Origin of the sequence: Aquimarina algiphila (genome assembly GCF_947494415.1) — a bacterium.
GTDB lineage: Bacteria > Bacteroidota > Bacteroidia > Flavobacteriales > Flavobacteriaceae > Aquimarina > Aquimarina algiphila.
On the sequence record NZ_CANLVC010000009.1, the window covers coordinates 115,343 to 173,013 of the forward strand.

A 57,671-nucleotide genomic window follows, 5' to 3' on the forward strand; every position below is an offset into this window, starting at 1 on the left:
CGGAAGGGCAAACTTTTACACCACTCGAAGTAATCGAATCTCAAAAAATAGATACTTCCAGAAATGGAAAACGATTTAACCTGGTTAAAGAATATGGATTAACTCAATTCGATTCTGGTCACTATACCATACCGAGACAAAAAGTAATGGTAGGAGATCAGGTTTTCTTTACAGACTCTCTTAAAGTAGAAGTTCGGGATGTTTTGGTAGATACAACCAAGCAAAAAATGTACGAAATTAAACCTCTGGTAGATGTAGATGCTAAGTTTACTTTTAATTGGAAGAAATGGCTTTTATGGATCGGTATTCCATTACTTCTATTAGGAGTGATTGCTTTTTTTGTGTTTAGAAGAAAAAAACGTGCAGCAAATAAAGAAGATGAGTTACCGGCCTATGAAAGAGCAATATTGGCACTTCAGAGAATTGATGAGTCTCATTTGTTAGAAAAAGATTCGCATAAAGAATATTATTCGCAGTTAAGTGATACTGCTCGTAAATATATAGATGAAGAAGTGTATGACCATGCAATGGAAAGTACTACCGATGAATTGATAGCTCGACTTGATGAAGAGATTAAATCGGGTAGTCTTAATTTGGACAAAAATACAGTTGAAGACCTTAAGAATGTTTTAAAAACTGCTGATATGGCAAAATTTGCCAAATCCAAACCTGATGTGATTACCGCAAAAGCAGATCGTAATGTTATCGAACAGGTAATTCATAAAACAAAGAGTGCAATACCAGAACCAACAGAAGAGGAGCTATTAGCAGATGAAGAATATAGAAAAGCAGTTGCTGAAAGAAAACGCAAGAAGAAAATTATTTTCGGGAGTTTAGGAGGAGTAGCTGTGGTAGCCATAACACTACTCATTTTTATATTGGTTAAAGGTTATGATGTAGTTAAAGATACATTAGTTGGTCACCCTACAAAAGAATTAGCAGAGAGTGAATGGATTACAAGTGGATACGGTGCTCCTCCCGTTACAATTACAACACCAAAAGTGCTTATTCGTAATGCATATCAAATGTCTGATGAGCAAAAGCAAATTCTTAAAGGAAACGAAACTTTTATATATGGAAGTTTAATAGGAAACTTTTATGTTGTAGTAACTACAATTCAATATAACCAGCCTACAGAAGTAAAATTAGATAAAGTGGTAGAAGGAGTAGTAGGTAGTTTTGAAGCCTTAGGAGCTAAGAACATTTCTGTAAAGGACGAAGAGTATGAGACTTTGGGTGGAGCAAAAGGAGTGAAAGTATTCGGAAGCCTGGAAATAGTAAACCCTGTAACCAAAAAGAAACAAAAAAATGATTATCTGATGTTGAATTTTGCAGAAAATGGAGGATTCCAGCAGATCACTTTGGTATATGATATTGAAGATCGCTATGCAAAAGATGTTGCCGAACGAATTATTAATTCTGTTGAACTTAGAAATGCCAAATAACGATGTTTGAAAATTTTACATTCGAGAATCCACAGTTTTTTTGGTTGTTTTTATTACTTCCGCTGGCAATAGCATGGTATGTTTGGAAACGAAATAAGCAACAGGCAGCGTTAAAAATTTCAAGTATTAAAGGGTTTAAAACTTCAGGAAGTTGGTTGACTAAGCTTAAACCATTGTTATTTGTAATTCGATTAATTGCGTTGTCACTAATCATTACTGCTTTGGCCAGACCCAGAACGGTAGACGTGTCTACAAAAACCAAAACAACCAAAGGTATTGATATTGTAATGTCTATTGATGTATCAGCAAGTATGCTTGCAAAAGATCTTAGACCAAACCGATTAGAAGCGCTCAAAGAGGTAGCAGCAGAATTTATAAAAGATAGGCCTAATGATCGTATAGGGTTGGTAGTCTATGCAGGAGAAAGCTTTACTAAAACACCGATTACTAGCGACAAATCCATTGTGCTAAGTAGTATGAAAGATGTAAAATATGATAATGTTTTAGAAAATGGTACAGCAATAGGAATGGGGTTAGCAACCTCTGTGAATAGATTAAAAGATAGTAAAGCTAAAAGTAAAGTAATTATTTTACTTACCGATGGTTCTAATAATGCAGGTTTTATAGATCCTAAAATTGCTTCAGAATTAGCAGTAGAATATGGAATAAAAACTTATACGATTGGTATTGGTACCAATGGGATGGCTCTTGCACCGGTTGCAATGTTACCCAATGGATCTTTTCAATATGGGAGAGTACAGGTAGAAATTGATGAAGATTTATTAAAAGAAATTGCCAAGGCTACAGGAGGTAAATATTTTAGAGCAACAAATAACAAAAAGTTAGAACAGATTTACGAAGAAATTGATAAATTAGAAAAGACAGATATAGAAGAGTTCAAATTTTATAATTATGAAGAAAAATTTAGGTCGCTTGTTTTGCTGGCTGGGTTTCTGGTTTTTATAGAGTTTTTACTTCGATATACAGTGTTTAGAAGTTTTATCTAATGTTTGGTTACATTAAGCTTTCGCACTGAGCTTGTTGAAGTGTACTTGTTTTAAAGTGCAGATTTAGTATAAAGAATATGTATTTATTAGAAGAGAAAATATATTTATGGTTATTACTGGGTGTTCCGGTACTAATTATTTTGTTTTTAGGTGTTTTAGTCTGGAAAAAAACAACACAGAAAAGGTTTGCAGATTTAGCATTGCTTAAAAAACTAAGTCCAAATCAATCTACTTTCAAGTCTGTTTTAAAAATAATAGTGATTAGTCTGGCTTTGGTATGTATGATTATTGCTTTGGTCAATCCAAAGGTAGGTACCAAATTAGAAACAGTAAAAAGAGAAGGAGTGGATGTTGTTTTTGCACTGGATGTGTCAAAAAGTATGTTAGCAGAGGATATTGCTCCTAACAGGTTAGAGAAATCAAAACAATTGGTAACTCAGATTATTAATAATTTGGCGAGTGATCGTATCGGTATTATTGCGTATGCTGCAAGTGCATTTCCTCAATTACCAATTACAACAGATTATGCTGCTGGTAAGATGTTTTTACAATCGATGAATACCGATATGCTTTCTTCTCAGGGAACTGCTATTTATGAAGCCATAGAGTTAGCAAAGACGTATTATAACGACGAAGAACAAACCAATAGAGTGTTGTTTATTGTAAGTGATGGGGAGGATCATCAGGGTAATGTAAAAGTTATAGCAGAAGAAGCAGCCAAAGAAGGTATTAAGATTTTCACCATTGGTGTGGGATCTGAAAAAGGAGGACCAATTCCTATAAAACGGAATAGTATTGTGCAAAGCTATAAGAAAAATAGTGAAGGAGCTACTGTGATAACCAAGCTAAATAAAACAACATTGCAAGAAATTGCTAATGAGGCAAATGGTGTATATATTGAGGGTAGAAATACAAAGCAAGTTGTAGAAGAGGTGACCGAAATTCTTCAAAACATGGACAAAAAAGAATTCGAAGCCAAACAATTTGCAGATTTTAAAGATCAATTTCAGTGGTTTCTGGGAGCAGGGTTGTTATTATTGTTTTTAGATATTTTCTTATTAGAAAGAAAGACATCTTGGGTTAAAAAATTAAATCTGTTCAACGAACAATAGTGAGTTATGAAGAAGGTTTTAAGTATTATATTATGTTTTCAGTTTGGGATAATTTTTTCTCAGGAAGAAAACCGTGAAAAAACTATTAATGAAGCAAATCAGTTTATTGCTACGGGTAATAAAGTGTTGGTAAATGATGGTAATTTTCCTGAAGCAGAAGGAGAGTATAGAAAAGCCATTGCTAAAAACCCAGTAGATCCTACTGCAAAGTATAATCTGGCAAATGCATATTATACTTCAGAAAAATATGATGAAGCGACTGTACGTTATACAGAAGCGGCGAAGGTGGCAACGGCCAAATCAGAGAAGCACAAAGCATTCCATAATCAGGGGAACACCTATATGGAGCAGAAAAAATATAAAGAAGCAGTAGAAGCGTATAAAAATGCACTGAGAAGCAATCCAAAAGATGATGAAACTCGATATAATCTGGCGTTAGCAAAGAAAATGTTGGAGCAGCAACAGAAAGAAGACGAGAAGAATAAGGACAAAAATAAAGATAAAGACAAAGACAAGAAGGACGATAATAAAGATAAAAAAGAAGGAGACGATAAAAAGGACGAGAAAGGTGATGAAGGAGAAAAGGACAAAGATGAAAAGGGAGATCCTAAGGATGACAAAAAGGATAAAGGTGACAAAGGTGATGAGGAAAAAGAAAATGAAGGTGATAAAGAGAAAGATGAAAAAGGTGAACCTAAGGATGATAAAAAGGATAAGGGAGAAGATCAAAAAGATGAGCAAGGAAAACCAAAGGATGAGCAAGCACAACCACGCCCTCAAGGACAGTTATCACCTGAACGTGTTAAGAGCTTGCTAGAAGCCATGAATAATCAGGAAAAGAAGGTGCAGGACAAGATCAATGCCAAGAAAGTAAAAGGAGCAAAGACCAGAACAGATAAAGATTGGTAAAAATATAGAAAAGGCCTTTTTGGCCAGAGAAGAAACAAGTAAAAAATGAAGTTAAAACTAATTTTTCTAACGCTATTTCTAAGCACAATGCATCTTGCTTTGGGCCAGGTAAAATTTGAGGCGAAAGTAAGCAAGAAAAAGTTGGGTGTAAATGAAAGGTTACGAGTGGATTTTGAAATGAATAAAGATGGAGATAATTTTACACCTCCTTCTTTTTCTGGTTTTACAGTGGTGGGTGGACCTAATCAATCAATTAGTAATTCTTGGATTAATGGTAAAAGATCATATGCCAAAACGTTTAGTTATTTTCTTGAACCTACGCGTAGAGGGAGCTTTACTATAAAGCAGGCAACTATAGAAATAGATGGGCAAACGTATAAAACCTTGCCCTTAAAAATTGAGGTAACTGGTGCGGTAGATAAACCCAAAGACGGTAATGACACAGACTTTGTTGCCAGTGAGAATTTACATCTTATTGCAGAGGTGTCTAAAGCAAATCCATATCTTAACGAGGCAATAACAGTGGTATATAAACTATATGTTAGTCCAAGAATTAGTGTGAGTAACTGGAGAGAGTTAGATAGCCCAAAGTATAGTGATTTTTGGAGTCAAGCTATCGATATGAAACAGCTTAAAATCGAAAACGGAGAATATAAAGGAGAACCATATCGATATGTAATCCTGCGTAAAACAGTGTTATATCCTCAAAAGACAGGTAAATTAAACATAGAACCTCTTACTTTAACAGTTTCTGTAGATGTACCAACAAAGAGAAGAGATATTTTTGGAGGTAGATTGTATACCACAGTGAATAAAACTGTTGCAGCAGGAAATAGAACAATTAATGTAAAATCATTACCAACACAAGGAAAACCAGATGATTTTTCTGGAGCAGTTGGATCATTTAACTTTAAGGTAACAACGAATAAAAAAGAATTAGATGCTACAGAATCATTAGATGCTAAAGTATCGGTTTCAGGAAATGGGAATCTAAAGCTTTTTGATTTGCCAAAACTTAATGTTCCTAATGGATTAGAACAATATGAACCTCAGCATAATGAAAGAGTTCGTACCAATCTAACTGGGATGGCAGGTGATATATCAGATACCTATACTTTGGTACCTCAGTATAAAGGTAAATATCCGATACCTTCAATTTCATTTTCTTATTTCGATCTTAAAACAGAAACCTATAAACGAATTTCATCAGATGAAATCGTAATTAGTGTAAAGAATGGCCCTGATGGAGGAAATACTGTGGTTACTTCTGAGTCAGAAGGTAGCACAAATAAAAAACTTGTAACCCAAACAGGAAGCCAGTTTAGATTTCTAAAATTAAATGCAAACCTTCAACCTATTAAAAAAGAATACTTTTTTAAATCCACCGCGTACTGGTTATCATTAACTGCTCCATTATTAGCTATTCCTTTATTTCTTTTCTTTGGAAAAAAGAGACAAGAAAGACTAAGTGATGTAAGCGGAAATAGGGTTCGTAAAGCAGATAAACTGGCTCGTAAATACCTTTCAGAAGCTAGAAAGAATTTGGGGAATCAAAAGGAGTTTTATATTGCTATGGAACGGGCATTACATAACTATCTAAAAGCAAAATTACATATACAGACTAGTGAAATGAGTAAAGAACGTATACAACGATTGCTCAAAGAACGTGGTGTAGAAGATACCATTACTATAGAATTTATTGCATTACTGGAAAGTTGTGAGTTTGCTAGATATACGCCATCCTCTACCTCGGCAATGCAACAAGATTATGATAAGGCTTCTAGAGTAATTGCAACCATAGATAAACAATTATAAACAGGCATGAAGATGAAAAGGATAGTCGAAATACTAATTTTTTTAATCATTACATCTGGGCTTGCTCAGGATGAAGAGGCCTTTCAGAGAGGTAACTCACTATATAATCAAGAGAAATATCAAGAGGCAATCGATGCGTATAAAACAATTTTGGATACTGGTCAGGAATCAGCCTCTCTATATTATAATCTGGGTAATGCCCATTATAAATTAAGTAATATTGGGTTTAGTATTTTTTATTATGAAAAAGCACTAAAATTAAAGCCTAATGATGATGATATTAAGAACAATCTTGCGTTTGCGCAAAAAGCAACCATAGATGCTATAGATATAATTCCTGAGGGTTTTATTTCGAAAATAATTAAGAAGTTTACCAATATGTTTAGCTTCGATCGATGGGCATGGTTTTCTGTAATTTGCGTTGTCTTGTTTGTAGTTTTATTTATCTTGTACTATACCACTCATATATCTTCGAAAAAACGATTATTCTTTGCGAGTTCGTGGTTATTGTTAGTCTTTAGTCTATTTGCAGTCTTTTTTGCCTTTAAACAGTATAATTTTAATAAAAACAATCAATTTGCCATTATTTTTGCTCAGGAAACTACGATCAAAAGTGAACCAAATTTAAGAAGTGAGGAAGTTTTTGAGCTTCATGAAGGAACCAAGGTACAGGTCACCGAGACAGTGAATGATTGGAAAAAAATTAAACTGGCCGATGGAAAAATCGGATGGATACCTGCAACAGATTTAAAAGAATTATAAAGACCCTTCAAAACCCTTATACTTGCTCTAGATAAAAAATAAATTACTATTTTGTTATAGTGTGCTTGCTAGTTGGTGTGCTTCTGTATTCAACTAAGGAAAAGATTTAAACCGACTTAAAATATGATTTATTTGACAATGATGATTTTTGTAAAAGACGGAAAAGAAGAGGTTTTTCATCAATTTGAAGAGTTAGCAATCCCGTTATTGAAGGATTATAAAGGGAAATTAATTTATCGACTCAGGCCGACTAAAGAATCTTTTATTTCTCACGAAGATGAATTACCATATGAAATTCATTTCTTGTCATTTGAATCTGAATCTGACTTTGTAAATTTTGCCAAAGACAAACGAAGAAAAGAATTTTTACATCTTAAAGAAGAATCCATTAAATCAAGCTTTCTCATTAAAGGGATGAAAGTATAATGCATGACAAATGAAAGATTTAATATTTAGGAGTACAGTGAGGGTGTTTCTTTTATGTAATACATTCATTTTGGCACAGGACCGTGAAGAAGCATTTATCACTATGTTTGAACCCAAAAATATCTCTACAAATTCGGTCGAATATTCTTCTTCGTTTTCCTCGTCTGGAATAGAAGTATACTTTACCAGAAGTAATAACAAATGGGGTACAGGAAACATGAAAACCTCAATATACTATTCCGTTAAAAAAAATGGCAAATGGTCAATTCCTGAACAGGTTTCATTCTCAAGTCAGTTTGACGATAGTTCTCCCCATTTAACTACAGATGGAAACACTTTATATTTTGTTTCTAAAAGGCCTTCTAAAGGCGTTCCAATTTCTTCAGATATTTGGGTTGTAAAAAAGGATGAAACAGGAAAATGGGGTATTCCTTTTAGATTAAATAATCCTGTTAATTCTGAATATAGAGAATATAGCCCCTGTACTGATGATGCAGGGAATTTATATTTTGCATCTGATAGACCAAACGGGTACGGTCAAGGGGATTTATATATTGCCAAAATAGAAAATAAAAAATTTATGGCACCTGTCAATTTGGGGAATTCTATTAATACAAAACATGGAGAATGGAATTTAGAAGTTAATAAAAAAGGTAATCTACTTATTTTTGAAGCTTCTGGTAGAAAAGAAAATGTTTCTTCATATGGTGATCTTTATATAAGTTTTAAATCAGATACCAAATGGTCTATTCCTCAAAATATTAAAGAATTAAATACCTCTGGGAGTGACCTTTATCCTCATATAACACATGATGGAAAAACTCTTTTTTTTACAAGCAGTAATAGTCTTAATAGTGTAGATACTAATATCTATTTTACTGAATTCAAACCCATTTATGAAAAGTATAAAAGGCAAGCCGTTTTTCTAAAATAATGCTTCAAGAATGACGGTATATCAAATCTTTTTTTTTCACATCATAATAATTAAGAAACAGAACCATACACAAAACCTTGTATTTCATTAAAAAAAGAATAAAAATGAAATTGAACGTAAGAGAATTGCAGGGTAATGATATTGAAAACGTAAAATCAAAACTGATTAGTTATTTAAAAGCAGCTTAATATTTCTAATACCTGAATAACGCTTCCAACTACTATTTCGGTTGTTGAAAATTGATAGGCTGTGTTTTGATTACCTGAAGTCAACATGATAGAAGCTGCAGGATTTAAACATGCTACATTAGTATCGAACCCTACTAAGATGTTAGATGTTATTTGCTGACTTAATGCGGGAGGAAAGTAGTTATCATGGTGCATATAAAAACCTGTTGATGAACCAAAAGTATAATTGGTAGTATTATAATGGTTAGCATTAACAAAATTCGTAAAGTTTTTGTTTTGGTAAACATTGTTTTTGAAATTTCCAAAACCATTATTGGTATTAGTGTTTTGAGCAATACTAGATAAAAAACTAAAGAAAGCAAAAACACAAATAAGCATAGTCTTCATAATACATTTCTTTTTCCTAAAACAAATGATGCTAAAAATACCCTACTAAAAAAAATAAAAAAGTACGGGTTATTAATTTAAATAAAATAGTCGTTAGTGGTTCACTATATTATTATCATGGTTTATTCTTTTATAACTATCGATCAGCGTCATTACTTTAAAGGTATTTTTAAAAGACTCAAGAGTTTCTAGATTACTTTTCTTAATATGTATCCTCTTCTCGGTATTGGGAAGCATATCAAAATAATTATCAGAGAAGTTGGCATTAGAATCCGAAGAAAGAAAAACATCTTTTGCTATTTTTTGGGTTTTGAGCAGTACTTTAAAATGGTCCTTGTCTTCAGTAATAGAATAACTTAGATTAGGATCTGGAAAATCAAGTGATTTATAGGGAGATAGATATAATGTATTTTCAGATAAAATATGCTCATTAACTAATAATTCGGTATGCAATACCACATTGTTATGAGATGCTTCTTTTAGAAAATCATTTTTTAATATTGTCAGATATTTTTTAGATTGATTTTCATCAATAGTAAGCTGTTTCTTCCATTCTTTGATTTGATTCCCGTCAAAATCCAGTAAACGTATATTCAATAGTGCAGGAACCCTTTTTAAGGAGTCAGAAACAACAAATACATTTATAGTATCTTTTTTATTTTCATAGCTAATTAATATGTTTTGGAAAGATTTTTTGGCAGTATAATGCAATGCTTTCCATTTTCCGTAGTAATCGATACTTGACCATGATGCTACTGGCCAACAGTCATTAATTTGCCAGTAAAGACTTCCCATGCATCGATCTCTGTTTCTTCTATGCGCTTCGATTCCCACTTTTATCCCATGAGCTTGTAATAGTTGACTAACATATAAGAAACTTGCAAAATCTTTGGGTTTCTTATAATGTCTAAGCATATATTCTTCTATAGTTTCATTTCCGATACTTGATCTTTGATGAGATTTCATCACGTCAGAATACACATCATGATCTTCTGGAAGTGTATACTTTTCTACTGTCGTTAGTTCAGGAAAGGATTGAAAGCCATATTCAGACATGAAACGAGGGATGGCAGTATTGTAATTATCAAAAGGTTCTTTACCCCACCAAACTTTCCAATAATGCGCATCTCCTTTTTCAAAAGATTCTTTTTCTCCAAAATCACTACCAGGAGAAGATGGCCAATATGCGCGATTGTTATCATACATATTAACTACTTCTGGAAGAACATTATGAAATATGTCATCATATGCTTTCCAAATGGTATCAGCAATTTCTTTTGATTGTTCTTCAATTACTTTATTTTTCCAACCCCAGTTTTCCCAGGCAGAAAGAATTTCATTATTTCCACACCATAACGCTATAGAAGTATGATTCCTTAGTCTTTTTACATTGTCTATGGCTTCCTGTTTAACATTGTCTAAAAAAGATGAATCTCCAGGAAACATTGCACAAGCAAACATAAAATCTTGCCAAACCAAGAGTCCCATTTCGTCACATAATTCATAGAATTCATCGTTTTCATAAATACCACCTCCCCATACGCGTAACATATTCATATTCGCTTCTTTGGCTGATGATAAAATATGGATGTAATTTTCTTTTTTGGCTCTGGTTAAAAATACATCTTGAGGGATGTAATTAGCGCCTTTCATAAATACAGGATGACCGTTTACTTTAAAATAAAAGGAAGAACCTACGGCGTCAGGCTCACGAACCAATTCAATAGTCCTTAATCCAATCTTATGTGATTTTGTATCTATATAAGAACCGGCGGTTATTTTTACTTCTACATCATATAAAACTTGTGCTCCCATCCCGTTAGGCCACCACAATTTTGGGTTTTCTATTTCAAAAGGAATTTCAAGATTATTTTTTCCATTAGCGATTTGAGTGTCAACGATTTTTATAAGTTCTTGGTTTACAAAAATTTCAACTTTAGTTTTTTTGTTTTCGAGATCTGCATCTACTTCAATTTTGGCAGTTAACATTGCTTTTTCATCGATACTATTTTGTTGTATAAACAAATCTTCGATTTTATGATGGTTCCAACTTTTTAGCTTTATTGGTTTCCATATACCAGAAGTCACTAGGCGTGGACCCCAATCCCATCCAAAGTGATAACCTGCCTTTCGGGTAAATATACTTACTTGTTTTTCATCTTCAACCTTTCCTATTTTTGACAAATCATTATCTGATACTGGGATTTTATAGGGTAAAGCATCATATTTTTTAATTCCTTTTTTTATAGGAGAATCGAAAAGAATATGTAGTTTATTATCTCCAATTTTTAATAGTGATTTTACATCTTTAGTATATGTTCTAAACATATTATCTGTTTGGAGTAATAAAGAGTCATTAAGATATATTTTGCTATATGTATCAAGACCTAAAAACTCTAATTCTATATGTTGTTTATCAAGGTCGTTTTTAGAAAGTTTAAAATTGCTTTGATATTCCCAATTTTCTTTATCTATCCATTGTAGATTGTGCTCGTTTAATCGGTAATAGGGATCTTCTATTTTACCAAGAGTGATAAGGTCAGTATGCACTGTCCCGGGAACACTGGCAGTATTCCATTGAGTATCGGTGGATGATTTGAAATTCCAATTTTTATTTAATTCAATTACGGAAACAGAAGAATCGATTCCGCATCCCCATACAGAAATTAATATCATAGTAAAGAGTATTACTCTTGAGTTTAGCGTATATTTTTTCATATAGCGAGTTTCATATAATCTGTTGTGCGCAAAAAGATACTTATAATTATGGCTTAATACTATTTTGCAATTAGTTTTCTATTCATTCCTTTTTGGTTTGATTTCTAAAACCCATAATCAATTACAAAAATACATTTGTTTTGTAACGAGAATCATATGATTTATTTATACATTCCTTTTTCTCTATTTTGTGCGATAAAGTTCTAGATTTGTTAAATAATTTTACAATTCATTTAACAACTTTTGAAAGTAATACTGTTATTTTAGTATTTTAAAATTTTGTATAGTGACAACTAAACTTCAAATAGCTAAAATTTTAATTGTTTTTGGTTTTCTTTTAAGTATGACCAATTACAGTGTTGGATTATTCAATTTCTACACTTGTGAAGATAAAACTTCTGTAGTGCTTGAAGAGAGTGATAATTCAGAACAAAAAGAGAAGGAAAGCTCTGAGAAGGATGATCACAAAGAAAAAGACAAAATTTCGCAGTTTTATGATGATAAAGAAGCTACTTTGGTAGATTTATTTATAAAACAATATCCAGAGTTTTATATTTTGAATTCTTTGGTATATCTAGAACATAAGACACCGCCACCTAAATATTCATAGCAATTTACGATCACTTATATGTTTAAAATCGAGCTTTTCGATTATAGGGATACGTCTTTTCAGTTTTAAATGACATCAAATCAATTTTACTCAAGTTTTTTTTAATCATTTTGATTAACAAGAGCAATTAATTTATATAAATATGAACATTTTTAAGAATTTAAAAAATGATCTACCAGCAAGTATTGTAGTATTTTTTGTAGCGTTACCATTATGTTTGGGTATTGCGTTAGCTAGTGGAGCTCCTCTTTTTTCTGGTTTGATAGCCGGAATCATTGGAGGGATTGTTGTGGGAGCCTTAAGTGGTTCCAAAATAGGTGTTAGTGGACCTGCTGCTGGATTGGCAGCGATTGTACTTGCATCAATAGGTGAATTAGGTGGATATGAAAACTTTTTAGTGGCTGTCGTATTGGGAGGGATAATACAATTGGTATTTGGGTTATTAAGAGCAGGGATTATTGGATATTACTTTCCTTCTTCGGTAATTAAAGGAATGCTTACTGGTATTGGTATTATTATAATCTTAAAGCAAATTCCTCATTTTTTTGGTTATGATTCTGATCCCGAAGGAGATTTCTCATTTTTCCAGATAGATGGTGAGAATACATTTTCAGAAATAATTAATTCTTTTAACTTTATTAGTCCAGGTGCTACATTAGTAGCTGCCTTAGGTTTAGGGATACTCATATTATGGGATAAAGTGTTAGTCAAAAAAGCCAGGATTTTTCAATTGGTACAAGGACCATTGGTTGCAGTAGCCGTAGGTATTATTTTTTATGTTTTAACTAAAGATAGTTCTGGTCTGGGAATCTCTTCAAATCATTTGGTTAGTGTTCCAATACCCGAAGATGTATCGTCATTTTTGGGTCAATTTAGCTTTCCTAACTTTGAAGTGATTTTTCAGCCAAACATTTGGATTACTGCATTTACCATAGCTTTAGTGGCAAGTTTAGAAACATTATTGTGCGTTGAGGCTACCGATAAGCTTGATCCGGATAAAAATGTGACACCTACCAATAGAGAATTACTGGCACAAGGAACTGGAAACATTATTTCAGGAATGATAGGAGGATTACCTATTACTCAGGTAATTGTTCGTAGTTCTGCAAATATTCAATCAGGGGGAAAATCTAAAATGTCTGCAATCATTCATGGGTTTTTATTACTCATTTCAGTAATTTTAATACCTAGGTTGCTTAATATGATTCCTCTTTCGGTTTTGGCTTCTGTATTACTTGTTGTAGGATATAAATTGGCAAAGCCGTCATTGTTTAAAAAGATGTTTGCACTGGGCTGGAAGCAATTTTTACCTTTTACTGTTACTGTAATAGGGATTGTATTTACAGATCTTTTGATGGGAATTGGACTTGGATTAATGGTTGGAATTGTAGTAATTTTAATTAAAAGTTATCAAAATTCCCATTTCTTGCACATTGAAGATAAGAGTAATGGAAAACATAAAATTGTTATGACTCTAGCAGAAGAGGTTACTTTTTTTAATAAAGGAGCAATCTTAAAAGAACTGGATCAATTACCAGAAGACACTTATCTTACTCTTGATGTAAGGAAAACAAGATATTTGGATAATGATATTATTGAAATTTTGGAGGATTTTTCTGAAAAAGCAAAGAATAAAAATATTGATATAAAGCTAATTTCTGAGCGAGGTACTGTTGAAAACCCTGATAGTTATATCCAGTTTTTTAACCTTAGGCCAAAATCAGTTTAAATCAAATCAAACGTAAATTTTTATATTCATGAAAGCATATACTAAAGAAACACAAGCAATGGTAACTCCAAAAGGAGCGATAGAATTGCTTAAAGAAGGAAACTTAAGATTTCAGAAAAAAATGAAATCTGACCGAGACTTGTTAGAACAAGTAGCAGACACCAAAAGCGGTCAGTTTCCATTTGCCACAATTTTAAGCTGTATTGATTCCAGAGTATCTTCAGAATTAATTTTTGATCAAGGGATTGGAGATATTTTTAGTGCAAGAGTTGCAGGAAATTTTGTAAATGAGGATATTTTGGGGAGTATGGAATTTGCCTGTAAATTAGCAGGAACCAAATTAGTGTTGGTTTTGGGGCATACTGCATGTGGAGCTGTAAAAGGAGCTTGTGATGATGCAAAACTAGGTAATCTAACTGCACTAATCAGTAAAATTAAACCAGCAGTTAAAGCAGTTGTAGAACCAGAAGATACTTCATTAAGAACATCTAAGAATATTGATTTTGTAAATGAAGTAGCAGTAAAAAATGTTCATATGACTATTGACAATATTAGAAAAGAAAGCGAAGTGCTTCGAGACATGGAAGATAATGGAGAAATATTAATCGTAGGTGGAATGTATGATATAAGCAACGGAAAAGTCACCTTTTTCTAAGAACAACAAATCTTAAAGTTTTATCAAAAAAAGTCAATGCTTTATGCATTGACTTTTTTTATATTTGTTTTGATAGTTTTACTATTATTATAAGGACAAAGAGTAAAAAGGAATATATGAAAGGATTTTTTAGCAATTTTAAAGGAGATGCTTTTGGGGGATTAACAGCTGGAATAGTGGCTTTACCATTAGCACTAGCATTTGGGGTATCTTCTGGATTAGGTCCTAGTGCGGGTTTATATGGGGCAATTTTTATTAGTTTTTTTGCCTCACTTTTTGGAGGAACAAATACTCAGATTTCTGGTCCGACAGCGCCAATGACAGCAGTAAGTATGTTGGTTATTGCTGGTATAATAGGTGCTAATGATGGAAATGTTGAAAAAGCATTACCAGCGATTCTTACTATATTTTTGATGGTAGGAATAATTCAGATCGGTCTAGGAGCAATAGGAATAGGAAAATATATCAGATATATACCTTATCCAGTGGTCTCGGGTTTTATGACCGCTATTGGAGTTATGATATTAATTACACAACTTTTACCTGCTTTTGGTTATTATCCAAAAGAAGATGAGGCTTTTGTAAATCAATTCAAACCACAGGCAGAAGAGGTGATTTTGAATAAAATTCTAAAAGATGAAGCAGGAGAAGGTATTCTTGTGCTTGAGGATTTTAAAGAAACGATTAAAAGAGCAGAGAATATATCACATGATGAAATTTATCTTGAAGCTGTGACTCTTGCAGGCAACGCTGCCTCAGGAGTTATGGGAGCTATAAAGAGTTTGCCGAATGCATTGTCTAATATTAATTATTTAGAGCTTATTCTTTGTCTGGTTACTATTGTTATTATCTATGGTTTTAAACGCATTACCACCGCAATACCTAGTACATTGGTTGCCTTGGTTATAGTTTCTGGAGTAGCCTATGGTTTTGGATTAAAATATAGACCAATAGAAGAGATACCTAGCGGATTTCCAATACCTAATCTATCTATATTTTCAGAATTTAGCTTATCATCCGTAACGCCATATATCTTTACAGCCTTATCTCTTGCTTTTTTAGGGGCAATTGATTCTTTGTTGACTTCTGTGATAGCAGATAACATGACTAAAACCAAGCATAAACCAAATAAAGAATTAATTGGACAAGGGATTGGGAACAGTATTGCTGCAATTTTTGGCGGAATACCGGGAGCAGGTGCTACAATTAGAACCGTGGTAAATATTAATGCAGGTGGAAAAACAAAATTATCAGGAATGATAGCAGGTGTTTTACTACTGGTAGTTTTACTGGCTCTTGGGCCAGTTGCATCTCAGATTCCGGCAGCAGTTTTGGCAGGAATTCTAATTACTGTGGGTATTGGAGTGATGGATTATAAAGGACTTAAAGCCATGCCGCACATGCCAAAGATTGAAGTGGCTATTATGATCATTGTTTTAGTTTTATCGGTTTTTTGGAATTTGGTTTATGCTGTAGGTATAGGCTTGGTTATTGCTTCCTTAATGTTTATGAAAAAAATGGGAGATGTTACTGCAAGTAAATCCAAAGTAGAATCTCTTGAGGGTCTGGAAGGTAATAATTTGAAAGAGAGCGTATGGAAAGATGAGATTAATATACCCAAGCAACTTAAAGAAAATATATTTATTAAACATCTTAATGGCCCTGTGTTTTTTGGATCTACAAGTGAACTTCAGCAATTAGCAATGCAAATCCCAGAAACAGCAAAATATGTAATTTTAAGAATGGATAGAGTTCCTTATATGGATCAATCCGGGGTGTATACTTTAGAAGAGATTATTTTTGGTCTGGAACAAAAAGGAGTTAAAACTCATATTGTTGGTATCCAGCAACAACCATTATATCTCGCCAAAAATATTGATATAGTACCAGATTTAATACCTGAAGATCGTGTATTCAAAGATTTTGACTCCTGTATTGCCTATTTAAACAATGCAATTGAAGAAGATTCTACAAGTTCTTAAGACCTAATACAGATCGTATTAACTTTCTTGAGAATTGTTATTGGTGTTTTTTAAAATACTAGGCAATACCATAGGAGCTAGTTTACGAACTGGTTTATATAAATATGAGGAGTTGATTGTTTCTTCCTTGATAATGGTGATGTTCCTGTTGATAGCATCAATAAATATAATAATGACGCTTGAAATAAAAGCCATTTTTAAAACTCCAAATGCCGCTCCTAGTATCTTATTCAAAATCCCTAATGCTGCATAGTCAGCAATTTTGGTTAAAATTTTCCCAGCAAGGGAAACGAGTATAACAACCAGAATAAAAGTGAGGGCAAAAGCCACAAGTTTCATAGCACCTTCTTGCCAATCTACATATTGACCAAGATACCCACCAATAATATGAGAAAAATGAACTGCAATATATATTCCAACAATAAGAGCAACCAAAGAGGCTAAAGAAGCAAATAAGCCTTTACTAAGACCTTTTATTAATCCCCATAATAAAAGAATCCCCAAAATGATATCAATGTAATTCATTAATCAGTGATTATAATGTCAAATATAATTCATTTATACCCATATCCGAAGATCTGATATGTATTTGCCGTTTTATAAAGAGATGCCATCAATATAGAGTAGCATAGTTCTATATTGTAAAATTAAATATTATTGTATATATTTAGCATATAATATATATGATATATACCATGAGAAAAATTATAGATATAGATGAGCAAATAATCCCTAAACTCAAGCTAATAGCGGCAATAGAGGATTCTAGTGTTAAGAAAGTTATGGAGGACGCTATACTGTGGTATATCGAACAAAAGGAAAAAGAACAAATTGAAGCAATGTCTTTAGATCAAAAAGAAGACCTTGGACTGTTACTTTTAATGCAAAAAGCTAACCCATCTATTACAATAAGTGAGGAGGAATTATTTACATCTGATAAAACATGAAGCTAAAAATTTCAGAACAATTTGCTAAAGACTTTAAATTGGTAAAAGATGTTTCTCTTCAAGAAAAAGTAAAAAATGTCTTAGAGATGCTAAAATCAGCCAAAAACAAGGATCACGTGTCTCAGCTTAGAAAAATACATGGTAATGATAATGCCTATAAAATGGGTATAGGGTTTTATTTTCTAATTGCTATCATGTCCTCAGAACAAGAAATAATACTTATGAGGTTATTACATAAAGATGTGTTAACACAAGTACTTGATAGATAACTAATACATCGTTTTTAAAAAGATACTCTAAAAACAAGATTAGGAGTTATACCCAAGGACTCTTGTCGAAGTTGATCTAATTCTATTTCTCCTGTACTCGGATTGTCATCTAATCGATAACTTATTGAAATAGGAATTTGTCTATTATATACATTTCGTATTGAAGCTCCAAATTGACCTTTCCAATTCCCGGTCTTACTAAGATTGAATCTATAAATAGCAGAGATATCTAATCTATGGTATTCTTTTAACCGTTCTGCGTTAGCTGCTCCAAATTCAATTTCTTCATTTACAAGGTCTGCATCGGTAAAAGGAGCTCCAGACCTCCATAACCAACCTGCCGAAAGTTCCCAATTATTAATTTCAAATGTATTAGAGATTCTAAAATTATGTGTGATATCATTGTTGCCCGGAAAAGAAGCTTCCTGTATTTCAGGAAAGGTAAATTCAATATCATTAAAGGTATAACCCAACCAGATTCTATAGTTTTTGATCTTCTTTTTTAGAAGTACATCCACTCCAAAAATAGCGCTTTTCCCAACAGATAAATCATTATTAATGGTATTAAAACCGTTAGTTACAGATGTAAGGCCATCTATGTTTTTGTAATATCCATCGATCTCAAAATTCCAGTCATTTTTAGAAAATAAAAACCCTCCAGAGAATTGAGTGCTTTCTAATACAGGGACTTCATCGTTGGCATGTATCCATAGATTATTCTCCAAACGAAGTTGTGTGTCTTCAAATTCTACTAATTGACTAATCGGTTGATATCTAAGTTCTCCTGTTGCTTTTATTCTTAGAAAATCTGTAATAGGATATTCTATGTTTACTCGGGGCTCTATATAGAATTTATCTAATACAGAATAATGAGATGTTCTTACTCCCAAATTAATAAAACCCTTATTCTCTGGAGAGAATTTATAATTTGCATACATAGAATTTGCCTTATTTTGTACTCTATCAGATTCATTTATTGGGTTTTCAAATTCACTTTCTCTTGTAACCACATAAAACACTTCATTATCAGAAAATTGATAACCAAGCGTTAGTGAATTTTTTGTATTAAGATCATATGTGATATTAAGATCTAGCCCAATATCTTCGACTGTGTTTTTTCTAATAGATTGTTCTTCGATGATTTGTTCTTGCTGTTCAGAAAATTGATAATCAGAATCGAATTTAGAAAAATAAGCTTTTAGGCTGTGATGAAAACGACCTTTGTTAGTGCCAACCCAAGAAAAGCTAGCTCCTTCGTTTGTGATCTCCAGATCATCAGTGATAAGATCTTCATCATCATTAATTTCAAACTTGAGATCATTATTTGTATACAGACTACTCACCATAATTTTGTCATTTTTGCCAGCATTAATAATGAGTTTTGCAGTAGCATCATAAAAGAAAAAATCATTTTCTCCGATGTCTTCTTCATCTTCTTCATCCTCTTCATCTCCCGGAGATACTTGGTTTGCTCCTTGTACTATCTTTGTATTTTGAAACACTTTTTCTGAAAGTGCAGTATAGGTTGGTGTTTCTAAGAAATCTGTATAAGACCTCCTGCCAGAGACGATCAATCCTATCCTGTTGGATACAGGGATTTTCATAAAGGCATCTGCGTGAGTGCCATTAATACCAGCGCCACCATTAAATTTTTCGGGTACGTTCTGATCACTAGAGATATCAATTACTCCAGAAACTCTATCACCATATTTTGGATCTGCTCCTCCTTTAAAGATTTTCACATTTTTAACAACATTAGGGTTAAACGCAGAAATCATTCCAAATAAATGGCCTGTATTATACATTTTAATATCATCCCAAAGAATAAGATTCTGATCAGACGAACCTCCACGTATTTGTATTCCGGATGCGGATTCGTCGGGACTATTTATCCCGGGAATCAATTGAATGCTTTGTAAAATATCAGGCTCACTTTGACCTGGGAGAATACCAAGTTCTTCATTTAAAATTCCCAAGGATCCATCAATTTTTTTATCGATTCCTTTGGTTATATATTCTACAATGAGAACTTCTTCTAATGAAGTGCTTTCTGCAAAAAGAGGTATTCTAGGACAACTGGATGCTTTAAAAGAAGAAGCATTCATTGTTTTATTTTTATATCCAACATATTGTATAGAGATCGTGTCATCAAGGTCTATATTTCCAAGTTGAAAGAACCCGTCGTCATTTGCTATGGTTCCTGTTTTACTACTTTCTATAATTATTGATGCATAAGATAGAGGCTCGTTAGTCGTTTCATCAAAGAGATATCCGCACACCTCTACTTTATTATTAGGGGCACTAACGATTACTTGTCGGTCTGATATTTTTTTAAAATTAAGATTAGTAAGTACTTTTAGTGTAGTTAAAATTTCGTCTATTGGCGTGTTATTAATAGCAAGAGTGATTATTTTATTTTTCACGGTTTCGTTACTAAAAGAAAAAATAAGTCCATACGATTCTGATATTTCTTTGAGTACATCTTGTAAAGGCGCTTCTTTATAATCTTTGGTCACTTGTGCTTGAAGAGAGTAAACACAAAAAAAGAATAGTAGCAGCGTTTTTTTCATAGTGCGGTTTTTAGTTTTAGTATGATTCTAAAACGTAAAGATTATTAAATGATTTTGTGTGTTTGGTTACTATATGATTAATAATTATAGGGGAGAAAGCGATACAGTATTTCCATTTACAACATAATTAATACCCATAGGAACTAATACAGATTCGAGTGCAATATTGAGATCATCATAATTAAATCCTCCTGTAAACAATTGGTTTTGATCAATTTTGTCCCGTCTAAAAGTGATATTGTATTGTATTTCTAACTCATCAAGAACATCTTTTAGCGGAATGCTGTTAAAAACACTTTCCCTGTTTTTCCATAAGGGTTCAGAATCATTAATCACCTTATCTATAAGTTTTTTATTTTGTAAGGAGACTCCTTGACCTTTTTCCAATATTTTTTGCTGATTATCTTGAGTTGCAACTCTTACTTTTCCTTCATAACAGCCAACTTCAAATTCATTTGATCTGCCTTTTACATTAAATTGAGTTCCTAATACTTCGACTTTTCCTATTGACGTTGAGACGACAAAATTTGTTCCAGAAGTTACTTTAAAATAAGCTTCACCTTGTAAAAAGACTTCTCTGTTTTTTGACCAGAAAAACCGTTGATGAGTTAGTGTAGAAGCAGCATTTAGATCAACAGAACTTCCATCGGGTAATGTTATAGCTAATTGTTTTCCGGGATCTGTTGAATAGGTTACTTTATTAAAGAAAATCCCAATAATTAATACTATCGAAGCCGCCGCCGAAATAGCGTACACAATTGGTTTTAGATGTATTAACTTTGCCTTTTTAGGATGATAAATCTTACCTAGCGTAGTTGCTAGCGAACGCTGAGTGTCAAATGAAGGCGTATGAAAATATTCGAGCCCTTCAATGATTTTTTCATAATCGTCGTATTCGGGAAGTTTTTTTAACTCCTCGAGTTCTTCAGCATTGAGATCATTATTCAACCACTTTGCTAGATATGTATTTTCATTTTCATTAAGCATATTTTCTATCTCCTATAACAAAAAAACAGGTGAGTTTTAAATTACCCTACTTAGCTTTATATATTTTTTACCAACTTTCTTAATTCTTTTAATGCATTATGCATTCTCTTTTCTACAGCTTTAACCGAAATATCAAGCATATCAGCTATTTCATTATATGTTTTTTTATTGATACGATTTAATAGAAAAACTTCTCGCTGACCATCAGAAAGACCACCAATAGCATTTTGAAGTTTATACATAAACTCTTTTTCTTCCATCACAAAATCAGGGGATTCTACATTTCGATTACTTCGGGGAATTTTTGAGTATTCTAACCTAACTTTTTTATGCGCAACTTGATTAAGAAATAAATTGTTTGCTACCGTACATAAGAAACCTTTTGCTTTTTCGAAGATTACTTTTTTACAGTTATGCCAGAGTTTTATAAAGGCTTCTTGCATGAGATCTTCTGCTTGATCTCTATCTCCACATTTATAGTAGGCAAAATTTCTAATATCCTCTGCATGTGTTTCAAATAGTTTGGTGAAAACAGGTTGTTCACAAACAGATTTAGAGAATTGCACCATATAAAAAGAATTTTTTTTCGATTCGAGGTAGGGTGAAATCAATTCTACCTGTTATTACCCAAAAATAACTGATTATGAATTCCAAAACAAATCTTACAATCGCATTAATTATAATTATAGCAATTGCTATAACTTCAATTGGCTTTAAAATAAACCCCATTCTTGATCATTATGATAATTTTAACCCAGAGAAAGTCTACACCATAAAATATAGATTCTTTTTTAAATCCTTAGATAGAGAGACGTCATTAAAAACATACTTGCCAAGGAGCAATTCTAGACAAAGAATTTCTGAAGAAAAAATAAAAAATGATACGGCACTTTTTTTTAGTAAGAAAGAGGAGGAGCATAAAAACATAAGGGCTATCTGGAAAACTAAAAATAAAGACACCTATAATTCGGTAGATTATGAATTTACTTTTGCAGGAAAAGCTAAAGGGTTTAAGGTTCCTCAAAAATTTGATTTGGTTTCAGAAAAACATATGAATCATATCATAGAATATTTAAACCCAACAACCAATATTCAATCTGGGGATGAAATTATTAGAACACTGGCAACTCGGTTAAGTCAAAATGTTAAAAACGATAGAGAAGTTATTAAAAATATTTTTGATTATGTATATGGGATTCCTTCTGCTCCCATTATTACGTTAACCGATGCTATAACCACTATAGAACAAAACAGAGCTTCTTGTAATGGGAAGAGTAGATTGTTCGTGGCACTAAGTAGAAGCCTGGGGTATCCCGCTAGAGTCAAAGGAGGAATTATCGTTGAAAATGCGGATAAAAGAACATCACATGCCTGGGCAGAAGTATTCATTAATGAAAATTGGGTTCCTTTTGATGCTTTAAACAATCATTTTGCATATCTGCCAGCAAATTATTTAGAATTGTATCATGGAGATAAATCATTAATTACACATACTCCGGGGATTCAGTTTGATTATACTTATGAAATTAAAGAAGTAAATCATGTATCATTTTTAAAAATGAATTCTGAAGAACTTAATAATTTACCAGGATTTTCACTTTGGACATTGGTAGATAAAAAAGTGATTCCTATGGGATCTCTAAGATTATTATTGCTATTGCCTATAGGAGGATTATTAGTAGCTTTTCTAAGAAATATAGTCGGACTGAAGACCTTTGGAGTATTCTTACCAGTATTAATAGCATTTTCGTTACTACATACCGGTTATGTTTCTGGGATTGCAATTTTTGTAGGTCTCATTATGTTTATTGGATTAATATCTTATCCTTTTGATAAATTAGGACTGTTATATACACCAAAACTGGTTATATCATTAACGATAATGGTGTCTGTAATCCTTATTGCTACTCATTTTGGAATAAAGAATGATATAGATTGGTTAACAAAACTTACGTTTTTTCCTATCATCATTCTTACAATTGCCACAGAACGTTTTTCTCGTTCTACTCTAGAAGATGGATACATAAAAGCAATAGATAAATTATTCCAAACATTAATTGCTACTTCAATTTCTTACCTGATTCTCTCATTGTCATGGTTACCCTCTATCTTGATTTTATTTCCAGAGATTGTTCTTGTAATTATTGGATCAGCAACATTTTTAGGCAGATATATAGGAATAAGATGGGTAGAATTAGTAAGATTCAGGCCTCTTTTGGAGCCGGAAAAATAAAAATCAACTTTTTGGTAGGGTAAATATAAAGTAGCCTGTTCTATAACAAACAAACGAAAAAAACAAATTAAAAATATCATTATGTTCTCAATAATCTTCAATAAAAAGTCTGCTTCTGCATCAAATGTGATTGGGTTAAATGAAAGAAATATAAGACTCATTTATCCTAATAACCCTAAGAAGTACTATCCTCTGGCTGATGATAAAGTATTAACTAAAGAAGTACTACATAAAAACGACATTCCATGTGCAAAAACATACGCAGTGATCGAATATAATAGTGATATAAAAAGTGCGTGGGAATCTTGTAAAAAATACAAAGCTTTAGCTATAAAACCCGCAAATGGTTGTGGAGGAGGAGGAATTAAAATTCTCAAAAAGGATAAAGAAGGAAATTGGATGAGTAGTGGTGAGATCATTTCTGATCGTGAAATATTTCAGCATATGGCATCCATTATTATGGGTTTTTTCTCATTAGGATCTCATGATCGAGTACTTATTGAAGAATGTATAGAACCACATCCGTTTTTTCAGGAAATATATCCTTCTGGAGTACCAGATTTTAGAATTATTACCTTAAACAGTATTCCGTTAATGGGAATGCTAAGAATGCCTACAGAAAAATCTGATGGTAAAGCAAATCTTCATCAAAATGGAGTGGGTATTGGAGTTGATATGCAAGAAGGAAGATTATTAGAAGTATATGATGGTAAAAAATATAGCAATCATCACCCAGATAGTACTTTTTTGGTCAACGGTGCCCCCATACCGTATTGGAAAGAAATTTTGGAAATAGCTGTAGCCACTGCTAAAGCATTCCCTCTCAACTATCTGGGTATTGATATTGTAATCGATAAAAACAAGGGACCACAAATCATGGAAATCAATGTTAGACCTGGACTAGGGATTCAACTCGTAAATAAAACAGGGTTAAAAGAAGTAATTAAACACGCTATCTAAAGTAAATAATCAATAAAAAAATAGTAAAAAAACAAAACTAATCCTTACTACAAAAAAGACTAAAGCGATTAATTTTTGTTTGTAGAATTTCATTTGCCTATCAGCAAGTGCAGGACAACTATTGCAAAGTCACAAAACAAAAAAATATGAAAACAAGAATTATAATATCTATAGTAATTACAGTTGTAGTACACACATTAAGTTTCTCACAAAGTAAGCATGTTTTTAACGCAGAAACCCAAGGAGGATATGAATATAATTATTTCAAAAGTCCAGAAGAGGTACGAGTAAACGATAGTGTTTTAACCAAGGAAGATTTGATTGCAAGTAGTATTTATCAAGATATTTTGGCCAATTATATATATACAAATAAGTGGGATAGGAAAAATAGAATACGCTTTTTTGTAAAACCATCGGCAAGAATATTCTACGAAAATATTGATGATAGCTATTGGAGCGCAAACCTTAGGGCAAAATATGATTATAAGTTTAATAAAAACGTTAAGCTTTTGGCAGAAACTAAACTTATACGAATGAATAGAGAAGGGTTAGGTGGAGATCAGGATGTTTTGATTAATCCATTAGGGTATACGTTATACGGAGTTAATGCAGGTGTTGATTTTAATCCTTTTGTCAATAACAAATTGATTACAAAAGTATTCTATAATTTTAAAGATTTTGATGCTTTTGGAATTAGGGATTTACAGTTTGATGAATTCGGCTTAGAGGTGTCTAATGTTCAGACTTTTAAAGTAGGTAAATTAAAACATAAATTAGGGATTAATGCATATGCAAAGAAGAGATTGTATGATACTTTTAATGCAAGTGAGGTCATAACCGATGGAGAAAGAGATTGGGACTATGTTAAGGCTACGTTGTTTTATCAGTTACCTTTTAGTGAACAGTTCCAAATAAAACCAACCTTAACCTATTATACTCGAGTGGATAATTCTACAGACCGTTCTGGGTTTAATCAATTTGGCCCGGGAATACTTCTAAAATATAAGAGTGAAAAGACTACGATAAACGGGTCGTTTTCATTTATTACCAGAAACTATTCAAGTATTGAAGCAAGGAATACCGATGGTAGAATAGGAGAAAAACTTACCTATGAATATGCAAATTTTGGTGTAAATGCTTCTCACGATATTGGCAATGGTTTTTCGATAACAGCCAAAATAAATTCCAGAATAAGAAGTACAAATTATACAGATATAGATGCTCGTTCCTTCAGAAATTATAGGAATCAATATGCAGGAATAGGCATTCTATGGAAATTGTAAGATTTCCCCTTTATTTATATCAGTTTTTTTTGGTTAAGCGTTACTTTTGTAACGCTTAACTTTTTTAGTATTCTTTTTCTTGTGGAGTAAAAAAGTATAAGAAAATGAGTTGAATTAATCCAACAAAAAAACGGGATTTTTACCAATTATCTTATGGATAATAGATAACAATAATTGACTGAGGCATATGGCAAGAGATGAAAAATTAAAGGAACGATGGGATAATCTGGTACAAAAACTTTCTGATCAGTTTTCAGAAGGAGAAGATTTAGATCTGGACGGTATCATATATCTTATAGGTGTTCAGGAATTGGGTCAGATTCATCGCAAATTTAAAAAAGATGAAAAATTAGACTTGATGCATATTGCAATATGTCGTCTTTTAGAACCATATGGATACTACGAATTTGATTTCTATGATGATCAGGGATGGCCACACTATAAAGTCAAAGAACAATTACCCAATCTAAAGGCTGGAGAACAATCGGTATTGATGAAAGAAGCTATTGTGAATTATTTTTTGATTAGCCAATACATCGTATAAAAATATTGGTTTTAGTATCTTGTGTTAGGATTTATAATAGTTTTTAGCATACAAGAGTATCGATAACCAAACCAAATATCAAGATTCTAATTTTGGGAAAATTAATATTTCTCAATCTAATACCTCTATTAAATATAAAGGAAAAACTACCGGAATAGCTTTAAAATATGTTATTGAAGGAAAGGAATCCTATGATGTTAATACAGGTCAATTAGATGTACATAAAGGACAGTTCATCATTTTGAGAGAAGATGTAAACTATACAATGTTTGCTAAAAACATATACACTGGAGGTTGCTGTCTAGATATCAACCCAGAATTACTAAATATTGAAGTATCAGATTTTTTAGATAATGATTTGCTGTTTAATCAACCATTTTCAGGAGTATTATCAACACAATTAGGTACATCCTTAAATAATTTTTCTAATGCTTTTTCTATTTTTGATTTTAAGAAAGACGCTGTAAATATTATTCATGATTTTAAAGAAGATTTACTTGGTTTTCATAGAGAAATGAATATAATTGGAAATGCAGTACAGTGTATAACAAAGAGAGTAGAGACACAAAAACTCTTGATTTCTAAGCTTTTTAAAGCAAGAGAATATATCCATAGGTATTATACACATAAAATAACATTAAAGGTATTAGCTGAGGTATCAGGAATTTCAAAATTTCATTTTGCAAGAGTTTTTAAGAATTGTTTTAAAATGACTCCCTTAGAGATGCAGGAACAATTGAGAATGAAAAAAGCCAAAGAGCTTATCCTTAAAGATCATATTTCTTTAACATCTATAGCTTATCAATTGGGGTATACAGATTTAGCTTTATTTTCTAAACGATTTAAGAAGTATTATAAAATTTCTCCTTCTCGTTATATAAAATAGCAAGATGATACAAATCATATTAGAATATTCATCTTATTCTTGTGATTAAAGAAATAGGTTTGAAAAATCAAAAAAATAGTTTGAAAGGAGATAATTTTTCTATAAAAATTATAGGTTTAGTATGTGCAGTTATTTTATTGGGTTGTCAATATAAAGTTGACGGTCAATCTGCTGAATGGGATGAGATTACCAATAAATTCATAAAGGATTACAAGAAATTTAATCTTCCTTCACTTCAACTTTCCTTTGTAGATAATATTAAAAATATTAAAAGCCAGAAATCCGTTCATGCACAAGAAGCAATGTTTAGTGCTTTAGAACATACACTTCAAAAAATAAATAAAAATCAATTGCCAGATCATGCTAAATTGGATTATGATTTGATGCTTTATGAATGTCAACTTAATCGTCATAGAATAGATATTGAGAAAAAATGGTTGAATAGAGAAGAAGATAGTATTCCTGAAACCAAAATATTCGATGTCCCTTATGGAAAAGAGTGGTATGCATATTTCTTAAAAAAATGGGTAGACAAGGAAACAACGCCAGAGGAAATTTATGCTCTGGGAATAAAAGAAATAGCAAAGGTTACATCCAGGATGAAAGCTATACAAGTTAAATCTGGTATAGATAGCCTTACTTTTAGTACGTATATCAAGGACTCTACATTTTTTTATACCAATATTGATACTATTCAACAGCGCTTTTTGGAAGTCAAAAAGCAAGTATCAAAGAAATTACCAGAATTGTTTCCGTTTTTGGATAATGTACCAGAAGTAAGCATAAAACGTGGCACTAATAAAAATTTATCTCAAGTACCTGGTTTTTATAGTGAGGGTACTTTTTATTATAATTATTTCAATACTCCTTTTAATAAAAGACAGGTGGGATGGTTATATATTCATGAAGCAATGCCAGGGCATCATTATCAAATCATGGTTGAGTCATCTACATCACGTTCTGAAATACAAAAGATATTTAGATATAGAGGAGTCGGAGAAGGATGGGCTGCATATATAGAAGAATTAGGTAATGAAATAGGAGCGTATCAAAATATATATGATGAATTAGGAAAATGGGAATGGGATATTATCCGTTCAGTAAGAGTCGTGCTGGACGTTGGATTAAATTATTATGGTTGGAGTGATCAAAAGGCTTTAGAATTTTGGCAACAGCACATTAAGGGGCAGGATGATATTGCTTTTCGAGAAATCAATAGAATGAAAAGATGGCCTGTACAAGTTATTACCTATAAATATGGATCAAATAAAATTCTTAAATGGAAATCAGAACTCGAAAAAAATAAAAAGTTTGACCTTAAAGAATTTCATAGAAATATTTTAAAAAGAGGATTGTTACCGTATTCAATTTTAAGAAGGCAATTAGGATTGTAATATATTATGCTAAGATTAACAAATCTCAATATAAATTGTATCTAAGGACTAGTATTTTTGTTTGTGCAAGTACAAAAAACAAAACCTTATAATTGATTAGATACATGACAGTTAAAACCTTAGAAAATGTACCATTCGAATCGATAATGAATTGCTTTCTGGCTTCGTTTAAAAATTATTTTGTCGAAATGCCAACTGATTTTCAGTATTATAAAAAAAGGTGGAAGAATGCCAAGGTTCGTTATGATTTGTCATATGGGATGTTCGATAATGATATCCTTATTGGATTTATTATTCATGGCATTGATGAACGAAATGGAGAAGTCATCGCTTTTAATACAGGAACAGGAGTACTTCCTGAATACAGAGGAAAAAGAATCGCAAAATCTATTTATAAGTATGCTATTGAAGATTTAAAACGGCAGCATATTACCAAATGTTCTTTGGAAGTAATACAAGATAATATTGTTGCTATTAAATCCTATGAAAGTATTGGTTTTCAAAAGTGTAAACATTATAAGTGCTTTAAGGGAGAGTTACAAAAGCAAGATATAGGTAATATTGATTTAAAAGAAATAACCTATGACCAAATGAATTGGGACAGTATACCCCATCAAGAATTCTATTCTTGGGATAATCATAAAAATTCAATCAAAAATGGAGATTATCGTTACATTCAAATTATAAAAGATAATATTCCAGAATCCTATTTTATTATTAACTCCTCTAACGGTTATTTGGCTCAGTTTGATGTTTTATGTGAAAATCAGTCGAGTTGGGATCGTTTATTTTCAGGAATTAAGGCTATTTCAAATACCGTAAAAATTAATAATGTAGATGACAGACTTGATAATAAACTAAAGTATTTAAATGCTATAGGTCTTAAAAACACAGTAGACCAATATGAAATGGAATTAAAAATATAATAATTATCCTCTGTCTATAAAATAACCAATGCACATATCAACCACAAAATCAATATAAATTCATGAAAAATTTTACTCTAGTAAGTATAGCAATTTTTTTTACGCTTTTTGTTTCCTGTAGCTCTGACGACGACGATGCAGGATCTCAAGACCTCATTATAGGAAAATGGACACTTTCTGAACGGGTTCAAAATGGATCAACAACTGAGTTGGATGATTGTTTCAAAACAAATACTGTCGTCTTTTTGGCAGACGGAACTTTAAAATCTACTTTTCATAGGATTGCAAATAATAGCTGTGAGTTCTCGCACGAAGCTGTTGGTACATGGAAAAACCTTGGAAACAATAAATATAGTATTACAGAAGGTGATGAAGAACCTTATTATTCATGTGAAATAAATGAAGCAGGTACCGTTTTTTCTATAGAAGATAGATTTGAGTTTCAGGGAGAACAAATAATACAAAAGGATATGTTGGTGAAGAACTAAAATAAGCTTTCAATAAAATTAATAATTCTTCATAATTTAAGACTAGTGAAAAACATACTTTTATTTATCATCTTATTGATCTCTATAAAGATGATATCGCAACCTACGATAAGTTTTACTTTTGACGATGGTATTACAGAAGATCGATGTGAATATTCTTTTAAAGATTGGAATGCGATGTTACTGGGTCATCTTGAAAAAGCAAATATCAAGACAATTTTCTTTGTAACAGGAAAGAATAAAATAGATGAAAATGGAAAATTTTTATTAAATAGCTGGAATGAAAAAGGACATAGGATAGGAAACCATACATATACACATCCATACTATAATAGTGAGAAGGTTAGTTTTAATGATTTTTCTCAAGAATTAATCAGAACTGATGAAGTGATTAATAGTTATAGCAACTATATCAGGCTATTTAGATTTCCATATTTAAAGGAAGGGAATACTCAAGGAAAAGTAGATAGTATTCGTCAATTTTTGAAAGAAAAAAAATATAAAAACGGGCATGTTACTATAGATGCTTCCGATTGGTATATTGATAGTCGATTAAGAAAGAGACTAAAAGAAAATTCTGATGCAAATATAGAAGGGTTCAAAAATTTTTATCTCCAGCATATTTTCGAAAGAGCCACGTTTTATGAAAACCTTTCTTATAAAATGACTGGTAGACATATTAATCATACATTACTATTGCATCATAATTTAACCGCAGCATTATTTCTAGATGATTTAATACAAATGTTTAAAGAAAAAGGATGGAATATAATCCCTGCAGAAGAAGCATATAAAGATCCAATTTTTAATAAAAGCCCAAATCATGCAGGTGAAAGTCTAATCTGGGCATTAGCAAAAGATTCTGGGGATTTTGAAGAAATTTTAAGATATCCAGCAGAAGATAGTAGATACGAAAAGAATAAAATGGACCACCTAGGGTTATAAATAATCGATATAGATTAGAGTTAATCATATTTTTCTGTAAAATTTAGTTTTAGAGCCTCAAAAAGAAGGGCTGGGATATGTTTTTTCTTTTTCTATCTAGTAGTTTAAGAAACAAAGGATTACTAAACTTTTAATGTTAAAAAGTGTTCTGAAATGGACACTTTTTGTATTTGAAAAAGAATAGAGATCAAAATAGCTGAATGTGCTATCCTAACTTAACCTAAATTACGTAAATTTGCCCTTCTATTAAGAAAATAGTGATGATAGACAAGATTAAAGAGTATATAGCAGAGGTAGATGCATTCAAAGCCAAAACCAAAGAAGATGTAGAGGCATTTAGAATTAAATTTTCTGGTAAAAAAGGACTGATTAATGAATTTTTTTCAGAATTCAGAAATGTAGCCAGCGATCAGAAAAGAGAATTTGGACAGGCAATTAATGCACTTAAGGTAGCTGCAGAAGGTAAGGTGAAATCTCTGAAAGATGAATTAGAATCTAATGAACAAGAAAAGGGGATTTATGGAGATCTTACACGACCAGCAGAGCCTATTAATGTTGGATCGCGTCATCCTATTTCTTTGGTGAAAAATCAAATTATTGATATTTTCTCTCGTATCGGATTTAATGTAAGTGAAGGACCAGAAATAGAAGATGACTGGCATAATTTTACAGCTTTAAATTTGCCAGAGTATCACCCTGCTCGTGATATGCAGGATACATTTTTTATTCAAACAGATCCAGATATTTTGCTAAGAACACATACTTCATCTGTTCAAGTACGATATATGGAAAATAATAAACCACCGATCAGAACAATCTCACCAGGAAGAGTATATCGTAATGAGGCAATTTCTGCAAGATCGCATTGTTTTTTCCATCAAGTAGAAGGATTGTATATTGATAAAGATGTATCGTTTGCAGACTTAAAGCAAACCTTACAGTATTTTACCACCGAGATGTTTGGTAAATCTAAGATCAGGTTACGACCATCCTATTTCCCATTTACCGAACCCAGTGCAGAGGTAGATGTATATTGGGGGTTAGAAACCGAAACCGATTATAAAATGACCAAAGGGACAGGTTGGTTAGAAATTATGGGTTGCGGAATGGTGGATCCTAATGTACTTAAGAATTGTGGTATTGATCCAGAAGAGTATAGCGGTTTTGCTTTTGGAATGGGAATTGATCGTATAGCATTATTGTTATATGGGATTTCAGATATTCGTATGCTTAGCGAAAATGATATTCGCTTCTTAGAACAGTTTAAATCTGCATTATAGTATAATCGGCTTTTAATCATGAAGGAAGACATAGAAATACCAGTTGTAACAGGTGTATATATAGCCGTGGTCAAAGAATGGGATGAAGAATTTTTGGTAAAAAGCTGGAATTCTTATATTATTAATGATTTGGATACTACTATAGAAATGGTATTAGTGGTTACCAAAGGATATGATGATAAACGAAAAACTTCTATGTTGAGACATGGCATAGGAACTATAGAAGCTAAATCTTCTGCCAAAATTGAAATGCTTCAGGAGGAACTTCTAGAAATGAATAATGAATTTTCGGTCACATTCTTTGTAGAGAGTAAGTTATATGATAAAAAATACGTTTTTAGAAAAAATACGATTAACGAAAATGCTTTTCGGGATCTTCCTGTAATGGATCAACGTGGGATTTTGGTAAAATAACTATTGATCGGTACGATCAATCTTTTGTATTGCAAATACGGCTTCTGAAGCGTCAATAGTCTCATACAGATATAACGTTTTAAAACTATCTGCAATAGTAATAAGATCTTTACCAGAAACTTTTACATCATTTTTAAGTGTTAAGTCTGCTGCAAAGTAATTAGGAATTTTAGTTAGTTTTAGGGTTAAACTATCAATCGAAAATTGTGTTAATTCATATTCTAACTCTTCTCTTTCTCCCTTTTTAAAACCTTTTCTTTTTCCGTTAACGTCTTTTTTCGGAATCATTTCTATCATTTTTATATGATATAGATCGCCTACTTCGGGATTTTTAATGAGGTCAATGGTCTCTTCATTAAGTTTATCATTTTCTTTTCTTCTTTCGATAGATTCAATTCCTTTTTCTGCAGACCTGGTTATTTCCTGAGTGAGATTAAGTAACAATAACCCAACTAAAAAGAGAACAGGGGTAATAAGTATAAAAAAACCAGTATAAGCCCAATACGGAGTTTTTTTTCTGGCTGTAACCAGATTTAGTTGCGTGCGTAACTCAGCATCAGTACCTACTTCTTTATTTGTAAGACTATTTTTTACTTTCCAAAATTTGGTTATCGGAAACACCGGGATAAAGAATATAAAAAAGAAGTTTTGATATAGTTGAAACTTTAAGCCACTATATTTTTCATCCAGACCTAATTCTTTGTATGTGTATGTTTTTATTCGTATCGAATGTGTTCCGAAAAAAATAATCATAGTTAGTTTTTAATAGTGAGTAGTTTCGAAATTAAATGATGAACCAAAAAGTTAGAACATAGATACAAATTTAATTGATCATAAGTGTAATGAACTATAATTTATATCGACAAAAAACATTAAATATCGATAAAATGCACTTTTTAACGTTAATTATTTGTTAATCAGAAGTATTTTTCTGATTTTTGTATCTGTAATTGGAAATACAACATATGAACAAACGATTACCTACTTATGCTTTGCTAAGTGTTGTATTATTTTTTGGAATGTATTCCTGCGGAAGCAATGATGCAAATACTTCCAATGCAACTATAATAGGCACATGGCAATTACAGCAAGAATTCAGTAATGAAGGAGAGGACACGCCTTTTAAGGAATTTCCTCTTTCTCCTTGCGAAAAATTGACAACACTAGAGGTTCTAGTGACTCGCAAATTTGTCGAGAACAGCTATTATGAGGATTTTGGTACTGGTGGAGAGTGTATAAAACACACAGAAGAAACCAGAGGTGGATGGAAAGAAGAATCTGATGGAGGATATTATTTTTCCTATGAAAAAAAGAATTTATTATCATTTACAAAGTCTGATGCAATTCTTAAAGATGGTAACTTAGAGATTACTGTAGTATACAATGATCCCGATGTGGGAGATGATACTACCCTTAAGTTTATTTATTCGAGGATGCAGTCCACAAACTAACCTAACTCCTGTAAAAAAAAGAAAAGCCTGTGTAGTTAATATACAGGCTTTTTTTTATTTAATCTGCAAGCTGGACACGTATTAATGGGCTACTAATTAAACTGAATGCCACTTTAATATTCATGTGGAAAGTTGAAGCAAGGGAAGCAGTAAATTCTTTCAATTCTTTTATATCATTAGCATCATAAAATATTCCATCCAATAAAACCCCATATATCTTTTTAGTATTTGTTATACTTTCTAATGGGTTTTGATTTAAAATAACCAAATCTGCGGTTTTCCCGATGGCAATTGTACCATATTTACTTTTTAATCCGCAATATTTTGCTGGAGTTATTGTAGCAGTTTGTAAAGCCTCGAGGTTGGATAATCCACTTTTTGTTAAATCTTCAAGTTCTGTGTGTAAACTAAAACCAGCAAAAACATTAACATCTGTTACATCAGTCCCTGCCATAATTGGAACCCCTTGTTGATGGGCCATCTTTACATGTTGTTGTGAAGCACGATAAAAATTTAGATTCTCATCTTGACTTTCTGGAGCTTTATTTTTTTTAGCTGCTTTTTTGATCCCCGGATTCCACCATAATTTTCGTTTTAGTGTAGGAACATATTTTACGTTTGGATCATCTGTAAATGTTGAAACATGAGCGAATGCATCAGATTTAAGAGTTTGTAATGTTGGAACCCAATGTGCATTCTTTTCTTTCATAAGGTTCATAAGTCGTATTGCTTTTTCTTTGTTAAAATCTGAAACCATTAAAGGCTTTGATTTTGTGTAAAAGGCTTTCCAGGTTTTCAAAGTTCTTAAACTATCCGCTCCAGGAAAACAATCATACATAAAAATGCGACCATGTTCAAAACTACGTTGTCCCAATTGTATTGCTTCTTTCAGGGATATATGTATAGGTTTATGTCCGGCAATATGCATTCCGTATTTTGGAGCTTCGAGAGCAAGTTTACGATAAGATTTAGGAGGGATTTGCATATACACTTTAATAAAGTCAGTATTTTCATTTTGATAAAACTCCAATAAAGGTTTAATATCTCGTTCTTCTTTTAGTTTGAAAAACTCTGGAAAATCACTGGGGACAGAAGATTCTCCATCCATTTGATAACTGCTTTGCAGTACATATCTAGGAGTAATTCGAGTGTGTTGTGCTAATTCTTTGTTCCACTGTAAACGTTCTTTGGTACCAGCCCAATAACTATCTTTTTTGTTAAGCTGTCCAGACATATCTCTGATACCAGTGACTCCATTAGCAATATAAAGTGGATGATGTAACCACGCCGAATGTTGTGTAGAATGAGTATGCATATTCCATAATCCGGGGATGATATATTTATCTGTTCCGTCAATTATAAAGTATTGTTGCCTGGGGTGTATTATACTGTCAATCCTGGTAATGATATTCTTTTTGATAAGTATATCGTAATCAGGAATAACGGCTCCTGTTTTTACATCAATGATATTGATAGATTTGATTAGTATAACATTATGTTCCTGAGGGACTTTAAGTTTTGGTAAAGGCCATAATATGGCTACAATGATGATTGTAATTCCCAAAAAAATTACAATTAAAAGCCTTTTAAAAAAATAGAATATCCTTTTTTTCACAATCTCGATTTTCACTAATATTAATACCTAAAAAGCTAAGTAACGATTAATGATTTTGAAAACCTTTTTAAATGATGAAATCGTCTGACAGAATTATGATTTTGTCAGATTGTTGAGTTATGATTTTGATAAACGATCTCTTACATAATAAGTTCAAAATCGTATTTTTCTAATTCATGACCATTAATAATGATTGATAATCGATGCAACCCTATATGAAATTTTCGGGTGGTAATTACTTTAAAAGATTGTTTTCTATCGATTACTGTTGATGATTTTGCAGGATATATTTTTTCACTTATTTTAAAAACTTTTTTAGATAAGCTCCCATTTGCTTTTTGATAATATAAACCATATTCTAATCGTAATTTGGATGATGAATTACCAATATTATGAAGCTCAAATGTAAAATCTAGTACGCTCCCTATTTTCACCTTTGGAGTATGAATCTTTAAATCTTCTATTTTGATATTATGAATGGCTCCATATCCAAATAGTTTCATTGTTTTTATATTTCCCTGTTTTAGTAAGGTTCTACAGGCATGTTTAACTAACCAATCGGTGTTTTTTGATTTACTATACCAGTTATATGCAAGGTTAATAACGATATCTGGATTATCTTTTGAAATGTCATTTAGATTATTGGCTACACTTCTTCGAACAGATTCGGACTCATCATTTTTTAAACGTTTTAAAATCGGAAGGATTTGAGTAGGGTCTTTTTTTAGAAATGGAAGTGCCATAGCCCAAGGTAATCGGGGTCTGCACCCTTCAGAGGATAATCTTCGTACCATAGGATGTTTGTGCTGAGACCATGTTATCATTTGTTGTATTCCTTTATTTGGAAATGTTAAGATAAAAGGGCGAATAGCAAATTCACAGCTTGTAAACTGGGTGATTTTCTCAATTGCAGCTATAGAAATATCGTACTCACAAATACCATAATATTCTATAAAATCAGGAAAAAACATGTATTCTAAACTATTCTCTTTAACACCGTCTTTTTGAAGTTGATCAATGACCTGAATAATCGTAGTTACATTTTTAGAGTATTCGGGTGAGAGATGATGTTGTAAAGCAATCACAATATGTCTCATGCGTTGTTTTAATTCTTTATGTTCCCATTCGGTATTGAAAATATGTTTAAAGAAAGAAGAGGTATTAAAATTTGGAACTATTTTTTGAAGTGAATTTGTAAAGGTTTCAAAAAACTCGCGAGTGTAAATATTTTTAAGCAATTCTGCCATTATGATCCATTATTTGGTTTGATGTAAAAGTAAAATGGGATAATGACAACGGTATGTCAGCAATTCATAATATTTTAAAAATGTCTGGATTTATTATACCATTGTTGAGCATTTTTATAAAAAATATTTTCCTGTTCTGACATCGAGAAATTGTCTATTATGATATTGATGTCTTTTTGAGAGAATGGTATTTTTGCTCTTGTTGATGGTAAGTCAGTCCCAAACAATAATGCTTTAGGGTTGATATCATAAATCTGTCTCATGACAGGAATAGGGTTAAAATTAACTCGTCCAAACCCAGTTGCTTTTACCCGAACTCCTTTTTCTACCCATGCATATAGTTCTGGTAATCCCTCCTTGGATAAACCAAGATGATCAATAGAGAATTTTTGAATTTTTGATAGTAGAGGGTTTAATTCCTTAAGATTTTTAGCATCTACATAGAGTTCGGTATGCCATCCATAATCGTCAAAGAGCTTGTTTGACAATTGTGGCAATTTATCTATAGTTTCAGAACCACCTCTTTTAAGGTTAAATCGAACAGCAACAATATTCGAGTTTTGTAATCTCCTTAATTCTTCATCAGCAAGATTAAAAGGAATATTTGCAACACCTACATAGTTATTACCTACTTTCTGAAGTGCGTGTATGAGATATTCCTGATCAAAAGCTTGAAAAGAACCAGATACAATTGCACCACCAACACTATTAAATTCTTTAGTTTGTTGTTTGTAATTTTCGACAGTAAAAGCAGGAGGTAAATACCCATTATTTTCTACTAATGGAAAGTCTGGATTGATAATATGAAAATGAGCATCAAAAATCTTCATAACACTGTTAATTTTTGGCAGGTAATATTATAGAGAGTTCAGTATTAGGTTTTATACTTTCGTCAAAAATGATTTTTTCATTACATATAACTTTTAATCTTAATCTTTTAAGGTCTCGAGACAGTAGAATATCTGTTTTTTGTCCAAATAATGCAATGTCTTGTAGTTTAAGATGATCCCATGTCTTTGGCAAAGACGGGGTGATTTTTATTTTGTTGAAACCTAAAGGTTCTAATCCCAATAACCCTTCGGTAATAATCCTACAATACAAAGCACTTTCGGCAGAGAGATGCTTCATATTATTTTCAGGATATGCTTCTACAACGTAAGGCACATGGTCACCTAATAGTCGTTTTTCTGAAAAACTCCTTAATTTTTTAAAACCTCTATCGGTCTCACCCACTTTCATGACTCCTTGTAAGGCATATAATGTAGCTCTATCCCAGAAAGTAGTAGAGTCAGTATTAGTCTCATGCTTAAATTCTACCAAAACACCATTTTCTGTCCATAACTTACCTAATAGAGCATCTATAGTTCCTTTTTTTCGAGAGGTAATCCCCATACTTAAAGGAAGGCACATCCAATGTCGTAGATGTTTGTTTTCATCAAAATATTTATAGGTCTCAAGACCTTCTAATGTAGCACCAAAATAGTCGTTGATGACATTTTTCATTGCCGACAAACGAGCTTTATAGGTTTTTGCTAAATCTTTCATGTTTTGCTCTTCAGCTAGACGAATACCATATTTTAATCCTCCATAATACAATGTAGAGGTGGATAAATTTGCAGTACCAGTTGCTATTCGTCCTTCCATTTCATCAGACTCTGATAGTACTGCACCAGATGCATTTCTATGGTTATGGCAGTATTCTAAACTCCAGGAAATTAAAGGCCATAATTCGCTGGCTGTTTTTTGATTACCAGAAGCCAATGCATAATGCGATGCTCCATAGGCAATCATTGCAGCATCACCACGATCAAGATGATCCATCTCAAAATTTCCATCAACTTCAAAAGCATATGCAATTGCAGCAGTATCTGCGGGTATATTTTTCTGAAAATGAATATAAGTATTATAGGCCGCTATATTTCCTGTTTGATATCCTAAGTAAGGAAAAAAAGGGCCACTATATTCTACTTGGTCATTGGCCCAAATACCAACATAATAGTTTCCACCTCCCGGAGAATGTACAAGTCCCATAGAGGAGTTAAATATGCTTTCTGAAGCTCGTATTTTTGAAAAATAGAAAAGCGTATTAATTGTTTTGTCAGGAGTTTCTAAGACAAGATTGTTTTGCATTGTAGACAGAAAATCTTTTCTCTGTTGCTCTGCTTTTCTAAAATCAAAATTTATGGTTTTTTCTTTATTTAGAGTAGCTCCATAATACACAGGGAAACTATAAGATGTGCCAGGAGATAAGTTAAGTTGTTCTGAAGCATCACTAAACATCTCAAAAGTATACTCACCTTTATAACCGACTTCACTTTGTTTTAATTTACAATTCGAAATAGATAATTCTTTGATGACCTGACTAACATTTTTTATTTCCCATCGTTCTACAATATACCTGTCCTCCATAGATGGGTATATCGTCTTTATAATTTGTAAGTCTTCTACTGGGGTGTGATAAAAAGTAAGCATGCCACCAATTTCAACAGAATCTACTGTAGATGGGACTATAATTTTGTTTTTATAGGCAATAGAAGGAGCGATTTGATCTGAGATGCTTTTTCTGAAATACGCTCTATATTTCTTCCAGTCAGGTTCATTTGACTTATTATATGTTCTAAGTTGAGGGAAGATAACATCTTTTGTAATAGATAATTTTTTGTTTTCGTCAATTTTGTAGTAGATAATGGAAGCTACATTTTTGCCTGCCATTTCTATATTTTCCTTATGGGGAAGCCTTTTTTCTTTAGTTATATCCCAAACAATACTTTTTCTATTCGTGATTTCCCAATATGGAGAGGTAGGTTCTGTATGCTTTTGTTGTGCTAAGGCATTACATGAAACAATAATAAGAGCAAATAAAATTAGTTTGTGCAGGATCATTTGTTATGCATTGATTAGAATCATCAATTTAAATTGATCATGCTCAAAAATAAAAGGAACATTCCTGTTTATTTACAATTTAATGTTAAAACCTTTCTCGATTTATTTCCCATTTTTTAGAACAAGAGGTATAGAAATATCAAATTTCTATACCTCTCTTGATAACTTATTTCGCTAGTAATATATCTTTAAGAGTAGTATTTAAAGAAATATATTCGATAAAAGTATCGGTATCAAAGCTAAGTTTTCCTTTATTATCTCTTTTGGCTTTTTTGTTTTCAATAGAAAGATAACATTTGTTTTGATCAGATGTATATAATGTAAATACACTATGATCTTGTTCTATATTAGAAGAAGGTGCTAATTCATTAAAGGCACTCTGATCTCCTTTTTCCAGATCTGCAATCATTTTAGAGGTTTCAGGGATATGATTAAAAGCAGGTAAAACACTTTCTTTAAACCAGTTATTATTGGTTTCGCAAAAGGGCTCTCCGGCTTTAGGAAATGATGTTAATGTACTAATACCAATTACTGCTAATAATTCGATGATCCAAATGATCGTTAAAAAAACTCCACTTACAGTTGCATTACGAATTCCCCAGACTCCAACTTCATTAATCTCTCCAATTAAACTAAATAAAACATCAGGTTGTGTTACTAGAGTGAAAACTTGTAAAAATTTTATATTACTTACAGTAATACCTATTCGTGATGTCCCATAGCTTTCACCAGAGTTGATAACCAGATCAGTCCAAACCGACCAGTGAAAATACATTGCAATAAGTCCGCCTAATATTCCTAGGATAACTGCAAGCATTGTATTTCTAACTTTTCCTTTTCCGATAACAAAAACATTGATTAGGTACCCGATAGCAAAACCAAATGCTCCTGTGATAAGAAAGTTAATATAAAAGAATGGGATGTACCATATACAGTATGCATATACAAGCCCAAGAATTGGGAATGCTGTACATGATAGTAGTATAAAGTAAAGTAATGAGGTTGCAGAAAATTTTCCTGATGGTTTGTAATAATTATCCATTTTTTAAATTGTTTTGACTTTAATGTTTATATGAATAGAGATAATGATGATAAATGTAGTTTTAAAAAGAATAGTAATATTACCCTGATTTTAGTGAAATCATTATCATAGTTTTCAGTGTTATAAAAGTAAGTGTCGTAACATATTAAAATGTTACCATGCCATTTATAAATCTCTGTTGATTTCATGTTTTTTTCTTCCTATGAACTTAATCTTGCAAGTCTGGTAGCAAGTTTTGAATGATCAAAGAACAATAAAATTGCAAGAAGTAACATTAATTTTGTGCATGACACTAAATATTAAAAATAGTTTTTTTTATTTAAAGAGCCTGATTTACAACTTTCAATGGGTTCTTTAAAGTAAAAACTAAGGATGTTCATATACTGAGATTTGATGAAAAGGAGCACGGACTATTTTCCATTCTTGGATAAAAGTTATCATCTTCTGATTTCCAAAACATATAAGAATGATAAAAAGAGATAACGCAAGATTTATTTAGACTTTAGTATATTCTTTAGGTAAATAACCAGAGATAGATTTAAAAACACGGGTAAAATGACTTTGGTCAGAAAAACCACATATATATGCAATTTCTGTAAGAGAATGCTGTTTAGATTTTAATAAATCAAGTGAACGGTCTATTTTTAGTTTACGAGAGTATTCGCCTAGAGTACATTGAAAATACGTTCTAAAATTCTTCGAAATTGTAGTAGGATGAACATTAACGTTATCACTTAATTCTTTTAAAGAAATATTTTCATTCCATCTATCATTTAGAATATCTCTTATAGATAGCATCCATTTTGGAAATAATAAGTCATCTTTTGAGTTAAGGGAGTTTTCTAGAAAAGTTAATAATAACATTTCTATTGAGCTATAGGATTGTAGATCATTAATTTCGGCTTCATTGAGTAATTTGATAAAAGTAAAACGAGCATCATGGTTTTTTGTCACTGCTAACTCGATAGACTCTTCTGTATGCTCATATTTTGTTAAAAAAGTATCATCTATTTCCAGGCTTATGTGTTTCGAAGGGAATTTAGTATAGATATTCTTGTGAAGTTCATGAGCATGGTAATAATTTATTGCTCCTTCTAATCTTTCGATCTCTTTACCTTTGCGATATTCTTTATTACCCCCGTAGAGCACAAAACTAATGACTGGCTTTTCATGAGAATGCCAAACTCCGGTTTCTACCGGGGCTTCATATTTTGTTGTACCCACTAGAAAATCATTAAAATCATAGGTTTGATAGTTAGGAGCTAAATAATGACCTCTTTTTAAAATCATAACATGTTTTATTTATTGTGTTTTGCTTTTTAGATCAGCTAAAAAACTAATCACCAATGTTTTAAAATATAAAAATAGCTTTATTTTATTTGACGCCAGATTTATTGAACCGATACAATTTATGGAGATGCTATTTTGATCGAATATTTTTTTACTTTTAAATAAACAATACTGATATTTAACTCTTGATTGTTATATTATAGAAAAAAATGAAAGAACCCCCTCTGATTAGGAAATCAATATATAAACCTTATCGGTATGACAATACGATTAATAGTCATGCAGAAAATTTAGAAATGGTATTCTTTATGATGATACCACTTTTAATTTGTTCGGTAATAATGCATTTAAGCATTACCGCTTGGTTCTTACCAATTTTTGGGATATCTATAATAGTAGTAATATTCTTGTTTAAGTTGTATAACAATCTATATCATCGGTATTATCGAATTATAAAAAGAACAGAACAGAAAGGTCAAAATGAAGAAGCTGTATATTATATTGTTCAATCCTATATTTCATACAAAAAACCAGAAAAAATAGTCCTTGATAAGAACATAAAATGGACAGATGTAGAGTCGTTTTATTCTTCTAATGGAGAAGATCCTTCTGAGAGAAGAAAAGCTGAACTTTTTTTTGACCAAAAAACAATTAAAAATAAAGTAGATGACCTTGTAATCTCTCGGGTTAAAAAATCGATTTATAAACCTGGATTCCGACAGAAATTTTTAGAAAAAAATAATCTACATATTAAAGAAATAATAGTTCCAGGTATATTACTTGGGATATTATCATTCTTTCTTTTTTTTAAAGGATTACTTTTCTTGACGAGGTTTCCTTTAGCCCCTTTACAAACCTTTAGTATTTTAGGAATCGTTATATTAAGTATTATAGTAGTATGTGTACTTTATATTAGAAAAAACCATCGCTATCTTAGATTGGTCGAAAGAAAAGAGAGTCAAGGGCGGTATAAAAAAACATCATACTATATGCAATCGTTTATTTCCAGAAAAGGATTAGAAAAAATAGAAGATGATAAAAATATAAAATGGAAATATTACAAACACAACGAATTTAGACGAGATCTTTCCAGAGAAAATGCAGAGTATTATTTTAATGGGGAAACCACAGAAAAAAAAGTTATTGATGAGATTTTATGATTCTTCAAAGATAATTGATCTTCAGAAAAACCTATCTTCGGAAATAATAGCCTCGGTTAGTATAGAAAAATAGAATGAAAGAAACACAACGGATTGGAAAGTCAATACATAAACTCTTTAGATATGACAATACTATTCGTGAACATGTGAGGAATTTTGAAAAACTAATCATTTTTATCCCATTGGTGATTTTATTTCTTACTTCTTTAGCAACAGCTCTTTTTGGTCCATGGACCTTATTTGTTTTAGGAATCTCTATAGTAGTAGTATCAGCATCGTTTAAATTATATACTACATATTATCATCGTTATTATAGGATCATTGAAAGAACAGAACAGCTTGGTAAAGAAGAAGAGGTATATTATATGGTCCAATCATGTATTTCTAACAAAAAGCCAGAAAAAATAGTAGGTAAAAAAAGTATAAAATGGAGATATATTAGTTCGAATAAATTAACAAAAAAAGAAGCTGAGTTATTTTTTGATCAATTAACAGTCGAGAAAGAAGTGGATGAAATTGTAGTGTCCGAAGTTAGAAAAGCTATATGGAAACCTGAATTTTATATTCGATTTATGGAAAAACATAATATGTCTCCAAGAGAAATAAATGCTCTTGGCTTGAGTTTTTTTGTATATCTTCTTGGCTTAATGATGATTTCATTAATCATAAACGCAGTTTGGACTTTCTACGGTTTAGGTGTTTTTATAGTAACTACAATAATGGGATATATTCTTCTTGTTAGAACGCCATACCTTTATCTACGCTTAATAAAAAGAACAGAGCATCAAGGACAATATAAGACGATTTATTACCGAGCTCAATCTTTTATTTCACATAAAAATTTGGAAAAAATAAAACAAAAGAAAAACATAAAATGGACGGATTTTAGATATGGTGAATTCGCAAAAAAACGTATGTCAAAAGATTGGGCTGAAAAATGTTTTGATGAAGTCACGATAAATAAAAAAATCATTGACAGAGTACTATAAAACAATTGATCGTATTTTGAGCATTATTTTATTTCAGAATCTCAAACGATGAAATATTAGTTTCTGACATCGTTTGAGACCTGAACTTGTTTCTGTTTATAAGAAGTATGGAGATAGTATGGAATTCTATATTTTTATTCTTCTTGGTCGCTATTTCCTTGTTTAATGAGTTCTAATGCCCATTGATACTGCTGTAATGCTTCTCTGGTAAGACCATACTTACTTTTATAGTGCATCAATCGTTCGTATAGTTTTTTTTCTGTCATGTCTATCAATTTTTGGTTATGTTTTTCCTTTTTTTGGGTCAGCATCAGCTTGTAAACTTTTGAGGACAATAATAAAATTACTTTGATCCTTTTTAGTAAACATGTGCTCCTGCTGATAGGCCAACATATAACGATATAGCTCTTCTTTGGTCATTATTGTTTTGTCTGAGACAAATATAATAAATTATGCAATATACTGCATAATTATTACAGATAACCAGTGTTTTACGTAAATAAATTCATCTGCAACTATCTTGTTAACAGGAATTTAGCCATTTTTGAGGATGGCTAAGGATGATCAATTTAAAGAAGCACTAGGCAATCGATTACGGGGTTTGAGGTTAGACGCCGGACTGACTTTGACTGAATTAGCCGAAAAATCTGGGGTAAGTTATCGCACAATTATTGATATCGAAAAGGCAGATACTAGACCTTCTGTAGAAGTGATCAGACTGCTTTGCATAGCACTTGAGTATTCTCTTTCTGATTTTTTTAAATTCAAGTACTAGTCTGTATATGTTGGTATATACATATGATATCCCTATAAAGTATTAGAACGATAAAGATTGTTCGAAAAGCTTCTAAATATGAAATTTTCCTGATATTAAATTAAGAAGAAAATATGAGATTGTCTTACGGAAATCCGTACGAGAACAAAAGATTTTTTTTGTATTAGCTAAGAAGTAATGATGATTCGAATGAACAATAATGAAATTAAGTATTCTTTTTCTGAAAAATAATAGTTTGTTTCAACATAACATTTCTTGCTTAGAACATATAAGATGGTTTAAAGCGTTTTTTGCCTTTTATGGTATCAGAAACAGTATTTTTTCTTTTTTCTACCAGAGTGTTATAACGACTTGTTAGTATATTAATTTCTCGTACTACACCTTCATAAGTTTTTGGATTTAAAGAAGCATGACTTGCAATATGATTAATCAGATTATGATAGCTTTTTTTAGCTTGAGTTCTAAGTCTGTATATATTTATTTTACTATTAGGTACAGATGTTAGATTGTGATTAAAAGATATTTGGGGAGAAGATTCATTGTCTTCTGATAACTCTTCTACCCAGCTAGTTAATCCTAGAATTGCTATGGAAGCTTTTAGAATAAGAATGGTAGACCAATCATGTAAAAGATTGTCCAGAGCATTGTTTTGTGCTTCATAAGTATGTTGGGCAATCGGGCTTCCGTATTTGTCAATACTTTCTAATAAAGCTGCTCCGGCTGCACTTTTTATCTCATCAACATTATATGTGTAAGCTTCTACGATAGATCTAATACCTACAATAGCAAGATCTCTACGTTGATCTATTTCATTGGGATCAGTATTCGAGATTGTTGGATTTTCTAGTTGTTTTTTTAATGCACCATTAATAACGGTGATTTGTTGCGTTAAAACAGCAGTTTGTGATTCAATTTTTAGAGCGCGAGGATTTTGTACAATTATAATATTCTTTATATCAATTAGATATTTGATAAACTCGCTATTTCGAAACATATAAAAAGCAGGTGTAGTAAACATAAGGCATTAAGAGTTTTAAAAGTTATTAAAAACAATTATTGTGTATCCGTTTACATTTTTATGTGCTTACCTTACAATAGACGATTATGATTTTTAAATTTTGTTTTAACCAGTTACTAATATTACTTTATTACCTATTTGATACACCCTTAATGGCAACTTGTTTTTTTGATGTAGCAAACTTGTAGGGGCGGTTTTATTTCAAAACTTTTTAGGGTTAAAAGATTTCTTAATCTAATTTACTACAAAACTTTGAAGCTTTCTTACGGGAATCCATATCAGAGGAAAGATTTTTTTTCTTATATGATATAATGAAGAATTAGATTTATAGAAGATAATCAAAAAGGGCTCTCTACTATTTCAACATCTAAGGGTTCTCTTTTTTCTACAATATCATTATATTTTTTAGTAAGTATATTAATTTCTTTTATGATATTCTCATATACCTCAGACGAATGTAGCGTAGCATAAGCTGTGATATGATTGATGAGATCAGTATAGCTTTCTTTTACTTTATTTCTAAGTTGAGTGACATCGGTTTTGCTGTCGAACAAATACTCAGCATTATGTTTTAGATACGTTTTATTAAAAGTAGTATTACTTTCTTTTAGCTCTTTTGCCCAATCAGTAAGATCAAGAGTTATCAAAGCTGTCTTTAATTCTAAAATTGTTTCCCAATCATAAGTAAGATGGTCCAAAGTAATGGTCTTTACATGATAATTTTGCTTAGCAATTCTTTTCTCATAGTTGTCTATACTCTGTAGGAGTTCTTTTGCCGCATTACGCTTTGTATGATCAAAGTGATAAATGAACCCTTCTAAAACTATTCTTATACCTATAATAGCAAGGTCTCTTCGTTTATCTATAGCTTCAAGATCTTTAGAGATTGTATTTATTTGTTTCTTGTACACCTCATCCATAGCAAAAATTTCTCGGATTAGAGTGGCGGATTGTGGTGCAAGTTTTAAAGCTTGTGGATCTCGCAGAATTACAATGTTTTTCACGTAGGTTAAATACTGAATAAATTCGCTATTGCGAAACTTATAAAAAGTGGGCCTTGTAAACATGTTATATTAGATGTATTTATTATTAAAAATTAATTTGTATGAAGTTCTTATCCACTTAATTTTGATTGATTTTTGGATCGCAAGCTATCATAAAACTTTAAAATTTTCTTACGGAAATCCGTATGGGATTAAAGTTTTTTGAGTTTAAGTGAAACAGTTAAATCTTTGATGTAGTATTTATTGTATTTTGCATGAAAAGATATAAAGCTCGCATCTCCTTTTTACCAGCTTGTCTTCCTATTCGTCCTGCAAAATAAAGTACAAACCAAATAATAATAAGAAAGAACATGGAGACAATAGGGTATACATAGGGTTTGTCGAGGCGTATATTTACATACATCCAGATGGCAGCACTTATAAATACTATAGCTACTATAAAATGCAGAAACATAAAACATGTCCAAACCGTTGGACTTGGACCAAAAAGACCTTTTAGTTTTGGTTGTCCGTTATCCATATCATAAATCTCAAGATGTAATTGAGGAGACCAAAAGTGTTGTTTGTTTTTAGGAATACGTATAAAGACATGATGATCTACCCGACTTATTTTAAAATCTTGATTTGTCTTACCGATTTTTTCAAAAGCATCTAGCGCTTTTTCTGATGAAATATTTAACTCTTGAAAAAAACGAGGACGCAGAACAATATCATTAGAGACTTCCATATCTGTATATAAAAATCAATGATACCTTGTTTTTTAATTTTCAAAAATGATTTTTATCAGTTTCTAAGTCACTTTTTTTTGATATTTAGTATATCAAAAACAATAATAACCATTTCTAGATATGAGTAAAGAATAAAAACAGAGATGTATTTTACATCTCTGTTTTTGTTATAGTTATATTTTCTTATTGCACAAGACTCATAATCCAGTTCTCGTACCGACCTGTAGTTGGGTTACTTTGGATTGATGTTGTTTTTCCGGTATCTACATTTATCTTATAGAGATAAGTAATATTGTTATCAGTATAGTTACAAATAATTTCATTTTTTGAGGAATCAAAAACAAAATCACTTAAATAATTGTCGTGATCTATGTCAGCAATGACACTGATTTGATTTCCTGTATTTTTATCAATTTCTATGATTTGACTAGGTGTTACCCCATCTTTGTAAACAAAAAGTCTATTATTTGCACTCATAATCCAGTTCTCGTATCGACCTGTAGTTGGGTTACTTTGGATTGATGTTGTTTGTCCATTATTTACATTTATTTTGTACAGGTAAGTGATGTTATTATCGGTATAATTACAAATAATTTCATCTGCATCAGAATCAAAATTAAAATCACTCAAATAATTGTTGTGATCTATGTCTGTTACATCATCAACAAAATTTCCGGATTCGAGATCAATTTGTACAATTTTGCTAGGTGTAATTTGATCCTTGTACGCAAAAAGAAAGTTTGGACTGTTATAACGACCTATAATCCAGTTTTCATAACGACCTGTAGCAGGATTACTTTGGGTTGATGTAGTTTGCCCATTATCTACATTTATTTTGTAGAGATAAGTGATATTATTATCTGTATAATTACAAATAATTTCGTTTTTAGCATCATCAAAAATAAAATCACTCAAATAATTATCATGATCTATATCGGCGATAACACTAATCTGTTCTCCGGTATTTTTGTCAATTTCTACAATTTGACTTGGTGTTATTCCATCTTTATAAGCAAAAAGTCTAGATCCATAATCTATTACAACTTCTAGGATTTCAATATTTCCTATAACAGTTGCTTTTTCATTAAATATAAGAGTAATTTCTCCTGTGGTTGCTCCTTCAGGAACTTGTACTTTTAAAGAGGTTGTCGTTATCTCTGTTATAGTACCTTGTATCCCATTAAATTTAATGATATATGTTTCCTCAGGATCAAAATTAGTACCATTAACTGTTATAATATCTCCAACAACAGCACTGTCTGTAGAGATGTTTTCTATAGTTGGGCTTTGAGGTTCTTCATCTATTGTTATCGTACCTACAACTGTTGTTTGTGTATTAATAGTAAGGGTAATATCTCCTGTTGTTGCTCCTTCAGGAACTTTTGCTTTTAGAAATGTGGCAGTTATTTCGGTTACCGTGCCTTGTGTGCCGTTAAACTTAATAATATAGGTTTGGTTTGAATCAAAGTTTTTTCCTGTAATGGTAATAATATCTCCAGCAGTTGCATTAGTAGTAGAGATATCATCTATAATTGGAATATTTAATTGTGCGTCAGGTGAACTGTCATCACTAGAACAACCAAAAAATAAAATACTTAATAATGTAAATAGGTAAATTTTCTTCATAGTAGGGTATAAGTTATTTTTTATACATAGTTTAGAATTATTCCTTCTATTGTATTCATAGATGAAATTTCTAAAGGATGTAATTTTTCATTTTTAGATAGTAAACATTTAATATATGTGTTGTAGCATTGAAAAATGTTACCTAGCTTTTCGATTTTTCTGCACATTGGCTGCTACATTTTTTTCAGCAAGTGCGGCGTCATTCCAAAACACAATAACCATTCGATTAAATCTCTAGCAGCTATGATCACATATATGTTGTTGACAACATTATAACTATCGTTTTATATTAAATAAAATTTGTGATTACGATTTGGGGCGTATCCACGAAGTTTGGTGCGAAGATAATATTTTTAGATGAAATGTGAATTTTTTGTTAAAGGTTTTACTTGCCTCATTTATCCAGAGAAAGTTTTCTGTCACTTTCTCCAAGGGGGTAAATAACCCTTTATAAGGATGTTACATATTTTCTAGGATTTGTTACATCACTACAAATGTGCTTATTAGATCCTGTTTAATTTTGGATCAGATCGATCGATCATATCATGTTTTGGGGCCAGAACAACTATTAACTCATATTAAAACCATAGAAATTATGAAAAAAGTATCATTAAGTATAATTGCTATCTTATTAATTACTGTATGTTCTTGTGAACAGGAAAATACCCTCGAAGAACAAATTGCAGTTGATCAAGACATTCAAGCCAACGCAAAGGGTTGGGGAGAGATTTGCGTATATAAATTTCACTCTAATGCCAAAGAAGTTACAAACCCTTTCACCGGTGAAAAAAGCTGTGAATCTGACCCAGGAAGTACATGTATAGAATGGAGGTGTCAAACAAACCCCGGACTCGCAATTACTCCTCCACTAGAGCTTTTTGATCCCTGTAAAATTATTAGATGTGACTGGGTATATAATGATCCATGGATTCTAGTTCATAAAGCCGATCCAAGGGTTTTTGAGTCCTTTAGAGATGTACTCAAATTAGATATTAAATCCAACACAGAAGGGATGTTGTTTGCCATGAATGAGAGCATTCTTGGAGTACAGTTTTATGGGGAGAATGATTTAATGTCAATACAATATGGTGATTCAAATCCAGAAGCTAATATTTTTTATCTTAAAAATAGTTTGACTTTGGATGCCTCATATTTAAAAGGTTTGGGACTTAAAGGAAATGTAATAAAAGCGGGGAAATACCCAGTTATTTTTAACAAAAAGAACAAAACCTATAATGTGATTTTAAAAGTAGAAAAAGGAATGTACGAATAAGAGATTATTATAAGTACACTATTTTCTATATCTAAGCTTGTTGAAGTTGGTTCTCCCAATACTTCTTTGACAGGCTTGGATTAGTTATTTATTTTTAAAATAGGCTTTTCGAATAAGTACAATATAGATCAATAATGGAATAAGTACACAAATAATTACAGATGAAGCAACATAGTTGCTCCCAAAATGATTAAAAAGATTAAGAAAATTTACCGATTGATCAAATAACGTATTTGAAAATATTTTAAAATTATCAATATATAGTAGTGAGACTATTATGATCGTTAAAAAACAGATTTTGAAGTAATGTTTTTTAAAAATTGTATCCAATAAAATAGCCCAACTTAATGGGATGAGAATAAACCAAATTATAATATTAATTTCCTCATAAGATAACCCGGTAAACTTTTCAAGAAATTTTAGAAAATCATATACTATTTTGAATAGAATTTTCATTTTATCAATCTCAAAATTAGTTGAGGCATGGATGTTTTTAATCAGAAATGAGAACTATAAGCTTTAAAATAACTACATTCTCGTATAATCATTTTATGAAATTCGGTATCTGAATACTGTTCTTTTAATATTTTAAAACTATTATAATTTGGTAATTGAATAGTTTGATATTCAGATAATTTTATTTCAAAAGTATTAGAACTACCATTATTATAGTAGTCATTAAGTTCGCATTTTGCCATTAGATATAGGCAACGAGCATTTAATTCTTTATCTGTAGACAAATCGATTACTTTTTGATAATATTCTATCGCAGTGTCGCTTAATCCAAAATAATGTTTGTCATAATAACTAACATCAGATAACGTATACCCTGATCTATTTGCAATGATATTAGCGCCTATTTTAGTATTCTTATATCTATCATTGGCATAGTCGATATAATTATAATCACAACAATTACCATTATTGGTTAAGATGCCTCTGTAATATCCAGTATTGGATATATTATAATAATAATTGGCTAATAAATAATTGGCTAATTTGGATTTCCATTGTTTCTCATTATGAGTTAATTTTTTTAATTCGATCAAATTTATAGCTAATTCTTTTTTTGAGAAATTGGTTTTAATGAATGAAAAAACATCTGCTTTATACACTTCGTCTGCCATAATATTTTTTTCAGGACAACTAAAACATTCTTTTATGTTGTTACTAAAAATAGTTCCAGGAATAGATGCCTCTCTTGGAGGATTTTTTTCTTTGTTAAAATAAATCAGCGCTTCTTTAGGTTTTTTTTGATATAAATAATAGACTCCTTTTTGATGATTTATATAGCTTATAAAATCAAGAGAAGATTGAGATTTATTATTTAAAAGCATGTTTTCATACTTGCTTTTATTGGGCTTATGGTAAAACTTTTCTAAAGCATTTAGTAATTCTAATGAGCTAATATTTTTGACATTTTCAAGATGATTATGAACTAGAAATGCTTTGCCTATTTTATTATTTTTATAATATATATGTGAAATTCTATCAAGAATTAGGGGTTTCCAATCTTCATTGGTAGGATGATCTTCAATAATTTTGATTAAGTAATTTTCATTTTCTGGGATAATAGTATCCCAACTAAAAACTTTATAAATGATGGATAATGTTTTCTTTTGTTCTGGAAATGATTGTACCTTATTTAATTTCTGGTTTGCAGTGGTAAGATCATTATTAATAAATGATAAATAGGAACTTGTAATTTTCCAAAAATCTTTATTTTTGATTTGAGTATTCTCAATTTGTTGCTCTGCTATTTGTAGGAGTTCTTTATAATTTTTATTGTTTTGGATATTTGGTAATGTCCTGTCGAAGGTACCAATATTTCTTGGCCAAATATCACGCTCTACATTACTTAATGCACGCATAAAAAGAAGTTCTACCCTTGGATCTTTTGCATCTAGATGTATAAATTTATTGATGTTGTTAACTTCATCAGAAAAATCTCTTAAGCTAGCAATTAACAACACATCTTTTTCGTCATCGATACCCGAAAAATATGGTTTACCCTCTGCGTTTTTATTTGCACAAAAATTGTAACTTAAAAAGGCAGATTTTTTTCTATCGATACTTTTGTTTAGCACTTTTGTAAAAAGATACGCTGCTTTTTCGTAATCTTTTAAAGAATAATAACAACCAGCAACCTGATCGGTTATGTAGTAATAGATCTCATTTTTTGGTAACTGGTCCTCAACCTTTGTTTTGTAAAAATTTACAGCTTCACTAAAGCTCTTAGAATAATGTAAAATCCTAATAATTTGATAATAATACCTTGCTTTTAATTGCTGGTTGGTTTCAGCACTTAACAACAAATTTGCTTTTACAAGTAAAGCTTCGGTATTTACAGTTTTTTGGGCTAAGATCTCATCATAATCCCATGAGTTTCGCTTGTTTCTATACCTAAAAGCTTCACTGCATTGTTGAGCAAATTCGATATAGGTTTTAGCGCTTTTTTCAGCTTTAGTGGTTTTGTTCTTCCAGTTAAAACTATCAAAATTATAAATTGCATTTTCTATATCCTTGGTACTCCAGTCTAGCAAAACTTCTTTCCATAGATTTACATTCCCTCTAGGGTAAACAATTTCTTTCTGTTCATCATAATAATTCTCACCATAAAAGTTATTGTATTCATCCCTTAAAAAAGGGTAAAACTCTTTTGCAGAAATGTTAGTTTGTACGAATAAATTATAGAAACTATCACCCTCCCAATATCCATCACCACCACAAACAAAATTGTGATCACTTGCAAAGATAATTGAAGAGATAAAGACCAATATATAGGTTAATATAGTTCTCATAACTGCTCTATTATTTTTTTTAAATCAATGGTTAAGAGTGATTGCTCATCCAAATGATAAAAAATGATATCGTTAGTTTGTAATTTACTTTCTTTAATTGTTTTATAAGATGCTATAATTTCGGCTTCTGTTAATTCTTCTAATTTTAAAGTATACCCTTTACTAAGATAAAACCCTTTATAGAGTGTGTCTTTTACAATCTCAAAATTGAATTCATTTAATTTTTTAAAATGAATATCGTTTTCCAAAACGAGCCGTTCTGTATTTTTGATGATTTTAATTTTATCATCCATATTGCTAACAACTGTTTGAGAAAACAAAGGTAAACCAATATGTAACGGTAAGAGGTATGTGGTTTTAGAATTTATGTATTGTTTTACAATTGTATTTTCTAAAATAGAATTCTGTTGTTTGTTTTTTAGATCACCAATGTTGTAAACCATTAAAGTTCCCTTTTTTACAGGTGGAACTCCTGTCTCTTCTTTAAATTTTATTTGATGTAGCCTAATAGTTACATCAATATCAAACTGTGTTGATAATGTCTTTAAAAATTCGAAATAAACATTTCTGGTACTTTGTGTCCAGTCACAATCAATCTGAATTTCTTTAATCTCTCTACCAAAATGTTTTGTACTTATTTGATGGATTAATTTGGTGATGTTACCAGATAAACCTACAAGATCTAATTTTTTTATCTTAAATACTTCATTTGTAATATATACAACAGGCACAATATCAAAATCCTGATATTCTTTTGAAACCTTTTTTACAACATAGGTTGGAAAAACCTCAGTATTATAGCTGTTTGTTCTTCCTTTTGTTGTGATATCAAAATAATGAAGATAGATTTTATCAGTATGTGCAGTATGAATCGCTTTTGTATAAGATTCATTAAAACTTGCCTCAGACTTCCAATGATAGAAAGAAATACTAGTCTTAGATAGGTGCTCTTTAGAACAAGAAGTGAATATACATAATAGTAAAAAAGAATAATAAACACTTTTTGTCATAAACTAGTAAATGAATCTAATTGTTTTGAAACAAAGCTTTTAAAAATTGATATATTAACTAATACCCCACCTTTTTACGCACTCTTGTCAATACGCTATCTGCTATTGTAGTTGCTTTTTTGGCACCTATAGCTAGAGCTTCATCAACTTCATTAAGGTTGTTCATATAATAATTGTAGCGTTCCCTAACTGTAGCAAATTTATCGATAAGTAGCTCGTATAATGCTTGCTTTGCATGACCATACCCATAATTACCACCACGATAATTTTTTCGCATTTCTTCTTGCTGTTCTTCAGTAGCAATAAGTTTATATATAGCAAATAAATTGCAAGTATCTGGATCTTTTGGTTCTTCTAAAGGGGTACTATCAGTCTGAATCGTCATAATCTGTTTACGCAGTTTCTTGTCAGGTAAAAACAGATTGATAATATTGCCTTTTGATTTACTCATTTTGATACCATCGGTTCCAGGGACATACATTGTTTCTTTTTGTACCTGAGCTTCTGGTAATACAAATACCTCACCAACCTGAGCATGTATTCTTGAAGCTACATCACGTGTCATTTCTAGATGTTGTAATTGATCCTTTCCTACAGGGACAATCTCTGCATCATACAATAGAATATCTGCAGCCATTAACATAGGGTATGTAAATAGCCCAGCGTTTACATCATCTAATCGATCAGCCTTATCCTTAAAAGAGTGAGCAAGGGTAAGTCGTTGATAAGGAAAGAAACAACTTAAGTACCACGATAATTCTGTTACCTGCGGAATATCACTTTGCCTATAAAAAACTGTTTTTTCTATGTCCAATCCACAAGCTAACCAGGTAGCTGCAGTAGAGTAGGTATTCTCCCGTAATACTTTAGCATCTTTGATTTGTGTAAGTGAGTGCATATCAGCGATAAACAGAAACGATTCATTCTGTGGCTGATTTGCCATTTCGATAGCAGGAAGTATGGCTCCTAATAAATTTCCTAGATGCGGAGTCCCTGTACTTTGTACTCCTGTTAGAATTCTGGACATGATAATTTTTCTAATTTCTTGGCAAAGGTAATTTTTTTGTTCACATAGCTCAAACCAATTGTGTATTTTTGGGCAATGCAATTATTAAGGAACATACTTATTCTGTTGTGGCGTATCTGGTTTTATATCCTTATGGGTATTCCAATACTTATTATGTTTCCATTACTATTAGTCCTTTCTTCAACAGAAAAGTTATATCCACAGTTTTTTGTAGTAGCAAGATTTTGGGCAAAAATTGTATTGTATGGATCAGGCTTTATACCTAGAGTAACCAAAGAAGAATCGGTTGATCGCAAGAAGAGCTATATGTTTGTGGCTAATCATGCATCGATGACTGATATCATGTTAATGTTATACTGTGTAAAAAATCCTTTTGTTTTTGTTGGCAAAAAGGAGTTGGCAAAGATTCCGGTTTTTGGATTTTTCTACAAACGAACCTGTATTCTTGTTGATCGTAATAGCCAGCGTAGTCGTAAAGAGGTTTTTGATAGGGCACAGGCCAGATTACATGATGGTACAAGTATCTGTATTTTTCCTGAAGGAGGCGTTCCAGATGATGAATCTATTGTATTAGATCAGTTTAAAGACGGAGCTTTTAGATTAGCTATAGATCACCAGATCCCAATATTACCACTTGCATTTTTTGATAATAAAAAACGATTTTCGTATACCTTCTTTAGTGGCGGCCCTGGTATTATGAGGGCTCGTATTCTTAAAGCAATTCCAACAAAAGGGCTAACACAAGAACAGAAGAAAGAATTGCGCGAACAAACGCGGGATACAATTTTAAGTACTCTGGAATCAGGACCCAGGAATAGCTAAGTCATATATGTGTTTTTCATCCTGGTATTAAAGGGAGATATTTTGTAGCGGTTGATTTTTATAGTAGTATAGAAATTATCTAATTGAAATTATTTAATGATTAGTCGCAATTATGAATGAAATATACATTCAGAAAGATGCCGATCCAAAGGTGTCAATGATGATTCAAAGCTTTTGGTGGATTGATAAACAAGGTGATCTTACTATTCAAAGAGAAAAAATTATTCCAGATGGATATCCAGAACTTATTTTTCATTTGGGAGATGCATATAAAACTAATATAAATGGAGTTTGGGAATTACAAGGTAAAGACTTAATTGCGGGTCAGATCAAAAATAGTTTTTTCCTTGAAAATACAGGTGAATCAAAAATGTTTGCTATTAAGATGCAACCATGGGCATTGACCGAACTATTTGATATTGAAATTACGAGTTTAACGGATAAGGTGGTCGAAATCCCTTTAAAAAGTCTAAAAATTCTGAAACCAATTAAAGAAGTGGCTACTAGTTCTCTTTCTTTTGATGAAAAAGTAAAACAAATTGAAAATTGGTTTTTGTTGTGTATTTCTAAATTGAAAATAAAACCTTCAAAAGGACAAAAGATAGTCGAATTAATTATCAGGAATAATGGAAAACTTAGCTTAAAGGAAATCCAAAATAAAATTGGAATTAGCGAAAGAAGTTTAGAACGTTATTTTAAAGCACACATTGGCTTGTCTCCAAAGTTTTATGTTAGGATTATTAGGTTTTCCTATATTTTTAGATTAATTCAGGAAGGTGATATCGATTGGTCGGATATCGTTTTTCAAGCTGGGTTTTATGATCAATCTCATTTCATTAAAAATTTTAAAGAATTTACTGGCGAAGATCCATCTCAATACAAATTCTTTGAAGAAAATATGGCAAATTTATTCTTGAAAAAATAAAGTGTCGGTTTTTTACAATCCTTAAACATACTTAGAAATTAATTTTACAGTATTAAAAAGTAAAATAATGAGGATTATAAAATTAAGTATCATTTTAGTAGTATTCGTTTTGCAACATGTCTATGGACAGAAGATAGAAATGCAAAAAATAAACTTCTTAATCGGAACATGGAAAATAGA

55 protein-coding genes (2 of these 55 running past the window's edge) are annotated in these 57,671 nt (G+C 31.5%); 33 read left to right on the plus strand and 22 right to left on the minus strand.

Annotation, left to right across the window (positions count from 1 at the left end; translation table 11 throughout):
- The 8 genes from PQF96_RS21995 to PQF96_RS22030 form a co-directional block, all read left to right on the plus strand.
- Positions 1–1,445 carry the 3' portion of an LPXTG cell wall anchor domain-containing protein gene (locus tag PQF96_RS21995; RefSeq protein ID WP_160114146.1) on the plus strand. 220 nt of this gene lie to the left of the window's left edge, so only the last 1,445 of its 1,665 coding nucleotides appear in the window; the start codon falls outside the window, past its left edge; its stop codon occupies positions 1,443–1,445.
- A gap of 2 nt (positions 1,446–1,447) precedes the next feature.
- Positions 1,448–2,452, plus strand: coding sequence for a vWA domain-containing protein (locus PQF96_RS22000; RefSeq protein ID WP_271768394.1), 1,005 nt, complete (start codon positions 1,448–1,450; stop codon positions 2,450–2,452).
- 77 nt (positions 2,453–2,529) lie between these two features.
- A complete protein-coding gene (locus PQF96_RS22005) occupies positions 2,530–3,564 on the plus strand; it encodes a vWA domain-containing protein (protein WP_109436118.1) in 1,035 nt (344 codons plus the stop codon).
- Positions 3,565–3,570: 6 nt separating this feature from the next.
- Positions 3,571–4,473, plus strand: a complete 903-nt coding sequence (locus PQF96_RS22010) for a tetratricopeptide repeat protein (protein ID WP_143918410.1) — start codon at positions 3,571–3,573, stop codon at positions 4,471–4,473.
- A 45-nt stretch (positions 4,474–4,518) separates the two neighbouring features.
- Complete coding sequence (locus tag PQF96_RS22015; RefSeq protein ID WP_109436116.1) at positions 4,519–6,288, plus strand: BatD family protein; 1,770 nt, start codon at positions 4,519–4,521, stop codon at positions 6,286–6,288.
- Positions 6,289–6,300: 12 nt separating this feature from the next.
- Complete coding sequence (locus tag PQF96_RS22020) at positions 6,301–7,050, plus strand: tetratricopeptide repeat protein (protein WP_271768397.1); 750 nt, start codon at positions 6,301–6,303, stop codon at positions 7,048–7,050.
- 123 nt (positions 7,051–7,173) lie between these two features.
- Positions 7,174–7,476: a hypothetical protein gene (locus PQF96_RS22025; RefSeq protein WP_271768399.1), complete on the plus strand. Its 303-nt coding sequence runs from the start codon at positions 7,174–7,176 to the stop codon at positions 7,474–7,476.
- 10 nt (positions 7,477–7,486) lie between these two features.
- Positions 7,487–8,410, plus strand: a complete 924-nt coding sequence (locus tag PQF96_RS22030) for a hypothetical protein (RefSeq protein WP_271768401.1) — start codon at positions 7,487–7,489, stop codon at positions 8,408–8,410.
- A 173-nt stretch (positions 8,411–8,583) separates the two neighbouring features.
- On the opposite strand, the gene PQF96_RS22035 is transcribed toward PQF96_RS22030, so the two are convergent.
- Positions 8,584–8,985, minus strand: a complete 402-nt coding sequence (locus PQF96_RS22035; protein ID WP_271768403.1) for a hypothetical protein — start codon at positions 8,983–8,985, stop codon at positions 8,584–8,586.
- Between the two features lie 93 nt (positions 8,986–9,078).
- Positions 9,079–11,703, minus strand: coding sequence for a beta-mannosidase (locus PQF96_RS22040; RefSeq protein WP_271768406.1), 2,625 nt, complete (start codon positions 11,701–11,703; stop codon positions 9,079–9,081).
- Positions 11,704–11,989: 286 nt separating this feature from the next.
- Between PQF96_RS22040 and PQF96_RS22045 the strand changes: the two genes are divergently transcribed.
- The 4 genes from PQF96_RS22045 (at position 11,990) to PQF96_RS22060 (ending at position 16,679) form a co-directional block, all read left to right on the plus strand.
- Complete coding sequence (locus PQF96_RS22045) at positions 11,990–12,313, plus strand: hypothetical protein (protein ID WP_109436112.1); 324 nt, start codon at positions 11,990–11,992, stop codon at positions 12,311–12,313.
- A 148-nt stretch (positions 12,314–12,461) separates the two neighbouring features.
- The gene (locus PQF96_RS22050; protein WP_109436445.1) at positions 12,462–14,042 is read left to right on the plus strand and encodes a SulP family inorganic anion transporter; all 1,581 of its coding nucleotides are present in this window, start codon (positions 12,462–12,464) and stop codon (positions 14,040–14,042) included.
- Positions 14,043–14,070: 28 nt separating this feature from the next.
- On the plus strand, positions 14,071–14,697 hold the full coding sequence (locus PQF96_RS22055; protein ID WP_109436111.1) for a carbonic anhydrase family protein: 627 nt from the start codon (positions 14,071–14,073) through the stop codon (positions 14,695–14,697).
- Positions 14,698–14,813: 116 nt separating this feature from the next.
- Positions 14,814–16,679, plus strand: coding sequence for a SulP family inorganic anion transporter (locus tag PQF96_RS22060; RefSeq protein WP_271768409.1), 1,866 nt, complete (start codon positions 14,814–14,816; stop codon positions 16,677–16,679).
- 18 nt (positions 16,680–16,697) lie between these two features.
- Here the strand turns inward: PQF96_RS22060 and PQF96_RS22065 are convergent, their stop codons facing one another.
- Positions 16,698–17,204 carry a CvpA family protein gene (locus PQF96_RS22065; protein ID WP_109436109.1) on the minus strand — a complete coding sequence of 169 codons (507 nt, stop codon included), beginning with the start codon at positions 17,202–17,204 and terminating at the stop codon, positions 16,698–16,700.
- A 170-nt stretch (positions 17,205–17,374) separates the two neighbouring features.
- Between PQF96_RS22065 and PQF96_RS22070 the strand changes: the two genes are divergently transcribed.
- Entirely contained in the window at positions 17,375–17,626 is a 252-nt protein-coding gene (locus PQF96_RS22070; protein ID WP_271768412.1) for a hypothetical protein, read from the plus strand.
- A complete protein-coding gene (locus PQF96_RS22075) occupies positions 17,623–17,895 on the plus strand; it encodes a hypothetical protein (protein WP_109436108.1) in 273 nt (90 codons plus the stop codon). Before PQF96_RS22070 ends, PQF96_RS22075 begins: the two co-directional genes overlap by 4 nt.
- A gap of 14 nt (positions 17,896–17,909) precedes the next feature.
- Here PQF96_RS22075 and PQF96_RS22080 read toward each other — a convergent pair whose 3' ends face one another.
- From PQF96_RS22080 to PQF96_RS22090, 3 genes are all read right to left on the minus strand, one after another.
- Entirely contained in the window at positions 17,910–20,465 is a 2,556-nt protein-coding gene (locus PQF96_RS22080) for a carboxypeptidase-like regulatory domain-containing protein (RefSeq protein WP_271768415.1), read from the minus strand.
- A gap of 84 nt (positions 20,466–20,549) precedes the next feature.
- Complete coding sequence (locus PQF96_RS22085) at positions 20,550–21,452, minus strand: FecR family protein (protein ID WP_271768418.1); 903 nt, start codon at positions 21,450–21,452, stop codon at positions 20,550–20,552.
- 56 nt (positions 21,453–21,508) lie between these two features.
- A complete protein-coding gene (locus PQF96_RS22090; protein ID WP_271768421.1) occupies positions 21,509–22,021 on the minus strand; it encodes an RNA polymerase sigma factor in 513 nt (170 codons plus the stop codon).
- Between the two features lie 74 nt (positions 22,022–22,095).
- Between PQF96_RS22090 and PQF96_RS22095 the strand changes: the two genes are divergently transcribed.
- From PQF96_RS22095 to PQF96_RS22145, 11 genes are all read left to right on the plus strand, one after another.
- Entirely contained in the window at positions 22,096–23,685 is a 1,590-nt protein-coding gene (locus PQF96_RS22095) for a 7TM domain-containing protein (protein ID WP_271768423.1), read from the plus strand.
- Between the two features lie 81 nt (positions 23,686–23,766).
- A complete protein-coding gene (locus tag PQF96_RS22100) occupies positions 23,767–24,645 on the plus strand; it encodes a sugar-transfer associated ATP-grasp domain-containing protein (protein ID WP_109436103.1) in 879 nt (292 codons plus the stop codon).
- A gap of 146 nt (positions 24,646–24,791) precedes the next feature.
- Positions 24,792–25,928 (plus strand): hypothetical protein, encoded by a 1,137-nt coding sequence (locus tag PQF96_RS22105; RefSeq protein ID WP_271768425.1) that lies wholly within the window; start codon positions 24,792–24,794, stop codon positions 25,926–25,928.
- A 187-nt stretch (positions 25,929–26,115) separates the two neighbouring features.
- Complete coding sequence (locus PQF96_RS22110) at positions 26,116–26,472, plus strand: hypothetical protein (RefSeq protein ID WP_109436101.1); 357 nt, start codon at positions 26,116–26,118, stop codon at positions 26,470–26,472.
- 265 nt (positions 26,473–26,737) lie between these two features.
- On the plus strand, positions 26,738–27,358 hold the full coding sequence (locus tag PQF96_RS22115) for a helix-turn-helix domain-containing protein (protein ID WP_109436100.1): 621 nt from the start codon (positions 26,738–26,740) through the stop codon (positions 27,356–27,358).
- Positions 27,359–27,417: 59 nt separating this feature from the next.
- Positions 27,418–28,752: a DUF885 domain-containing protein gene (locus PQF96_RS22120; RefSeq protein ID WP_271768429.1), complete on the plus strand. Its 1,335-nt coding sequence runs from the start codon at positions 27,418–27,420 to the stop codon at positions 28,750–28,752.
- Between the two features lie 104 nt (positions 28,753–28,856).
- A complete protein-coding gene (locus tag PQF96_RS22125; RefSeq protein WP_109436098.1) occupies positions 28,857–29,678 on the plus strand; it encodes a GNAT family N-acetyltransferase in 822 nt (273 codons plus the stop codon).
- Positions 29,679–29,740: 62 nt separating this feature from the next.
- Positions 29,741–30,166 (plus strand): lipocalin-like domain-containing protein, encoded by a 426-nt coding sequence (locus tag PQF96_RS22130; RefSeq protein ID WP_143918518.1) that lies wholly within the window; start codon positions 29,741–29,743, stop codon positions 30,164–30,166.
- A 45-nt stretch (positions 30,167–30,211) separates the two neighbouring features.
- Positions 30,212–31,111 carry a polysaccharide deacetylase family protein gene (locus PQF96_RS22135; RefSeq protein ID WP_271768432.1) on the plus strand — a complete coding sequence of 300 codons (900 nt, stop codon included), beginning with the start codon at positions 30,212–30,214 and terminating at the stop codon, positions 31,109–31,111.
- Between the two features lie 260 nt (positions 31,112–31,371).
- Positions 31,372–32,391 (plus strand): phenylalanine--tRNA ligase subunit alpha, encoded by a 1,020-nt coding sequence (gene pheS / locus PQF96_RS22140; RefSeq protein WP_109436095.1) that lies wholly within the window; start codon positions 31,372–31,374, stop codon positions 32,389–32,391.
- Positions 32,392–32,409: 18 nt separating this feature from the next.
- Positions 32,410–32,805, plus strand: a complete 396-nt coding sequence (locus PQF96_RS22145; RefSeq protein ID WP_271768435.1) for a hypothetical protein — start codon at positions 32,410–32,412, stop codon at positions 32,803–32,805.
- Here PQF96_RS22145 and PQF96_RS22150 read toward each other — a convergent pair whose 3' ends face one another.
- The gene (locus PQF96_RS22150; protein ID WP_271768437.1) at positions 32,806–33,558 is read right to left on the minus strand and encodes a hypothetical protein; all 753 of its coding nucleotides are present in this window, start codon (positions 33,556–33,558) and stop codon (positions 32,806–32,808) included.
- Positions 33,559–33,770: 212 nt separating this feature from the next.
- On the opposite strand from PQF96_RS22150, the gene PQF96_RS22155 reads away from it, so the two are divergent.
- Positions 33,771–34,256 carry a hypothetical protein gene (locus PQF96_RS22155; protein WP_143918523.1) on the plus strand — a complete coding sequence of 162 codons (486 nt, stop codon included), beginning with the start codon at positions 33,771–33,773 and terminating at the stop codon, positions 34,254–34,256.
- Positions 34,257–34,314: 58 nt separating this feature from the next.
- Here PQF96_RS22155 and PQF96_RS22160 read toward each other — a convergent pair whose 3' ends face one another.
- From PQF96_RS22160 to PQF96_RS22185, 6 genes are all read right to left on the minus strand, one after another.
- The gene (locus tag PQF96_RS22160) at positions 34,315–35,820 is read right to left on the minus strand and encodes an amidohydrolase family protein (protein ID WP_271768440.1); all 1,506 of its coding nucleotides are present in this window, start codon (positions 35,818–35,820) and stop codon (positions 34,315–34,317) included.
- A gap of 191 nt (positions 35,821–36,011) precedes the next feature.
- Entirely contained in the window at positions 36,012–37,118 is a 1,107-nt protein-coding gene (locus tag PQF96_RS22165; RefSeq protein WP_109436090.1) for a DNA alkylation repair protein, read from the minus strand.
- A gap of 74 nt (positions 37,119–37,192) precedes the next feature.
- Positions 37,193–37,948, minus strand: a complete 756-nt coding sequence (locus PQF96_RS22170; RefSeq protein ID WP_143918526.1) for an amidohydrolase family protein — start codon at positions 37,946–37,948, stop codon at positions 37,193–37,195.
- Between the two features lie 7 nt (positions 37,949–37,955).
- Positions 37,956–40,001: a six-hairpin glycosidase-like protein gene (locus PQF96_RS22175; protein ID WP_271768443.1), complete on the minus strand. Its 2,046-nt coding sequence runs from the start codon at positions 39,999–40,001 to the stop codon at positions 37,956–37,958.
- A 166-nt stretch (positions 40,002–40,167) separates the two neighbouring features.
- On the minus strand, positions 40,168–41,043 hold the full coding sequence (locus PQF96_RS22180) for a hypothetical protein (RefSeq protein ID WP_271768445.1): 876 nt from the start codon (positions 41,041–41,043) through the stop codon (positions 40,168–40,170).
- 495 nt (positions 41,044–41,538) lie between these two features.
- Complete coding sequence (locus tag PQF96_RS22185; RefSeq protein ID WP_271768447.1) at positions 41,539–42,333, minus strand: helix-turn-helix transcriptional regulator; 795 nt, start codon at positions 42,331–42,333, stop codon at positions 41,539–41,541.
- 209 nt (positions 42,334–42,542) lie between these two features.
- Between PQF96_RS22185 and PQF96_RS22190 the strand changes: the two genes are divergently transcribed.
- Together PQF96_RS22190 and PQF96_RS22195 are read left to right on the plus strand one after the other, a co-directional pair.
- The gene (locus PQF96_RS22190) at positions 42,543–43,493 is read left to right on the plus strand and encodes a hypothetical protein (RefSeq protein ID WP_271768450.1); all 951 of its coding nucleotides are present in this window, start codon (positions 42,543–42,545) and stop codon (positions 43,491–43,493) included.
- A gap of 74 nt (positions 43,494–43,567) precedes the next feature.
- Positions 43,568–44,482: a hypothetical protein gene (locus tag PQF96_RS22195; RefSeq protein ID WP_271768453.1), complete on the plus strand. Its 915-nt coding sequence runs from the start codon at positions 43,568–43,570 to the stop codon at positions 44,480–44,482.
- A 134-nt stretch (positions 44,483–44,616) separates the two neighbouring features.
- Here the strand turns inward: PQF96_RS22195 and PQF96_RS22200 are convergent, their stop codons facing one another.
- Together PQF96_RS22200 and PQF96_RS22205 are read right to left on the minus strand one after the other, a co-directional pair.
- On the minus strand, positions 44,617–44,748 hold the full coding sequence (locus PQF96_RS22200; protein ID WP_255412225.1) for a hypothetical protein: 132 nt from the start codon (positions 44,746–44,748) through the stop codon (positions 44,617–44,619).
- A gap of 16 nt (positions 44,749–44,764) precedes the next feature.
- Positions 44,765–44,902 (minus strand): hypothetical protein, encoded by a 138-nt coding sequence (locus tag PQF96_RS22205; protein ID WP_167571939.1) that lies wholly within the window; start codon positions 44,900–44,902, stop codon positions 44,765–44,767.
- Positions 44,903–45,032: 130 nt separating this feature from the next.
- On the opposite strand from PQF96_RS22205, the gene PQF96_RS22210 reads away from it, so the two are divergent.
- The gene (locus PQF96_RS22210) at positions 45,033–45,257 is read left to right on the plus strand and encodes a helix-turn-helix domain-containing protein (protein ID WP_109436084.1); all 225 of its coding nucleotides are present in this window, start codon (positions 45,033–45,035) and stop codon (positions 45,255–45,257) included.
- A gap of 259 nt (positions 45,258–45,516) precedes the next feature.
- Here the strand turns inward: PQF96_RS22210 and PQF96_RS22215 are convergent, their stop codons facing one another.
- From PQF96_RS22215 to PQF96_RS22230, 4 genes are all read right to left on the minus strand, one after another.
- Positions 45,517–46,275: a DUF6261 family protein gene (locus PQF96_RS22215; protein ID WP_271768455.1), complete on the minus strand. Its 759-nt coding sequence runs from the start codon at positions 46,273–46,275 to the stop codon at positions 45,517–45,519.
- Between the two features lie 338 nt (positions 46,276–46,613).
- Entirely contained in the window at positions 46,614–47,279 is a 666-nt protein-coding gene (locus tag PQF96_RS22220) for a DUF6261 family protein (protein ID WP_271768457.1), read from the minus strand.
- A 220-nt stretch (positions 47,280–47,499) separates the two neighbouring features.
- On the minus strand, positions 47,500–48,006 hold the full coding sequence (locus PQF96_RS22225) for a GTP-binding protein (protein WP_109436081.1): 507 nt from the start codon (positions 48,004–48,006) through the stop codon (positions 47,500–47,502).
- A 184-nt stretch (positions 48,007–48,190) separates the two neighbouring features.
- Entirely contained in the window at positions 48,191–49,633 is a 1,443-nt protein-coding gene (locus tag PQF96_RS22230) for an IPT/TIG domain-containing protein (RefSeq protein ID WP_271768460.1), read from the minus strand.
- Positions 49,634–50,228: 595 nt separating this feature from the next.
- On the opposite strand from PQF96_RS22230, the gene PQF96_RS22235 reads away from it, so the two are divergent.
- Positions 50,229–50,906 carry a hypothetical protein gene (locus PQF96_RS22235; protein ID WP_271768463.1) on the plus strand — a complete coding sequence of 226 codons (678 nt, stop codon included), beginning with the start codon at positions 50,229–50,231 and terminating at the stop codon, positions 50,904–50,906.
- A gap of 497 nt (positions 50,907–51,403) precedes the next feature.
- On the opposite strand, the gene PQF96_RS22240 is transcribed toward PQF96_RS22235, so the two are convergent.
- The 3 genes from PQF96_RS22240 to trpS are packed head-to-tail and all read right to left on the minus strand — an operon-like array spanning position 51,404 to position 55,744.
- On the minus strand, positions 51,404–53,707 hold the full coding sequence (locus PQF96_RS22240; RefSeq protein ID WP_271768465.1) for a ligand-binding sensor domain-containing protein: 2,304 nt from the start codon (positions 53,705–53,707) through the stop codon (positions 51,404–51,406).
- Positions 53,704–54,717, minus strand: a complete 1,014-nt coding sequence (locus PQF96_RS22245) for a hypothetical protein (RefSeq protein ID WP_271768467.1) — start codon at positions 54,715–54,717, stop codon at positions 53,704–53,706. The genes PQF96_RS22240 and PQF96_RS22245 overlap by 4 nt, the downstream gene beginning before the upstream one ends.
- Positions 54,718–54,775: 58 nt before the next feature.
- The gene (gene trpS / locus PQF96_RS22250; protein WP_271768469.1) at positions 54,776–55,744 is read right to left on the minus strand and encodes a tryptophan--tRNA ligase; all 969 of its coding nucleotides are present in this window, start codon (positions 55,742–55,744) and stop codon (positions 54,776–54,778) included.
- Positions 55,745–55,819: 75 nt separating this feature from the next.
- Between trpS and PQF96_RS22255 the strand changes: the two genes are divergently transcribed.
- The 3 genes from PQF96_RS22255 to PQF96_RS22265 form a co-directional block, all read left to right on the plus strand.
- On the plus strand, positions 55,820–56,566 hold the full coding sequence (locus PQF96_RS22255) for a lysophospholipid acyltransferase family protein (protein WP_143918304.1): 747 nt from the start codon (positions 55,820–55,822) through the stop codon (positions 56,564–56,566).
- Positions 56,567–56,678: 112 nt separating this feature from the next.
- Complete coding sequence (locus tag PQF96_RS22260; protein ID WP_271768470.1) at positions 56,679–57,491, plus strand: helix-turn-helix domain-containing protein; 813 nt, start codon at positions 56,679–56,681, stop codon at positions 57,489–57,491.
- A gap of 67 nt (positions 57,492–57,558) precedes the next feature.
- Positions 57,559–57,671 carry the start of a DUF6265 family protein gene (locus PQF96_RS22265; RefSeq protein WP_271768471.1) on the plus strand. Its footprint extends 358 nt past the window's final position, so the window shows 113 of its 471 coding nt (coding positions 1–113); its start codon is at positions 57,559–57,561; the stop codon falls past the right edge of the window.

What these genes read in the sequence shown, in the direction of transcription:
- PQF96_RS22070 (WP_271768412.1), top strand. Translation starts at nt 17,375, where the DNA reads ATGAGAAAAATTATAGATATAGATGAGCAAATAATCCCTAAACTCAAG.
- PQF96_RS22180 (WP_271768445.1), bottom strand. Translation starts at nt 41,043, where the DNA reads ATGGATAATTATTACAAACCATCAGGAAAATTTTCTGCAACCTCATTA.
- PQF96_RS22065 (WP_109436109.1), bottom strand. Translation starts at nt 17,204, where the DNA reads ATGAATTACATTGATATCATTTTGGGGATTCTTTTATTATGGGGATTA.
- PQF96_RS22165 (WP_109436090.1), bottom strand. Translation starts at nt 37,118, where the DNA reads ATGGCAGAATTGCTTAAAAATATTTACACTCGCGAGTTTTTTGAAACC.
- PQF96_RS22020 (WP_271768397.1), top strand. Translation starts at nt 6,301, where the DNA reads ATGAAAAGGATAGTCGAAATACTAATTTTTTTAATCATTACATCTGGG.
- PQF96_RS22210 (WP_109436084.1), top strand. Translation starts at nt 45,033, where the DNA reads ATGGCTAAGGATGATCAATTTAAAGAAGCACTAGGCAATCGATTACGG.
- PQF96_RS22105 (WP_271768425.1), top strand. Translation starts at nt 24,792, where the DNA reads ATGAAAACAAGAATTATAATATCTATAGTAATTACAGTTGTAGTACAC.
- PQF96_RS22190 (WP_271768450.1), top strand. Translation starts at nt 42,543, where the DNA reads ATGAAAGAACCCCCTCTGATTAGGAAATCAATATATAAACCTTATCGG.
- PQF96_RS22100 (WP_109436103.1), top strand. Translation starts at nt 23,767, where the DNA reads ATGTTCTCAATAATCTTCAATAAAAAGTCTGCTTCTGCATCAAATGTG.
- PQF96_RS22075 (WP_109436108.1), top strand. Translation starts at nt 17,623, where the DNA reads ATGAAGCTAAAAATTTCAGAACAATTTGCTAAAGACTTTAAATTGGTA.
- PQF96_RS22260 (WP_271768470.1), top strand. Translation starts at nt 56,679, where the DNA reads ATGAATGAAATATACATTCAGAAAGATGCCGATCCAAAGGTGTCAATG.
- PQF96_RS22090 (WP_271768421.1), bottom strand. Translation starts at nt 22,021, where the DNA reads ATGGTGCAATTCTCTAAATCTGTTTGTGAACAACCTGTTTTCACCAAA.
- PQF96_RS22115 (WP_109436100.1), top strand. Translation starts at nt 26,738, where the DNA reads ATGTTTGCTAAAAACATATACACTGGAGGTTGCTGTCTAGATATCAAC.
- PQF96_RS22255 (WP_143918304.1), top strand. Translation starts at nt 55,820, where the DNA reads ATGCAATTATTAAGGAACATACTTATTCTGTTGTGGCGTATCTGGTTT.
- PQF96_RS22205 (WP_167571939.1), bottom strand. Translation starts at nt 44,902, where the DNA reads ATGACCAAAGAAGAGCTATATCGTTATATGTTGGCCTATCAGCAGGAG.
- trpS (WP_271768469.1), bottom strand. Translation starts at nt 55,744, where the DNA reads ATGTCCAGAATTCTAACAGGAGTACAAAGTACAGGGACTCCGCATCTA.
- PQF96_RS22200 (WP_255412225.1), bottom strand. Translation starts at nt 44,748, where the DNA reads ATGACAGAAAAAAAACTATACGAACGATTGATGCACTATAAAAGTAAG.
- PQF96_RS22025 (WP_271768399.1), top strand. Translation starts at nt 7,174, where the DNA reads ATGATTTATTTGACAATGATGATTTTTGTAAAAGACGGAAAAGAAGAG.
- PQF96_RS22145 (WP_271768435.1), top strand. Translation starts at nt 32,410, where the DNA reads ATGAAGGAAGACATAGAAATACCAGTTGTAACAGGTGTATATATAGCC.
- PQF96_RS22150 (WP_271768437.1), bottom strand. Translation starts at nt 33,558, where the DNA reads ATGATTATTTTTTTCGGAACACATTCGATACGAATAAAAACATACACA.
- PQF96_RS22055 (WP_109436111.1), top strand. Translation starts at nt 14,071, where the DNA reads ATGAAAGCATATACTAAAGAAACACAAGCAATGGTAACTCCAAAAGGA.
- PQF96_RS22040 (WP_271768406.1), bottom strand. Translation starts at nt 11,703, where the DNA reads ATGAAAAAATATACGCTAAACTCAAGAGTAATACTCTTTACTATGATA.
- PQF96_RS22000 (WP_271768394.1), top strand. Translation starts at nt 1,448, where the DNA reads ATGTTTGAAAATTTTACATTCGAGAATCCACAGTTTTTTTGGTTGTTT.
- PQF96_RS22130 (WP_143918518.1), top strand. Translation starts at nt 29,741, where the DNA reads ATGAAAAATTTTACTCTAGTAAGTATAGCAATTTTTTTTACGCTTTTT.
- PQF96_RS22060 (WP_271768409.1), top strand. Translation starts at nt 14,814, where the DNA reads ATGAAAGGATTTTTTAGCAATTTTAAAGGAGATGCTTTTGGGGGATTA.
- PQF96_RS22005 (WP_109436118.1), top strand. Translation starts at nt 2,530, where the DNA reads ATGTATTTATTAGAAGAGAAAATATATTTATGGTTATTACTGGGTGTT.
- PQF96_RS22095 (WP_271768423.1), top strand. Translation starts at nt 22,096, where the DNA reads ATGAATTCCAAAACAAATCTTACAATCGCATTAATTATAATTATAGCA.
- PQF96_RS22195 (WP_271768453.1), top strand. Translation starts at nt 43,568, where the DNA reads ATGAAAGAAACACAACGGATTGGAAAGTCAATACATAAACTCTTTAGA.
- PQF96_RS22085 (WP_271768418.1), bottom strand. Translation starts at nt 21,452, where the DNA reads ATGCTTAATGAAAATGAAAATACATATCTAGCAAAGTGGTTGAATAAT.
- PQF96_RS22225 (WP_109436081.1), bottom strand. Translation starts at nt 48,006, where the DNA reads ATGGAAGTCTCTAATGATATTGTTCTGCGTCCTCGTTTTTTTCAAGAG.
- PQF96_RS22215 (WP_271768455.1), bottom strand. Translation starts at nt 46,275, where the DNA reads ATGTTTACTACACCTGCTTTTTATATGTTTCGAAATAGCGAGTTTATC.
- PQF96_RS22170 (WP_143918526.1), bottom strand. Translation starts at nt 37,948, where the DNA reads ATGAAGATTTTTGATGCTCATTTTCATATTATCAATCCAGACTTTCCA.
- PQF96_RS22110 (WP_109436101.1), top strand. Translation starts at nt 26,116, where the DNA reads ATGGCAAGAGATGAAAAATTAAAGGAACGATGGGATAATCTGGTACAA.
- PQF96_RS22125 (WP_109436098.1), top strand. Translation starts at nt 28,857, where the DNA reads ATGACAGTTAAAACCTTAGAAAATGTACCATTCGAATCGATAATGAAT.
- PQF96_RS22080 (WP_271768415.1), bottom strand. Translation starts at nt 20,465, where the DNA reads ATGAAAAAAACGCTGCTACTATTCTTTTTTTGTGTTTACTCTCTTCAA.
- PQF96_RS22175 (WP_271768443.1), bottom strand. Translation starts at nt 40,001, where the DNA reads ATGATCCTGCACAAACTAATTTTATTTGCTCTTATTATTGTTTCATGT.
- PQF96_RS22185 (WP_271768447.1), bottom strand. Translation starts at nt 42,333, where the DNA reads ATGATTTTAAAAAGAGGTCATTATTTAGCTCCTAACTATCAAACCTAT.
- PQF96_RS22245 (WP_271768467.1), bottom strand. Translation starts at nt 54,717, where the DNA reads ATGACAAAAAGTGTTTATTATTCTTTTTTACTATTATGTATATTCACT.
- PQF96_RS22155 (WP_143918523.1), top strand. Translation starts at nt 33,771, where the DNA reads ATGAACAAACGATTACCTACTTATGCTTTGCTAAGTGTTGTATTATTT.
- PQF96_RS22010 (WP_143918410.1), top strand. Translation starts at nt 3,571, where the DNA reads ATGAAGAAGGTTTTAAGTATTATATTATGTTTTCAGTTTGGGATAATT.
- pheS (WP_109436095.1), top strand. Translation starts at nt 31,372, where the DNA reads ATGATAGACAAGATTAAAGAGTATATAGCAGAGGTAGATGCATTCAAA.
- PQF96_RS22235 (WP_271768463.1), top strand. Translation starts at nt 50,229, where the DNA reads ATGAAAAAAGTATCATTAAGTATAATTGCTATCTTATTAATTACTGTA.
- PQF96_RS22035 (WP_271768403.1), bottom strand. Translation starts at nt 8,985, where the DNA reads ATGAAGACTATGCTTATTTGTGTTTTTGCTTTCTTTAGTTTTTTATCT.
- PQF96_RS22230 (WP_271768460.1), bottom strand. Translation starts at nt 49,633, where the DNA reads ATGAAGAAAATTTACCTATTTACATTATTAAGTATTTTATTTTTTGGT.
- PQF96_RS22030 (WP_271768401.1), top strand. Translation starts at nt 7,487, where the DNA reads ATGAAAGATTTAATATTTAGGAGTACAGTGAGGGTGTTTCTTTTATGT.
- PQF96_RS22240 (WP_271768465.1), bottom strand. Translation starts at nt 53,707, where the DNA reads ATGAGAACTATATTAACCTATATATTGGTCTTTATCTCTTCAATTATC.
- PQF96_RS22015 (WP_109436116.1), top strand. Translation starts at nt 4,519, where the DNA reads ATGAAGTTAAAACTAATTTTTCTAACGCTATTTCTAAGCACAATGCAT.